The 57,370-nt window shown below is 70.9% G+C and carries 49 protein-coding genes, 5 tRNA genes and 1 pseudogene (2 of these 55 cut by a window edge); 18 read left to right on the forward strand and 37 right to left on the reverse strand.

Features of this window, described 5'->3' with window-relative positions; all coding sequences use genetic code 11:
* From ABZ078_RS02945 to ABZ078_RS02960, 4 genes are all read right to left on the reverse strand, one after another.
* Positions 1–2,137, reverse strand: partial view of a [protein-PII] uridylyltransferase gene (locus ABZ078_RS02945; RefSeq protein ID WP_356570991.1) — the 5' portion only. 311 nt of this gene lie to the left of the window's left edge; only the first 2,137 of its 2,448 coding nucleotides appear in the window; it begins with the start codon at positions 2,135–2,137; its stop codon lies beyond the left edge, outside the window.
* A 24-nt stretch (positions 2,138–2,161) separates the two neighbouring features.
* Positions 2,162–2,500: a P-II family nitrogen regulator gene (locus ABZ078_RS02950; protein WP_003997576.1), complete on the reverse strand. Its 339-nt coding sequence runs from the start codon at positions 2,498–2,500 to the stop codon at positions 2,162–2,164.
* Positions 2,497–3,840, reverse strand: a complete 1,344-nt coding sequence (locus tag ABZ078_RS02955; protein WP_356570993.1) for an ammonium transporter — start codon at positions 3,838–3,840, stop codon at positions 2,497–2,499. The genes ABZ078_RS02950 and ABZ078_RS02955 overlap by 4 nt, the downstream gene beginning before the upstream one ends.
* Before the next feature lie 338 nt (positions 3,841–4,178).
* Positions 4,179–5,672 carry a hypothetical protein gene (locus ABZ078_RS02960; protein WP_356570995.1) on the reverse strand — a complete coding sequence of 498 codons (1,494 nt, stop codon included), beginning with the start codon at positions 5,670–5,672 and terminating at the stop codon, positions 4,179–4,181.
* Between the two features lie 457 nt (positions 5,673–6,129).
* On the opposite strand from ABZ078_RS02960, the gene ABZ078_RS02965 reads away from it, so the two are divergent.
* Positions 6,130–6,786 carry a bifunctional DNA primase/polymerase gene (locus ABZ078_RS02965; RefSeq protein WP_356570996.1) on the forward strand — a complete coding sequence of 219 codons (657 nt, stop codon included), beginning with the start codon at positions 6,130–6,132 and terminating at the stop codon, positions 6,784–6,786.
* 78 nt (positions 6,787–6,864) lie between these two features.
* Here the strand turns inward: ABZ078_RS02965 and ftsY are convergent, their stop codons facing one another.
* A complete protein-coding gene (gene ftsY / locus ABZ078_RS02970) occupies positions 6,865–8,076 on the reverse strand; it encodes a signal recognition particle-docking protein FtsY (protein WP_356570998.1) in 1,212 nt (403 codons plus the stop codon).
* 106 nt (positions 8,077–8,182) lie between these two features.
* On the opposite strand from ftsY, the gene ABZ078_RS02975 reads away from it, so the two are divergent.
* A complete protein-coding gene (locus ABZ078_RS02975) occupies positions 8,183–9,154 on the forward strand; it encodes an LLM class flavin-dependent oxidoreductase (RefSeq protein WP_356571000.1) in 972 nt (323 codons plus the stop codon).
* A 117-nt stretch (positions 9,155–9,271) separates the two neighbouring features.
* Here ABZ078_RS02975 and ABZ078_RS02980 read toward each other — a convergent pair whose 3' ends face one another.
* From ABZ078_RS02980 to ABZ078_RS02995, 4 genes are all read right to left on the reverse strand, one after another.
* The gene (locus ABZ078_RS02980) at positions 9,272–10,687 is read right to left on the reverse strand and encodes a sugar porter family MFS transporter (protein WP_356571002.1); all 1,416 of its coding nucleotides are present in this window, start codon (positions 10,685–10,687) and stop codon (positions 9,272–9,274) included.
* A 214-nt stretch (positions 10,688–10,901) separates the two neighbouring features.
* A complete protein-coding gene (gene smc, locus ABZ078_RS02985) occupies positions 10,902–14,498 on the reverse strand; it encodes a chromosome segregation protein SMC (protein WP_356571004.1) in 3,597 nt (1,198 codons plus the stop codon).
* A 263-nt stretch (positions 14,499–14,761) separates the two neighbouring features.
* A complete protein-coding gene (locus ABZ078_RS02990) occupies positions 14,762–14,965 on the reverse strand; it encodes a hypothetical protein (protein WP_031485142.1) in 204 nt (67 codons plus the stop codon).
* Positions 14,966–15,346: 381 nt separating this feature from the next.
* Positions 15,347–15,628 carry an acylphosphatase gene (locus ABZ078_RS02995; protein ID WP_356571006.1) on the reverse strand — a complete coding sequence of 94 codons (282 nt, stop codon included), beginning with the start codon at positions 15,626–15,628 and terminating at the stop codon, positions 15,347–15,349.
* A gap of 151 nt (positions 15,629–15,779) precedes the next feature.
* Between ABZ078_RS02995 and ABZ078_RS03000 the strand changes: the two genes are divergently transcribed.
* Both ABZ078_RS03000 and ABZ078_RS03005 read left to right on the forward strand, forming a co-directional pair.
* The gene (locus tag ABZ078_RS03000; protein WP_356571008.1) at positions 15,780–16,925 is read left to right on the forward strand and encodes a CAP domain-containing protein; all 1,146 of its coding nucleotides are present in this window, start codon (positions 15,780–15,782) and stop codon (positions 16,923–16,925) included.
* A 119-nt stretch (positions 16,926–17,044) separates the two neighbouring features.
* Entirely contained in the window at positions 17,045–17,446 is a 402-nt protein-coding gene (locus tag ABZ078_RS03005; RefSeq protein WP_356571010.1) for a helix-turn-helix domain-containing protein, read from the forward strand.
* On the opposite strand, the gene mutM is transcribed toward ABZ078_RS03005, so the two are convergent.
* The 8 genes from mutM to recG form a co-directional block, all read right to left on the reverse strand.
* Positions 17,419–18,279, reverse strand: a complete 861-nt coding sequence (mutM, locus tag ABZ078_RS03010; protein ID WP_356571012.1) for a bifunctional DNA-formamidopyrimidine glycosylase/DNA-(apurinic or apyrimidinic site) lyase — start codon at positions 18,277–18,279, stop codon at positions 17,419–17,421. The two genes, ABZ078_RS03005 and mutM, sit on opposite strands and share 28 nt — an antisense overlap.
* A 126-nt stretch (positions 18,280–18,405) precedes the next feature.
* Positions 18,406–19,200, reverse strand: a complete 795-nt coding sequence (rnc, locus tag ABZ078_RS03015; protein ID WP_356571305.1) for a ribonuclease III — start codon at positions 19,198–19,200, stop codon at positions 18,406–18,408.
* A gap of 19 nt (positions 19,201–19,219) precedes the next feature.
* Positions 19,220–19,393 (reverse strand): 50S ribosomal protein L32, encoded by a 174-nt coding sequence (gene rpmF, locus ABZ078_RS03020; RefSeq protein ID WP_003951102.1) that lies wholly within the window; start codon positions 19,391–19,393, stop codon positions 19,220–19,222.
* 2 nt (positions 19,394–19,395) lie between these two features.
* Positions 19,396–20,040 (reverse strand): YceD family protein, encoded by a 645-nt coding sequence (locus ABZ078_RS03025; protein WP_356571014.1) that lies wholly within the window; start codon positions 20,038–20,040, stop codon positions 19,396–19,398.
* Positions 20,041–20,178: 138 nt separating this feature from the next.
* Entirely contained in the window at positions 20,179–21,258 is a 1,080-nt protein-coding gene (locus ABZ078_RS03030; protein WP_356571016.1) for an ATP synthase F0 subunit B, read from the reverse strand.
* A gap of 58 nt (positions 21,259–21,316) precedes the next feature.
* On the reverse strand, positions 21,317–21,796 hold the full coding sequence (gene coaD / locus ABZ078_RS03035) for a pantetheine-phosphate adenylyltransferase (RefSeq protein ID WP_356571307.1): 480 nt from the start codon (positions 21,794–21,796) through the stop codon (positions 21,317–21,319).
* A 26-nt stretch (positions 21,797–21,822) separates the two neighbouring features.
* The gene (rsmD, locus tag ABZ078_RS03040; RefSeq protein ID WP_356571018.1) at positions 21,823–22,410 is read right to left on the reverse strand and encodes a 16S rRNA (guanine(966)-N(2))-methyltransferase RsmD; all 588 of its coding nucleotides are present in this window, start codon (positions 22,408–22,410) and stop codon (positions 21,823–21,825) included.
* Between the two features lie 79 nt (positions 22,411–22,489).
* Positions 22,490–24,697 (reverse strand): ATP-dependent DNA helicase RecG, encoded by a 2,208-nt coding sequence (gene recG, locus ABZ078_RS03045; protein WP_356571020.1) that lies wholly within the window; start codon positions 24,695–24,697, stop codon positions 22,490–22,492.
* A gap of 188 nt (positions 24,698–24,885) precedes the next feature.
* Here recG and ABZ078_RS03050 point away from each other — a divergent pair, with 188 nt between their 5' ends.
* Both ABZ078_RS03050 and ABZ078_RS03055 read left to right on the forward strand, forming a co-directional pair.
* A complete protein-coding gene (locus ABZ078_RS03050; RefSeq protein WP_356571022.1) occupies positions 24,886–26,742 on the forward strand; it encodes an HSP90 family protein in 1,857 nt (618 codons plus the stop codon).
* Positions 26,739–29,831, forward strand: a complete 3,093-nt coding sequence (locus tag ABZ078_RS03055) for a tetratricopeptide repeat protein (RefSeq protein ID WP_356571024.1) — start codon at positions 26,739–26,741, stop codon at positions 29,829–29,831. Before ABZ078_RS03050 ends, ABZ078_RS03055 begins: the two co-directional genes overlap by 4 nt.
* A gap of 15 nt (positions 29,832–29,846) precedes the next feature.
* Here ABZ078_RS03055 and ABZ078_RS03060 read toward each other — a convergent pair whose 3' ends face one another.
* Positions 29,847–31,652, reverse strand: coding sequence for a DAK2 domain-containing protein (locus ABZ078_RS03060; protein ID WP_356571026.1), 1,806 nt, complete (start codon positions 31,650–31,652; stop codon positions 29,847–29,849).
* 257 nt (positions 31,653–31,909) lie between these two features.
* Here ABZ078_RS03060 and rpmB point away from each other — a divergent pair, with 257 nt between their 5' ends.
* Positions 31,910–32,095, forward strand: a complete 186-nt coding sequence (gene rpmB / locus ABZ078_RS03065; protein ID WP_003993230.1) for a 50S ribosomal protein L28 — start codon at positions 31,910–31,912, stop codon at positions 32,093–32,095.
* A gap of 98 nt (positions 32,096–32,193) precedes the next feature.
* On the opposite strand, the gene thiD is transcribed toward rpmB, so the two are convergent.
* Both thiD and ABZ078_RS03075 read right to left on the reverse strand, forming a co-directional pair.
* On the reverse strand, positions 32,194–32,985 hold the full coding sequence (gene thiD, locus ABZ078_RS03070; protein ID WP_356571027.1) for a bifunctional hydroxymethylpyrimidine kinase/phosphomethylpyrimidine kinase: 792 nt from the start codon (positions 32,983–32,985) through the stop codon (positions 32,194–32,196).
* Entirely contained in the window at positions 32,982–33,950 is a 969-nt protein-coding gene (locus tag ABZ078_RS03075) for a thiamine-phosphate kinase (protein WP_356571029.1), read from the reverse strand. Before ABZ078_RS03075 ends, thiD begins: the two co-directional genes overlap by 4 nt.
* 206 nt (positions 33,951–34,156) lie before the next feature.
* On the opposite strand from ABZ078_RS03075, the gene ABZ078_RS03080 reads away from it, so the two are divergent.
* The gene (locus tag ABZ078_RS03080; RefSeq protein ID WP_003997603.1) at positions 34,157–34,390 is read left to right on the forward strand and encodes an Lrp/AsnC ligand binding domain-containing protein; all 234 of its coding nucleotides are present in this window, start codon (positions 34,157–34,159) and stop codon (positions 34,388–34,390) included.
* 20 nt (positions 34,391–34,410) lie between these two features.
* Positions 34,411–34,941 (forward strand): DUF3515 domain-containing protein, encoded by a 531-nt coding sequence (locus tag ABZ078_RS03085; protein WP_356571031.1) that lies wholly within the window; start codon positions 34,411–34,413, stop codon positions 34,939–34,941.
* On the opposite strand, the gene ABZ078_RS03090 is transcribed toward ABZ078_RS03085, so the two are convergent.
* From ABZ078_RS03090 to ABZ078_RS03100, 3 genes are read right to left on the reverse strand one after another with little or no spacing between them, the layout of a single operon-like run.
* Positions 34,934–36,091 (reverse strand): D-alanine--D-alanine ligase family protein, encoded by a 1,158-nt coding sequence (locus ABZ078_RS03090; RefSeq protein ID WP_356571033.1) that lies wholly within the window; start codon positions 36,089–36,091, stop codon positions 34,934–34,936. The two genes, ABZ078_RS03085 and ABZ078_RS03090, sit on opposite strands and share 8 nt — an antisense overlap.
* Before the next feature lie 59 nt (positions 36,092–36,150).
* Complete coding sequence (locus ABZ078_RS03095; protein WP_356571035.1) at positions 36,151–37,161, reverse strand: NAD(P)H-dependent glycerol-3-phosphate dehydrogenase; 1,011 nt, start codon at positions 37,159–37,161, stop codon at positions 36,151–36,153.
* Complete coding sequence (locus tag ABZ078_RS03100; protein WP_356571037.1) at positions 37,158–37,943, reverse strand: lysophospholipid acyltransferase family protein; 786 nt, start codon at positions 37,941–37,943, stop codon at positions 37,158–37,160. Before ABZ078_RS03100 ends, ABZ078_RS03095 begins: the two co-directional genes overlap by 4 nt.
* A 170-nt stretch (positions 37,944–38,113) precedes the next feature.
* Between ABZ078_RS03100 and cofC the strand changes: the two genes are divergently transcribed.
* Positions 38,114–38,773 (forward strand): 2-phospho-L-lactate guanylyltransferase, encoded by a 660-nt coding sequence (cofC, locus tag ABZ078_RS03105; RefSeq protein WP_356571039.1) that lies wholly within the window; start codon positions 38,114–38,116, stop codon positions 38,771–38,773.
* A 10-nt stretch (positions 38,774–38,783) separates the two neighbouring features.
* Complete coding sequence (locus ABZ078_RS03110) at positions 38,784–38,987, forward strand: hypothetical protein (RefSeq protein ID WP_356571041.1); 204 nt, start codon at positions 38,784–38,786, stop codon at positions 38,985–38,987.
* Between the two features lie 78 nt (positions 38,988–39,065).
* On the opposite strand, the gene ABZ078_RS03115 is transcribed toward ABZ078_RS03110, so the two are convergent.
* The 4 genes from ABZ078_RS03115 to leuC all read right to left on the reverse strand — a co-directional run bounded on the left by ABZ078_RS03115 (position 39,066) and on the right by leuC (position 42,390).
* On the reverse strand, positions 39,066–39,713 hold the full coding sequence (locus ABZ078_RS03115) for an HU family DNA-binding protein (RefSeq protein ID WP_356571043.1): 648 nt from the start codon (positions 39,711–39,713) through the stop codon (positions 39,066–39,068).
* 137 nt (positions 39,714–39,850) lie between these two features.
* The gene (locus tag ABZ078_RS03120) at positions 39,851–40,081 is read right to left on the reverse strand and encodes a hypothetical protein (protein ID WP_356571045.1); all 231 of its coding nucleotides are present in this window, start codon (positions 40,079–40,081) and stop codon (positions 39,851–39,853) included.
* A gap of 278 nt (positions 40,082–40,359) precedes the next feature.
* Positions 40,360–40,953: a 3-isopropylmalate dehydratase small subunit gene (gene leuD, locus ABZ078_RS03125; protein ID WP_356571047.1), complete on the reverse strand. Its 594-nt coding sequence runs from the start codon at positions 40,951–40,953 to the stop codon at positions 40,360–40,362.
* A gap of 6 nt (positions 40,954–40,959) precedes the next feature.
* The gene (gene leuC / locus ABZ078_RS03130; RefSeq protein ID WP_356571049.1) at positions 40,960–42,390 is read right to left on the reverse strand and encodes a 3-isopropylmalate dehydratase large subunit; all 1,431 of its coding nucleotides are present in this window, start codon (positions 42,388–42,390) and stop codon (positions 40,960–40,962) included.
* A gap of 202 nt (positions 42,391–42,592) precedes the next feature.
* Here leuC and ndgR point away from each other — a divergent pair, with 202 nt between their 5' ends.
* Positions 42,593–43,309, forward strand: coding sequence for an IclR family transcriptional regulator NdgR (ndgR, locus tag ABZ078_RS03135; RefSeq protein ID WP_003997614.1), 717 nt, complete (start codon positions 42,593–42,595; stop codon positions 43,307–43,309).
* Positions 43,310–43,404: 95 nt separating this feature from the next.
* Here ndgR and ABZ078_RS03140 read toward each other — a convergent pair.
* The 10 genes and pseudogenes from ABZ078_RS03140 to ABZ078_RS03185 all read right to left on the reverse strand — a co-directional run.
* A pseudogene (locus tag ABZ078_RS03140) lies at positions 43,405–43,545 on the reverse strand (DUF4188 domain-containing protein); the annotation flags it as partial.
* A 225-nt stretch (positions 43,546–43,770) separates the two neighbouring features.
* Positions 43,771–43,843 (reverse strand) — tRNA-Glu (locus ABZ078_RS03145).
* A 28-nt stretch (positions 43,844–43,871) separates the two neighbouring features.
* Positions 43,872–43,943: transfer RNA gene (locus ABZ078_RS03150), tRNA-Gln, on the reverse strand.
* A 20-nt stretch (positions 43,944–43,963) separates the two neighbouring features.
* A tRNA-Glu gene (locus ABZ078_RS03155) sits at positions 43,964–44,036 on the reverse strand.
* A 29-nt stretch (positions 44,037–44,065) separates the two neighbouring features.
* Positions 44,066–44,138, reverse strand: a tRNA-Glu gene (locus ABZ078_RS03160).
* 21 nt (positions 44,139–44,159) lie between these two features.
* Positions 44,160–44,231, reverse strand: a tRNA-Gln gene (locus tag ABZ078_RS03165).
* 91 nt (positions 44,232–44,322) lie between these two features.
* Positions 44,323–45,054 (reverse strand): HAD family hydrolase, encoded by a 732-nt coding sequence (locus ABZ078_RS03170; RefSeq protein ID WP_356571051.1) that lies wholly within the window; start codon positions 45,052–45,054, stop codon positions 44,323–44,325.
* A gap of 93 nt (positions 45,055–45,147) precedes the next feature.
* Entirely contained in the window at positions 45,148–46,632 is a 1,485-nt protein-coding gene (gltX, locus tag ABZ078_RS03175) for a glutamate--tRNA ligase (RefSeq protein ID WP_356571053.1), read from the reverse strand.
* Positions 46,625–47,410 (reverse strand): fumarylacetoacetate hydrolase family protein, encoded by a 786-nt coding sequence (locus ABZ078_RS03180; RefSeq protein ID WP_356571055.1) that lies wholly within the window; start codon positions 47,408–47,410, stop codon positions 46,625–46,627. The genes gltX and ABZ078_RS03180 overlap by 8 nt, the downstream gene beginning before the upstream one ends.
* Positions 47,411–47,551: 141 nt before the next feature.
* Complete coding sequence (locus tag ABZ078_RS03185; RefSeq protein ID WP_356571057.1) at positions 47,552–47,737, reverse strand: hypothetical protein; 186 nt, start codon at positions 47,735–47,737, stop codon at positions 47,552–47,554.
* Positions 47,738–48,341: 604 nt separating this feature from the next.
* Here ABZ078_RS03185 and ABZ078_RS03190 point away from each other — a divergent pair.
* The 6 genes from ABZ078_RS03190 to ABZ078_RS03215 all read left to right on the forward strand — a co-directional run.
* Positions 48,342–52,073: a nitrate- and nitrite sensing domain-containing protein gene (locus ABZ078_RS03190; RefSeq protein WP_356571059.1), complete on the forward strand. Its 3,732-nt coding sequence runs from the start codon at positions 48,342–48,344 to the stop codon at positions 52,071–52,073.
* Between the two features lie 9 nt (positions 52,074–52,082).
* Positions 52,083–52,496 carry a roadblock/LC7 domain-containing protein gene (locus ABZ078_RS03195; protein WP_030231800.1) on the forward strand — a complete coding sequence of 138 codons (414 nt, stop codon included), beginning with the start codon at positions 52,083–52,085 and terminating at the stop codon, positions 52,494–52,496.
* 112 nt (positions 52,497–52,608) lie between these two features.
* Positions 52,609–53,007, forward strand: a complete 399-nt coding sequence (locus ABZ078_RS03200) for a DUF742 domain-containing protein (protein ID WP_003997626.1) — start codon at positions 52,609–52,611, stop codon at positions 53,005–53,007.
* The gene (locus tag ABZ078_RS03205; RefSeq protein ID WP_030948707.1) at positions 52,988–53,563 is read left to right on the forward strand and encodes an ATP/GTP-binding protein; all 576 of its coding nucleotides are present in this window, start codon (positions 52,988–52,990) and stop codon (positions 53,561–53,563) included. The genes ABZ078_RS03200 and ABZ078_RS03205 overlap by 20 nt, the downstream gene beginning before the upstream one ends.
* Before the next feature lie 388 nt (positions 53,564–53,951).
* On the forward strand, positions 53,952–57,179 hold the full coding sequence (locus ABZ078_RS03210; protein WP_356571062.1) for a nitrate- and nitrite sensing domain-containing protein: 3,228 nt from the start codon (positions 53,952–53,954) through the stop codon (positions 57,177–57,179).
* A 10-nt stretch (positions 57,180–57,189) separates the two neighbouring features.
* Positions 57,190–57,370, forward strand: the 5' end (the start) of a protein-coding gene (locus tag ABZ078_RS03215) for a roadblock/LC7 domain-containing protein (RefSeq protein WP_004983065.1). It continues 233 nt past the right edge of the window; 181 of the gene's 414 nt are visible here — the first part of the coding sequence; its start codon is at positions 57,190–57,192; its stop codon lies off the right edge, out of view.

Genomic DNA, 57,370 nt, shown 5'->3' on the forward strand with positions numbered 1-57,370 from the left:
GGCGGCCGGCGATGTCCAGCGAGCCGTCCAGGGCACGTACGAGGTCGGCGCGCAGCCGGGCGGCCTGCGGCAGGGAGCCGTACTCGGCGGCGACCCGCCAGTTCAGCAGCAGGACGGAGCCGTCGACGCCGTCGGGCAGGTCGAGGGTGCTGAGTTCCGCGGTGCGGACGGTCAGGCGGTGCATCGCGAGGACGCCGGCCACCGCGGGCAGCACGCCGGGCTGGTCCGGTACGGCGATGAGGAGCTCCACGCCGAGCGGCTCGGGGTCGCCGGAGGGCTGCTCCTCGGTCGGCGGCTCGGTCTGCGCGCGCAGCGACAGCACGGGGCTGCCCGTGGCGATCGCCTCGATGGCGAGCCGCTCCTGCTCGGCCGTGGGCGCGGCGGCCTCGGGTTCGTCGAGGTCGTCCCCGGCGAGTACGGCCGCGACCCGTTTCACCAGGTCGGCGACGAGCGAGCCGCGCCAGGACGACCAGGCCGCCGGGCCGGTGGCCAGGGCGTCCGCCTCCGTCAGGGCGTGCAGCAGCTCCAGGGTGCCCTGGGAGCCGACGGCCTCGGCGACCGAGCGCACGGTGGCCGGGTCCTCCAGGTCGCGCCGGGTGGCGGTCTCGACGAGCAGCAGGTGATGGCGTACGAGGGTGGAGAGCACGGTCACGTCGTCGCGATCGAAGCCGATGCGCGCGGCCACGTCCTTGACGATGATCTCGCCGGCCACCGAGTGGTCGCCGGGCCAGCCCTTGCCGATGTCGTGCAGCAGCGCGGCGACCAGCAGGAGGTCGGGGCGGTGCACGCGGCGGGTGAACTCGGAGGCGCGGACGGCCGTCTCGATGAGGTGCCGGTCGACGGTCCAGACGTGCACGGCGTTGCGCTGCGGACGGCAGCGCACCCGGTCCCAGTCGGGCAGGAAGTGAGTGATCAGCCCTTCGGCCTCCAGGGCCTCCCACACGTCGATCGTCGGTCGCCCGGAGCCCAGCAGGGTCACGAGTTGCTCGCGCGCCTCGGCGGGCCAGGGCGTGGGCAGCGGGCGCACACCGGCCGCCATGCGCCGTACGGCGTGCAGGGAGAGCGGGAGTCCGGCCTGCGCCGCGGCGGCCGCGGCGCGCAGCGGGAGCACCGGGTCGCGGTCGGGGCGTGCGGCGCGGGCGAGCACCACCTCGCCGTCCTGTTCCACGACACCCTCGGCCAGCGGTGAGCGCTCGGCGGTCGGCTTCCCGCCGCCCAGCATGGCGCGCAGGCGCGGCCGGACGGCGCGCGATCGCAACACGCGCCCCACTTCACGCCAAGTGACATCGCTCGCATACGAGATGACCCGCGCCGCCTCGTAGACCTGCCGCAGCAGGGTGTCGGCGTCGAGCAGGCCGAGCTCGGCCGCGACCTGGTCCTGCTCCTGGAGCGCGAGCCGGTCGGTCGCGCGCCCGGTGGTCAGGTGCAGCGCGTCCCGGACGTCGAGCAGCCGGCGCCGGGCGTCGGCGAGGCCCTCGCGTGGGGCGTCGGCCAGCCAGGAGGCGGCGACGGCGCGCAGGATGGTGGCGTCCCGCAGACCACCGTGGGCTTCCTTCAGATCGGGTTCCAGGAGGTACTGCAACTCGCCCTGGCGCTCGGCGCGCTCGGCGGACAGCTCCTGGAGTTCCGGCAGCCGCTTGGGCGCCTGGTTGCGCCAGTCGGCCAGGACCGCCGTCCGCAGTCCCGCCGTCAGGCCGAGGTCGCCGGCGATGTGCCGGGCGTCCAGCAGACCGAGCTGGACCTTGAGGTCCTCGCCGGCCGTCTTACGGGCCTCGGCGGGCGTCCGCACGGAGTGGTCGAGGGCGAGGCCGAGGTCCCACACGGGGTACCAGATGCGGTCGGCCAGGGCGGACACCGCCTTGTTGTCGCCGCCGTCGTGCAGCAGGAGCAGGTCCAGGTCGCTGCGCGGGGACAGCTCGCCGCGGCCGTAGCCGCCGACCGCGACCAGGGAGACGCCGCGCAGCCCCTCGGCGCCGGCGGCGAACAGGCCGGTCAGCCAGTCGTCGGTGAGGTCCGCGAGGGCGGAGCGGCGCGGCGGCCCGGACCGCGCCCCCTCGGTGAGGAGGCGCAGCCGGGCCGCCGCGTAGCCGCTGGGTCCCGAGTCCTCTGCTTCGTTGTGCATGTCCGTACTCGACACCCCAGCGACTCCTGTTCTCCTGTGTCAGAGCGCGTCGGGCCCGCGCTCGCCGGTCCGAACCCGTACGGCCGTCTCGACCGGGAGGGACCAGACCTTGCCGTCACCGATCTTGCCGGTGCGGGCGGCCTTGACGATGACGTCGATCAGCTGCTCGGCGTCGTCGTCCTCGGCCAGCACCTCGATGCGGATCTTCGGGACCAGGTCGACGGTGTATTCGGCACCGCGGTAGACCTCGGTGTGGCCCCGCTGACGACCGTAGCCGCTCGCCTCGGTGACCGTCAGGCCGTGGACCCCGAACGCCTGGAGGGCTTCCTTGATCTCGTCGAGCCGGTGGGGCTTGACGACTGCGGTGATGAGCTTCATGCGTCCACCTTCTTGCTCGCCGCCGCGGCGACCGGGGCCGTGACGGCGGTCTTGGCGGCACCGCCACCGGCGCCGCTGAAGTCGTATGCGGTCTCGGCGTGCTCGGCCTGGTCGATGCCGGCGACCTCCTCGTCCTCGGGGACCCGCATGCCGATGGTCTTGTGCAGGACGAACGCGAGCAGCGCGGAGACGATCAGCGAGTAGGCGAGCACACCGCCGACACCGGCGAGCTGCTTCCACAGCTGGTCGAACTTGTGGTCGCCGTAGAAGACGCCCGCGGCCTCGGACTGGCCCTTACCGCTGGCGAAGAAGCCGATCAGGATGGAGCCGACGATGCCACCGACGAGGTGGACACCGACGACGTCGAGCGAGTCGTCGTAGCCGAACTTGTACTTCAGGCCGACGGCCATGGCACACAGGACACCGGCGATGGCACCGACGGCGATCGCGCCCATCGGAGTGACCGCGCCACCGGCCGGGGTGATGGCAACCAGACCCGCGACCGCACCGGAGGCGGCGCCCAGCGTGGTGCACGCGCCGTGGCGGACCTTCTCGTAGGCGAGCCAGGCCAGCATGGCCGCGGCGGTGGCGACCTGCGTGTTGACGAACATCAGGGAGCCGACGCCGTCGTCGTTGCCGAGCCAGGAACCGGCGTTGAAGCCGAACCAGCCGAACCACAGCAGACCGGCGCCGAGCATGACCAGCGGCAGGCTGTGCGGCCGCATCGGGTCCTTCTTGAAGCCGACGCGCTTGCCGATGACCAGGATCACACCGAGCGCCGCGGCACCCGCGTTGATGTGGACCGCCGTACCGCCGGCGAAGTCGATCACGCCCATGTCGAAGGCCCAGCCGCCCTCGCCCCAGACCCAGTGGGCGACGGGGAAGTACACGATCGTGGCCCACAGCGCGATGAACAGCGCCCAGGCGGAGAACTTCACACGGTCCGCGAGCGCGCCGCTGATCAGGGCGGGCGTGAGGATCGCGAACATCAGCTGGAAGACCAGGAAGGTCAGAAGCGGGATGTTGTACGAGCCCCAGAGCTCGTTCTTGTCGATCCCGCTGAGGCCGACCCAGTCGGAGTTCCAGCCGATCAGGTGGCCGGAGTCGGTGCCGAACGCCATGGAGAAGCCGTACAACACCCACAGGATGGTGACGATCCCCAGGCTGATGAAGCTCATCATCAGCATGTTCAGGGTGCTCTTGACGCGGACCATGCCTCCGTAGAAGAAGGCCAGGCCCGGGGTCATGAGCATCACCAGGGCGGAACAGATGAGCATGAAACCTGTGTTGGCGGGCGACAGCTCTACCTTGTCTGCCGCCATCATGATGGCTGGTGCCATCGGCGTCTCCTCGTCATGTGGTACGGCCCCGTGCGGGCGAAGCCTGAGCGGAATGAGGGGCGGGCCGGTTATGCGCCACGAGATTGGCGCAGCGCGGTTTCGGTGGAAGCCCCTCGTTGTTTCGCCGCCGTGACAAGGGCGCCTGCTGTGTTACGCGTCGATGAACTGCCGGATGTGCGGCCGCCTGATCGTTATCGTGGCGCAACCTTCACTGAGGGAAAAGAGATCCGGCCGCGGTCGGCCTTCCGATGACCTGGCATGGGGGAGCCGAGTCGGGCAGTTCGGGAGGGCCGGCCGCAGCCGGGGATCTGGGGAATACCAGTGTTGCCTCGGGGACCTCAGACCGCCTCCGCGGTCTCGGGCAGCTCCACGGCGAGCTTGTCCGTCAGGTCCACGACCTCGGCGAGATCCCCGAAGTCGCGGGCGGCCGTGTCGACCGTCTTTCGAATACGAGTGTTGACACGCTCGGAGCGCACCTTCTTGGCGATGTGCATGGCCCGCTCGGCGTAGGCCGCGCTCTGCCCCGGCTCGCGCCGCAGCAGATGGACCGTGGCCATGCCGATGAGGTTCAGTGCGTACGACCGCTGGTGCTCGCCGTCCTTCGCGAACAGGTCCACGGCCTTCTGCATCAGCGGCTCGGCGAGCGAGGCGTACGTGGGGCTGCGGCCGGCAACATAGGCGAGGTCGCGGAAGGAGTGGGAGTTCTCGCCGTACAGCTCGGCCTCGGAGAAGAAGCGGATCCAGTCCGGGTCCGGCTCGTCCCAGTCCTCGGCCTCGGCGAAGGTGTCCTCGGCCATCCGGACCGCCCGCTTGCACTTGCCCGGCTGGCCCATGTTCGCGTACGCGCGGGCCTCCATCGCATACAGCATCGACTGGGTGCGCGGGCTCGCGCAGTCCCGGCTGCCGTACTGCGCGAGGTGGATCAGCTCCAGGGCGTCGTCGGGCCGACCGAGGTGGATCATCTGGCGGCTCATGCTGGAGAGGACGTACGAGCCGAGCGGCCGGTCGCCGGCCTCCTTGGCGGCGTGCAGCGCGAGGACGAAGTACTTCTGCGCGGTGGCCTGGAGCCCGACGTCGTACGACATCCAGCCGGCCAGCTCCGCCAGCTCGGCGGCGACCTTGAACAGCCTCTTGGTGGTGGCCTCGGGCTGGGGCTCCTGGAGGAGATCGGTCACCTCGTGAAGCTGGCCCACGACCGCCTTGCGGCGCAGGCCGCCGCCGCACTGGGCGTCCCACTGCCGGAACATCACGGTGGTGGACTCCAGGAGGTCCAGCTCGGGCTTGGAGAGCCGGCCACGCGCCCGTGAGGACGGGACGGGCGCGGGCTCCTGGTACGGGGCGGGCGGCGCGGGGACCAGCCAGCGCTGCATCGGTTCGATGAGCGCCGGGCCCGCGGACAGGGCCAGCGAGCTCCCGAGGAAGCCGCGCCGCGCCAGCATCAGGTCGCTGCGCGAGAACTCGCTGAGCAGGGCCACCGTCTGCGGACCCGTCCAGGGCAGGTCCACGCCGGACACGGAGGGTGACTGGCGGGCGGCGCGCAGGCCGAGGTCCTCGACCGAGACGACGCAGCCGAAGCGCTCGGAGAACAGCTCGGACAGGATCCGCGGGATCGGCTCGCGGGGATTCTCGCCGTCCAGCCAGCGGCGTACGCGCGAGGTGTCGGTGGAGATGTGGTTGGCGCCCAACTGGCGGGCGCGGCGGTTCACTTGGCGGGCGAGCTCGCCCTTGGACCAGCCGCTGCGCACGAACCAGGACGTGAGCAGCTCGTTCGGGCGCTTGTCAGCGTGCGACGCGCTGCCGGCGCTCGTACCGCTTCCGCTGTTGCCGCTCACTGGAACGCCCCCATCCCTTGGACCACTTGTCACCGAGTGCGCCAAGCCTTATCAGAATGCCGGGAAATACAGCCGCCCGTCCCGCGGTTGTCACCCTTCGAACGGAAAGTCGACTTGCCTCCGGCATACCCACGGGTGACGTGCCCCGAGGGCTCGTGCACACACGGTAATCCTACGATCACGCCCTCAGCCATGGCGATCCCGGAATCGCCACCATTCGCCACCCCTTCGGATGAACTCACGGCCGCCTCCGCGCGATTCACTTGACATAGGACGGCCAGGAGTGGGCGGAGCGAAGCACTCAGGGGCGCGTGTCGTCGAGTCGGCCACCCCGAGTGCTTCCGGGCGCCACGTTGACCGAGCGGGGTCAGCGGGTAACCGGCCGCCCAGGAACACACAGGGTCACCTTGTGCATCCGCGCCGTAACCACCGGCGCACTGGACCCGTTGGAGGGGGCATGGGCTTCACGATCGGCGGCATCCGGGAGATCCGGTCCGGCTCGCGTCGACGCGGCCGCTCCTCGGAGTGCACCGCCGTCGCCGAGTTCACCGGACTGTGGGGCTGGGACGTGGTGCCCGGCGCGCGAGCCGCGGCGGGCGCCTGTTCGTGCGGCCGCTCCGACTGCCGCGCGCCCGGCGCACACCCCCTCGGCTTCGCGCCCGAGGTGCGGGCCGGGGCCACGCTCGACGAGGTCACCAAGGCGTGGTCCGAGGTCCCGGGCGCCGCGGTGATGCTGCCGGTCGGGCGGGCGTTCGACGTGATCGAGGTGGCCGAGCCCGCCGGACGGCGTGCGCTGACCCGGCTCGAACGCATGGGCCTCCCCCTCGGCCCGGTCATCGCCACCCCCGAGGGCCGCGCCCACTTCCTCGTCGCCCCCGGCGCCGCCGCCGAGCTCCCCGAGCTCCTGTACCGCATGGGCTGGGACGACCCGACCCACCTCGACCTGCGCGGCCTCGGCCCCGGTACGCACATCACGGCACCGCCGTCCGACCGGGGCGGGCTGGGCCCGGTGCGGTGGCTGCGGCCACCCCAGCTGGACACGGTCACGAAGCCGCCGACGGCGCGGTTGCTGCTGGGGACGCTGGCGTACGTGGCACACCGGTCGCGGGCGTAGCCCTCGACACGAAGGAGCCCCACACCATCTGCACCGTGGGTGGGGCTCTCCTCGGGTACGTACGTCGCGTACGTGCGTTCAGTCGCCGATAAGCGCATCCACGAACGCCTCCGGCTCGAACGGCGCCAGATCGTCGGCCCCCTCGCCCAGCCCGACCAGCTTCACCGGCACGCCCAGCTCGCGCTGCACCGCGACGACGATGCCGCCCTTGGCCGTACCGTCCAGCTTGGTGAGCACGATGCCGGTGATGTCGACGACCTCGGCGAAGACGCGGGCCTGGACCAGGCCGTTCTGGCCGGTCGTCGCGTCCAGCACGAGCAGCACCTCGTCCAGCGGCGCGTGCTTCTCGACGACCCGCTTGACCTTGCCGAGCTCGTCCATGAGGCCGGTCTTGGTGTGCAGGCGCCCGGCGGTGTCGATGAGGACGACGTCGGAGCCCATCTCCTTGCCCTCCTTCACCGCGTCGAAGGCCACGGAGGCGGGGTCGCCGCCCTCCGGGCCGCGCACCGTGTAGGCGCCGACGCGCTCGCCCCAGGTCTGGAGCTGGTCGGCGGCGGCGGCACGGAAGGTGTCGGCGGCGCCCAGGACCACGCTGCGGCCGTCGGCCACCAGGACGCGGGCGAGCTTGCCGGTGGTGGTGGTCTTGCCGGTGCCGTTCACGCCGACGACCATCACGATGCCGGGCTTGCTGGCCTCCGGCTCGGTCCTGACCGTGCGGTCCATGTCGGTGCCGACCAGCTTGAGCAGCTCCTCGCGGAGCAGGCCGCGCAGTTCCTCGGGAGTGCGGGTGCCGAGCACCTTCACGCGCTCGCGCAGGCCCTCGACCAGCTCCTGGGTGGGCTGCACGCCGACGTCGGCGGTGAGGAGGATGTCCTCGATCTCCTCCCAGGTGTCCTCGTCGAGGTGCTCGCGCGACAGGAGCGTGAGCAGCCCCTTGCCGAGGGCGTTCTGCGAGCGGGAGAGCCGGGCGCGCAGGCGGATCAGGCGGCCGGCGGTGGGCTCCGGGACCTCGATCTCGGTCGGCGGGAGCTCCTCGACGACGGGCGGTTCCTCGACGGCGGTCGGTGCCCCGCCGCCCGGAAGGTCCACCTCCTCTATGGTCCGGCGCGGTTCGTCGCGCGGCGTCTCGGCCTCGTCGCCGACGTGCGGCTCGGCCGGAGGGGCGGTGATGTCGGGGGCGGCTGGGGGCGGCGGAGGCAGCTGCTTCTTGCGTCGGCTGCCGACGATCAGCCCACCGAGCGCGCCGAGCACGACCACGGCGATGACTACAGCAAGGATGAGGATGTCCATAACCCGTCCAGTATCGGCCATGGAGTCCTGCGACACCCCTCTGGATGTCTGACACACCGTCAGCTAACGTCCGCCTTCACCACCCGCCCGGTGAAGGGGGACCCCTATGCCCGTCACGGTCGTCAGGTTCAACCTCGTCGAGCCCGACGCGACCCCCGCCTCACTCGGCGCCCGCTACCGGGCCGCCCTGGAGATGGCCGCGTACGCCGACGAGCACGGCATCGCCACCGTGCAGACCGAGGAGCACCACGGCGCCGAGAACAACTGGCTGCCGTCACCGTTCGCCTTCGCCGCGGCGGTCTTCGGCGCGACCCGGCGTATCGCGGTCACCGTCTCGGCGGTCATCGGCCCGCTGCACGACCCGCTGCGGCTGGCCGAGGAGATCGCCGTACTGGATCTGCTGAGCGGCGGCCGGCTGGTCACGGTCGCCGGCATCGGGTACCGGCCCGAGGAGTACGCGATCTTCGACGTGGACTGGAAGCGGCGCGGCAAGCTCCAGGACGAGCTGCTGGAGACGCTTGTGAAGGCCTGGACCGGCGAGCCCTTCGAGTACCGGGGCCGTACGGTACGGGTCACTCCGCGCCCGTTCACCGATCCGCACCCGCTGCTGCTGGTCGGCGGCTCCTCGAAGGCCGCCGCCCGCCGGGCCGCCCGGCTGGGGCTGCCGTTCTTCCCCAGCGCGCATCTGCCGGAGCTGGAGGCGTACTACAAGGAGCGGCTCGTCGAGTACGGCACCGAGGGCTGGACCATGATGCCGGCCGCCGAGACACCGCTGCTGCACGTCGCCGAGGATCCCGACCGGGCCTGGGCTCAGTACGGCCGGCACTTCCTGCACGAGGCCCGGACGTACGCCTCCTGGCAGTCCGGCGACATCCGCTCGGCGGTGAAGTCGGCGGCCACGACCGTGGAGGAGCTGCGTGCCGAGGGCGTCTACCGGATCGTGACGCCCGAGGAGTGCGTGGCGCTGGGCCACGACGCCCACGTCCTGCACCCCTTGTCGGGCGGGATGCCGGTGGAGGAGGGGTGGCGGAGCCTGCGGTTGTTCTGCGAGCGGGTGCTGCCCGGGCTCGGTGAATGACCCGTCGTACCGGAGACCGCCGCCCCGGCTCGGGCAGTGGCCGAGCCGGGGCGGCGGCGGGTTACGGGGAGAGGGGCAGCGGGGACTTGGCCCTTCTCCCCGGGTTCGCAGGGCCGGTCAGCCCATCTCCTCCAGCTTCTTGCCCTTGGTCTCGGGCACGAACTTGAGGATGAAGGGGATGGAGAGGAAGGCGAACACCGCGTACATGACGTAGGTGAGCGACAGGTTCCAGTCCGACAGGTCCGGGAAGGTGATCGTGATCACCCAGTTGGCGATCCACTGGGCCGAGGCGGCCACGCCCAGCGCGGCGGCGCGGATCTTGTTCGGGAAGACCTCGCCGAGCATGACCCAGACGACCACGCCCCAGGACAGGGCGAAGAAGAGGACGAAGGCGTTGGCGGCGATCAGCGCCACGTATCCCTGCGCGGTCGGCAGCGGGTCGTTGCCGTTCTGGAAGGAGAAGGACCAGGCCGCCGCGGCGAGGGAGACGCCCATGCCGACGGAGCCGATGAGGGCGAGCGGCTTGCGGCCGATGCGGTCGACGAAGATCATCGCGATCACGGTGCCGACGATGTTGATGATCGAGGTCTCGAACGAGTAGAAGAACGAGCTCGACGGGTCGACGCCGACGGACTGCCACAGCAGGTTCGAGTAGTAGAAGATGACGTTGATGCCGACCAGCTGCTGGAAGACGGAGAGGCCGATGCCGATCCACACGATCGGCAGCAGACCGAACCGGCCGCCCAGCAGGTCCTTGAAGGTGGACTTGTGGTCGCTGTGCATGGCCTGCTCGATCTCGGCGACCCGGCTGTCGAGGTCCACGTCGCCCTCGACGTCGGCGAGGACCTTCTTCGCGTCGTCGATACGGCCGACGCTGATCAGGTAGCGCGGGGACTCGGGGATGGCGAACGACAGCAGCCCGTAGACGATCGCGGGCACGAGCATCACGCCGAGCATCCACTGCCAGGCCTCCAGGCCCGCGACCGTGCCTCGCTCCTCGCCGTCGGCCATGTTCAGGATGGCCCAGTTGACGAGCTGGGAGACGGCGATGCCGATGACGATGGCGGCCTGCTGGAACGAGGCGAGACGGCCGCGGTAGGCGGGCGGGGCGACCTCGGCGATGTAGGCCGGGCCGATGACCGAGGCCATGCCGATGGCGATGCCGCCGAGGACGCGCCAGGCGGCGAGGTCCCACGCGGCGAACGGCAGACCCGAGCCGACGGCGCTCACGGCGAACAGCACGGCCGCGATCTGCATGACGCGGATACGGCCGACGCGGTCGGCTGTGCGACCGGCGACCGCGGCACCCACGGCGCTGCCGAGCAGGGCGCAGGCGGCGACGGTGCCGGTGGCGCCGGAGCTGAGGTCGAACCGGCCCTGGATACCGCCGTTGGCCCCGTTGATCACCGAGCTGTCGTAGCCGAAGAGGAAGCCGCCCATGGCGGCCGCCGCGGTGATGAAGACGACGTGCCCGAGATGTTCGGGATGGGCCGTCCTGGCTCCTGACGTGGGTGCCTGCGCTGTGCTGGTCACGTGTACTCCTCGGGCGCCGGCAACGCTGCCGGGTGGGGGTCAGCCGCTCCAAGTAGTGATACCTGAAGGTAAAAACAACGTTGCAGAGACTATTCCTTCAAGTATCGAAGTCAATAGGTGGGCAGCTGTGAGTTTGAAGACGCGACTGAGGGATGCATGTTCACTTCTTGAAGTGAACGGTAACTGGATGAAGTGATCGACGGAGACCTTGCCGTCAGCGAAGGCGCTGGCTGATGACCTTCGACACGCCGTCGCCCTGCATGGAGACGCCGTACAGCGCGTCGGCGACCTCCATCGTGCGCTTCTGGTGCGTGATCACGATCAGCTGCGAGGCTTCCTGCAGCTCCTGCATGATGCGGATCAGGCGCTGCAGGTTGGTGTCGTCGAGGGCGGCCTCGACCTCGTCCATGACGTAGAACGGGCTCGGCCGGGCCTTGAAGATCGACACCAGCAGCGCCACGGCCGTCAGCGACCGTTCGCCGCCGGAGAGCAGGCTGAGCCGCTTGACCTTCTTGCCGGGCGGGCGGGCCTCGACGTCCACGCCGGTGGTGAGCATGTTGTCGGGATCGGTCAGGATCAGCCGCCCCTCACCACCGGGGAACAGCCGGCTGAAGACGCCCTCGAACTCCCGGGCCGTGTCCCGGTAGGCCTCGGTGAAGACCTGCTCGACGCGCTCGTCGACCTCCTTGACGACCTGGAGCAGATCGGCACGGGTCTTCTTCAGGTCCTCCAGCTGCTCGCTGAGGAACTTGTGCCGTTCCTCCAGCGCGGCGAACTCCTCCAGCGCCAGCGGGTTGACCTTGCCGAGCTGCTGGTAGGCCCGCTCGGCCGCCTTGAGCCGCTTCTCCTGCTCGGCCCGCACGAACGGCCTGGGCTGGTTGCGCGGGTGCTCGGGGTCATCGGGAAGCTGCTCGCCCTCGGCGGGCAGGGAGGGCGGTACCGGCTGGTGGGGGCCGTACTCGGAGACGAGCCCGGCGGGTTCCACGCCCAGCTCCTCCAGCGCCTTGGTCTCCAGCTGCTCGATCCGCAACCGCTTCTCGGCGCCGAGGACCTCGCCGCGGTGGACGGAGTCGGTCAGCTTGTCGAGCTCGGCCTTGAGATCGCGACCCGCGTGGCGGGCCTGGGCCAGCTCCTGTTCCCGGCGGGCCTTGGCGGCCTCGGCGGCGGTGCGCTCCTCGTCGGCGCGGGCGAGGGAGACCTCGACGTGCGCGAGGAGCTGGCGCGCGCCCGAGGCGACGGCTTCCGCGACGGCCGCCTCGTGGCGCAGCCGGGCCCGCCGCTGCTCGGCACGCGCGCGTGCCTCGCGTTCGGCGCGGGCGGCCCGGTCGAGGGAGTCGGCACGTCCGGCCAGCCCCTTGACCCGCTCCTCGTGCGTACGGACCTGGAGCCGGGCCTCCATCTCGGTCTGCCGCGCGTTGGCGCCATCGGCGGCGAGACGGTCCCGCGCCGAGGTGTCGGGTTCCTCGTCGACCGGCATCTCCTCGGCGACGGCGAGCCGCTCGGCCAGCTCCTCGACGTCCTGGAGGGCCTTGTCGAGCGCCTCCTGCGCGCGGGCGGCGGCGGCAACGGACCGCTCGGCCTCACCGGCGGCACCGCGCGCCTGCCCGGCGAGCCGGCCGAGCTGCTGCGCGACGGCCGACTTCTCCCGGTCGGCGGCCCTGCGCCGCTCCCCCAGCTCCTCCACCAGCGCGGCACACTCCTTGCGCCGCTCGACGGCCACGCGCTGCGCCTCGGTGAGCTCCTCGCACCGCACGGCCAGCTCCTCCAGCTCGGCGGCGGCCTCGTCCACGGAGGCCCGCACTTCGAGCAGGCTCGGCGCCCCGGCGGAGCCCCCGTGCGCGAAGTGCGCGCCGAGCAGGTCGCCCTCGGCGGTCACGGCGGTGAGGTCGGGCCGGGCGTAGACGAGCTCCTCGGCGTCCTCTAGGGTGCCGACGACGACGATGCCGCGCAGGAGGCGGCGTACGGCGGGCATGAGCTCGGCGGGGCCGCGGACCAGGTCCGCCGCGAAGGGCGGGCTGCCGGAGCCGGGCCGCTCACCGGACGCCTCGACGCCGGACGGGCCGCCCCGGGCTTCGGTCCCCGGCTCCTCCGGCGCCCCCGCCGGCAGCAGCGCCGCTCGGCCGCCGTCCTGCTTGCGCAACAGCCGGATCGCGTCGGCCGCGGCGGACGGTGTGGTCACGGCGATCGCGTCCGCGGCCGCTCCGAACGCGGCCGCCAAGGGCACCTCGTAACCCGAGGTCACCGTCAGCAGCTCCGCGGCCGGGCCCAGCAACCCCGTGAGGCGGTCCTGCGCGCCGAGCAGTATCCCCGTGCCGTCCTTGCGGCGCAGGCCCAGCGCCAGCGCCTCGTGCCGGGCCTGCGTCGCGGCACGCCTGCGTTCCGCCGACGTGGCCGCCTCGCGGGCCGCCGTGAGGGCGGCCTCCGCCTCCGTGAGCTGCCGTTTGGCCGCCTCGTGCTGCTCGGCGAGATCCGCGTCGCCGGCGTCGAGGCCGTCGACCTCGGCCTTCAGGGCCTCGTACTCCTCCTGCGCGGCGAAGGCCCGCTCCTGGGCCTCGTCACGGGCGGCGGCCAGGCGGTCGATCTCGGCCTGTGCGGCGGCGGCCCGCGAGCGGGCGGCGTTGACCTGGCCGTTCAGCCGGGCGAGGCCCTCGCGCCGGTCGGCGATCGCGCGGGCGACGTCCTTCAGCCGGCGCTCCTCGAGGGCGAGCTCGCGTTCCAGCTCGGCCCGGTGGGCGACCGTGTCCTCCAGGGCCCGCTCGGCCGCCTCCAGGGCCGCCTCCAGCTCGGCCTCCTGCTCCCGGATCCGGGCGGCCTCGCGCTCCATGTCCTCGGGGTCGCGGCCCCGGCGCTCCTCCGGCGGCGCGGAAGTCGCGCTCTTCACGCGCGCGTCGGCCAGCGAGATCGTGCCGCGCACGCGCTCCGCGAGCTGGGACAGCTCGTACCAGGTCTGCTGGGCCCGCTGGAGGCGTGGCGTGAGCCGGCGTACCTCGTCCTCCAGGAGTGCCTCGCGCTGGAGGGCCTTCCTCAGCTCCTGCTCGGCGGCTTCCTTGCGCTCCTTCAGCGCGGCCTCGTCGGCGACCTCGGCCTGGAGCGCCTCCCGGAGCCGTACGAGATCGTCGGCGAGGAGGCGGAGCCGGGCGTCGCGCAGGTCGGCCTGGATGACCGCGGCCCGCCGCGCGACCGCGGCCTGGCGGCCGAGGGGCTTGAGCTGCCTCCTGAGCTCGTCGGTCAGGTCCTGCACGCGCGCGAGGTTGGCCTGCATCGCGTCCAGCTTGCGCAGCGCCTTCTCCTTGCGCTTGCGGTGCTTGAGGACGCCGGCGGCCTCCTCGATGAAGGCGCGGCGACCCATGGGGTCGGCGTGCAGGACGGAGTCGAGCTGGCCCTGGCCGACGATGACGTGCATCTCGCGGCCGATGCCGGAGTCGGACAGCAGCTCCTGGATGTCGAGGAGGCGGCAGGTGTCGCCGTTGATCTGGTACTCGCTGCCGCCGTTGCGGAACATGATCCGCGTGATGGTGACCTCGGCGTACTCGATGGGCAGTGCGCCATCGGAGTTGTCGATGGTCAGCGAAACCTCGGCACGGCCAAGTGGCGGACGGCCGGTGGTGCCGGCGAAGATGACGTCCTCCATCTTGCCGCCGCGCAGCGACTTGGCGCCCTGCTCGCCCATGACCCAGCTGAGCGCGTCCACGACGTTGGACTTGCCCGAACCGTTCGGTCCGACGACGCACGTGATGCCCGGCTCGAACCGGAGCGTGGTCGCCGATGCGAACGACTTGAACCCTCGGAGGGTCAGGGCCTTGAGGTGCACGCCGCTGGACTCTACCCGCCGGGGATGTCTCGCTCCATGAACGCACGGTTTCACCGCTGAACGCGCAGGGCACACCAAACGTTAAAGAGGGTGAAAGGATGCGCGGGGCAGTAACCGGGGGCCAAGAAAGAAGGGACGCCGAAGCGTCCCTTGCAAACTTCTGACGGCTGATACGGCGGCCGTCTGACAACCTGGCGGTTGAACTTAGCGGTTGATACGGGCGGCCCAACCACTGCGTGTGCTGTCGTGGAGCGATGCAGTGATCAGGTGAGCGCAGGCTCCGCCTGGTGTGCGTCGATGCTCTCCATGATCCTGTCGTGAGAAGCGGCAGCCTGCAGAGCGTCCTTCTCCGCCTGGATCCGTACGAGCTCGGATTCCAGGTCCTGGACGCGCTGCTGGAGCCGTCGCATCTCGGCGAGGAGTCGAGGGTCGGAGCCGCCGACGTAACCGAGAAGCGCCTTTGCCATGATGGATGGTCCTCCACACTGAGTGACCGACCGATGCGGTGTGGGTCGTGAGGGATTCGCACCCGCGGTGCTTGGCAGGCCTGGAGTTGTGCTGCCGTTCAGCCATGCCAAACAGCTAAGGTGCGCGGGGCTTTCAGCGTCTCACCAAAAAGTTTGACGGTCAACACGATCACGCCCCGTATCGGTGGGAAACCCGGGGGCGCACGGCCGGGAAGCGGCGGTGCGGCGACTCCTGCGGGCCCCTCGGGGCGTGGCGATCATCCTTACGTGCGGAGCCTGCCACTACGCGCCGTTCTTGGCAACCACCTGCTCATTTCTGCTCGGGGCAGTTGCCGGTGGCAGGTTCCTCCGCTCCCACCGGGGCCGCTTTACAGAATCGACTCAGCGGACGGCGAAGCCGTCGTAACCCCCGCGAGGTGTGTCCCAGATCTCGGTGACACCGTCAACCCGCCCGGGCGTGTCGTCCCCCTGGAGCCAGTCCAGGAGCCCTTCGCAACCCGACCGCGGGCCCTCCGCGACCACCTGGACCCGGCCGTCGTCCAAATTGAGAGCAAAACCACTCAGTCCGCCGATCTCGAGCGCCTTGGCCCGCGTGAACCAGCGAAAACCCACGCCTTGGACGCGTCCACGCACCCAGGCGACCAACCGAACATCGTCGCTCATGGGTGCAACCTAACGGGCCGATGTCTCTTCGGGCACTTCGTCCCCTGGCGCCATGCGGTACCGTCCCCACCCATGAATCTCATATGAAACTCACTCGATCGTGTGAGTTCTGTGAGGACGTCGAGACCGCACGGACGAGGAAGGCCAGGACATGGGACGCCACCGACGCTCCGCCGCCGGCCGCGCCGCCACGGGCCGCGCCACGGGGGTCACGCATACGGACGGCTCCACGCAGAGCCACGACCCTCTGGACTCGCATCCGGACGACCGCCCCACGCTGGGCATCGCGCCCTACCTCAACCCGGAGGCGTACGCGGAGGTCTACGCCAAGAGCGACGCCTACCTCTTCGCCACGGACCAGGACCACGACCGGATCACCGACCCGACGACCTTCCCCAGCGGCGACACGGCGGCGACCGCGGCCTTCCGGGGTGACGGCTTCAGGCCCGACGGCGGCTCCCGGCGGCCCGGGGGCCGTTCGCACCGCCGCCGCAAGAAGAAGGCGGCGGCACCGGTGAAGACGGGACTGCTCGGTGTCTCCGCGGCGGTCGCCCTGGGCACGGTCGCGGTGGCCACCGGCGTGGTGCCGGGGATCGACAACTACCAGCTCGGCGGGGGAAGCGGCCCGGACAACGTGCGGGCCGCCGATACCGCCACCAACTCGCCGAGCGAGCAGGGCGGCACGTCCGGCAGCGCCGAGAGCCACGGGGACGGCGCTCCGCCGAGCCGCGACGTCGAGCGGCCCGCCTCGCCGTCCCCGTCGACCTCCTCGGCCGCGCCGACGAAGACCCCGCAGAAGAAGCCGCCGGCCAAGCCCAGCGAGAAGCCGAAGGAGAAGGCGCCTTCGCGTACGGCCACGAAGGCGCCGGAGAAGCCGGAGAAGCAGGAGCAGACCAGCGCCCCCGTGACGGTGTCCGCCGAGGCGGCCGCCGCGGCGGAGGTGCTCAAGCTCGTCAACGCGGAGCGGGCCCAGGTGGGCTGCAGCGCGGTCGCCGCGAACAGCTCGCTCACCGACCTCGCCCAGAAGTTCAGCGAGGACATGGCCCAGCGGGGCTTCTTCGACCATACCGACCCTGGCGGGGCGTCTCCCTGGGACCGGGCCGCGAAGGCCGGCATAACCGACCTCGGCGGCGAGAACATAGCCCGCGGCCAGGCCGACGCGGCAGCGGTGATGGAGGCCTGGATGAACAGCCCGGGCCACAAGGCCAACATCCTGAACTGCGACTTCAAGACCCTGGGGGTCGGCGTGCACTTCGGCGCCGGCGGGCCCTGGTGGACGCAGGACTTCGGCTACTAGCAGTACGCACGCACGGCGCTCTTGCGCCGACGGCGGTGCAGCCGGAGGAGCCGGAGGGCGCACTAACCTCTAGTTAGTGCAACCTGCCGGTTAGCGCTGCGCTCAAGTACGCTTGAGGTATGGACACCACGCAGGAGCGCACGGAGGCGCGGGACCTCCCGTACAACGTGTTCGCCAAGGCCTGCCCCTCGCGCGGCACGCTGGAGCACGTGACGGGCCGCTGGGGCGGGCTCACGCTCGGCGCCCTGTACGAGGGCTCGCTGCGCTTCAACGAGCTGCGCCGCCGTGTCGACGGTGTCAGCGAGAAGATGCTTTCCCAGACGCTGCACGCCCTGGAGCGCGACGGCCTGGTGCACCGCGACGCCCAGCCGACCAATCCGCCCCGGGTGGACTACGAGCTGACGCCGCTGGGGCGCGGGGTCGCCGAGCGGCTGCTGAACCTCATCCACTTCCTGGAGGGACAGATGGACGACGTGCTCGCGGCACGCCGGCGCTACGACGAGACGCGCGGCGCCCGCTGACACTGCGGGCAGAAGTAGCTGGACCGGTTCATCCAGGGCCGTCGGCGCATCGGCGTACCGCACCGCTTGCACGGCAGCCCTTCACGGCCGTACGCGTCCAGGGACCGGTCGAAGTAGCCCGACTCGCCGTTGACGTTGACGTACAGGCTGTCGAAGCTGGTGCCGCCCACCGCGAGGGCGGCGTTCATCACGTCCCGCACATGGCCCAGGAGTTCGAGGGTGCGCGGGCGGGTGAAAGTCGCCGTCGGACGGTCGTAGTGGAGGCGGGAGCGCCACAGGGCCTCGTCCGCGTAGATGTTGCCGACGCCGCTGATCAACGACTGGTCGAGCAGGGCCCGTTTGATGGTGCTGCGCTTGCGGCGCAGAGCCTGGTGGAAGCCCTCGTCGTCGAAAAGCGGGTCGAGGGGGTCGCGGGCGATGTGCGCGATGACGTCGGGCAGGCCGCCCTGGGTGGTGTCGTGCAACGACAGGCCGCCGAAGGTGCGTTGGTCGACGAAGCGCAGTTCGGTGTCGAGAGCGTCGGCGAAGCGCACGCGGATCCGGAGGTGCTTCTCGTCGGGCGCGGTGTGCGGCTGGACCAGTAGCTGACCGCTCATGCCGAGGTGGGCCAGGATCGACTGGCCGGTGTCCGCCAGGGGAAGCCACAGGTACTTGCCGCGGCGGCTCGGCGTGCCGATGCGGTGGCCCTTCAGGCGGTGCGCGAAGTCGTCCGAGCCGGCGATGTGCCGGCGTACGGCACGCGGGTGCAGCACCTCGGCGTCGGCGACCGTGCGGTGGGCGACCCACCGCTCCAGTCCGCGCCGGACGACCTCCACCTCGGGCAACTCGGGCATGGGACCCCCTCCACCTGCGTGGGCCCTCAGGGCCTGTTGTACACCTGTGCGACCCCGGTAGGGCCGCTCCATGGACCGAGCGCCCGCCCCACGGCGGGGTACGGGCGCTCGGGTCGCGCTGTTCGGTCAGGCGGAGGCCGACGAGGCGTCGGCTTCGGGCTCGGTGGCATCCGCTGCCACCTTGGCCTTCTTGGCACGCTCGTCCGCCGCGGCCCGGATGGACCGCCACGCGGATTCCGCGGCCTGCTGCTCCGCCTCCTTCTTGCTGCGGCCGGTGCCGGTGCCGTACGAGACGCCTCCGACGCGGGCGGCAGCAGTGAAGGTCTTCTCGTGGTCGGGGCCGGTCTCCGTGACCAGGTACTCGGGAACTCCGAGCCCCTCGATCGCGGTGAGCTCCTGGAGGGACGTCTTCCAGTCCAGGCCGGCTCCGAGGTTGGAGGACTTCTCGATCAGGGGGTCGAACAGGCGGTGGACCAGCTCCGCCGCCGAGTCCAGGCCCTGGTCGAGATAGACGGCGCCGATCACCGCTTCCAGGGTGTCGGCGAGGATGGATGCCTTGTCCCGGCCGCCCGTGCCCTCTTCACCACGGCCGAGCCGGATGAAGGCGCCCAGGTCGAGCCCGCGGCCGACCTCCGCCAGCGCACGCGAGTTGACCACCGCGGCCCGCAGCTTGGCCAGCTGGCCTTCGGGCAGATCGGGGTGGGTGCGGTACAGCGTGTCCGTGACCACCAGGCCGAGCACGGAGTCCCCGAGGAACTCCAGGCGCTCGTTGGTGGGCAGACCGCCGTTCTCGTATGCGTAGGAGCGGTGCGTCAGCGCACGCACCAGAAGGGCGGACTCGAGCTTGTACCCGAGCCGCCCTTCCAACAGCGTGTGGGACGAGGCCTGGTTGTCCGCAGAGTTCTTCTTCGGCGTGGACACAGTGCCTCTCACCAGCCGCTCAGACCTCGAGGACCTGGCGCTTGTTGTAGGTGCCGCACGACGGGCACGCGATGTGCTGCTGCTTGGGCTCGTGGCAGCGCTCGCACGCAACCAGGGTGGGGACCGCAGCCTTCCACTGCGACCGGCGGTGGCGCGTGTTGCTGCGCGACATCTTCCGCTTCGGAACAGCCACGGCTACTTCTCCTGCTTCTCGTCGACGCCCGGTTCGGCGCCGCTCATCTCGTCCTTATCGCCGTCTTCGAGTGAATCGGCGAGTCCCTGCAGTGCCGCCCAACGGATGTCGACGGCGTCGTGGTGGTGGTCCGGGTCGTCCGCGAGGCGCGCGCCGCACTCGGCGCACAGTCCTGGGCAGTCTTCCTGGCACACCGGCTGCATCGGCAGTGCGAGCACCACCGCATCACGCAGCACGGATTCGAGGTCGAACAGGCCGTCCTCGAGAAAGAGCCTGTCCTCGTCGTCCTCGGCGTCGTCGCCGGGTTCCGCACCGTGATGGTGGCGGCCCCGGTCGTCGGCGTCAGGGTACGAGAACATCTCCTGGAAGTCCGCTTCGACGTCGAGCTGAAGCGGCTCCAGACACCTTACGCACTCCCCCTCGGCCTGTGCACGGGCGGTGCCTGTGACAAGCACCCCTTCCATGACCGACTCGAGTCGGAGTTCGAGCTCGACAGGGGCGCCTTCCGGCACTCCGACGACCCCCTGGATACCGAAGTCCTTGGGAGCGTCGACCGTGCGGGTCAGGCGCTGCAGCGCACCGGGCCGCCGACCCAGCTCGTGCGTGTCGAACACGAGAGGGTTGCGGTGGTCGAGGCGGGCTGTCACGCCATTCCTGCTTTCGATCTGCTGAGCTCAGAGGGTCACTGCCCATCGGTGCTTGCGGGCAGCGGTGATCGCGGACGTACGCGCGACCGAACAGCCAGGATACTGGACCTTTCCCTCACGGCCCAATCCAGGTGGCTGCTACTGGCCGCGCCCCTGCTCGTACGCCCTCAGCTGCTCGGCACTGATCATGCTGGTGTCGAAGAGGCTGGTCTCGTCGAGGGCGTAGCCCTGGCCGGACGGCTGCGGCTGCGTCTGCGGCTGCGGCTGCTGCTGGGCCTGGTTCGGGTCGTAGGCGGCCTGCTGGGGGTCGTAGCCCTGGTAGGCGTACGGGTCGGCCTGCTGGTAGCCGTACGGGTCCTGCTGGCCGCCGTACTGCTGCTGGTAGCCGTACGGGTCCGCCGGCTGCTGCTGGTAGCCGTACGCCGGCTGCGCCGCCTGCTGGTCGTACTGCTGCCGCTCCGGTACGGCCCGCTCGGCGGGGGCCGCCGGGGTGTCCCGCTCCGCCAGGGCGGCGAGGTCGGCGAGGTAGTCGGCGTCGCTGGAGTGCTGGACGGTACTGGTGTCGTCGGCGAGGGCGCCGAGGTCGTCGGTGGCGATACGGCCGTGCAGCTTCTGGCGGCCGCGGCCGACGGCCTCCAGGGTCTTGGCCAGGACCGCCTCGAAGGCGCCGAGCTTGACGTCGACGTACTCGTCGGCGGTGCGGCGCAGGGTCTCGGGGTCGTGGCTGCGCTCGGGGGCGTCCTCGTCCTCGTAGCCCTGCTCGTCGGTGCCGGGGCCCGTGCCGAGGAGCTTCTCGCGGCCGCGGCCGACGGAGCCGAGGGTCTTGGTGAGGACGACCTCGAAGTTGGCGAGCTTGGAGTCGACGTAGTCGTCGGCCTCCGCGCGGATCTCCTCGGCCTCCTTGCGGGCCTCGGCGAGGATGCGGTCGGCCTCGGCCTGGGAGCGGCGGGCGACCTCGGTGTCGGAGATCAGCGAGCCGCGCTCGGCGTGCGCGCCCTGGATGATCCGCTCGGCCTCCTGGCGGGCCTGCTCGACCATCTGCTCGCGGCCGCCGATCAGCTCCTGGGCCTGGGCGAGGGAGCCGGGCAGGGCCTCGCGGACCTCTTCGAGCATCGAGAGAAGTTCGGCGCGGTTGACCACGCACGAGGCCGACATGGGCATCGACCGGGCACCTGAGACCGCCGCGACGATCTCGTCGAGCTTCTTCTGCACGTCCACCGTGTGCTCGCCACTCTCTACAGCTGTGATGGAGACGGACGGGACGACTGTAGCCCCATCAGTCCTTGCGCAGGCGCTTGTTGAGGGCCTCCAGGACGACCGGCGGCACCAGGTGGGAGACGTCGCCGCCCCAGGTCGCGACCTCCTTGACCAGAGAGGAGGACAGGAAGCTGTAGGTGGGGTTGGTCGGGACGAAGAGCGTCTCGACGCCCGACAGGCCGTTGTTCATCTGGGCCATCTGCAGCTCGTAGTCGAAGTCGCTGACCGCGCGCAGGCCCTTGACGATGGCCGGGATGTCGCGCTGCTTGCAGAAGTCGACGAGGAGGCCGTGGAAGGCCTCGACCCGGACGTTCCCGTACTCGGCCGTGACCTGGCGGATCAGGTCGAGCCGTTCGTCGACCTCGAACAGGCCCTTCTTGGCCTTGTTGATCATCACCGCGACGTAGACCTCGTCGTACAGCCTGGAGGCGCGGGCGATGATGTCGAGGTGTCCGTTGGTGATCGGGTCGAACGACCCGGGACATACGGCGCGGCGCACTTGTGATCCCTCGCTCTCCGGTCCGGTCATCGTGCGTCTTCGCACGTAGAGGCGGCGCGACCGTACCAAAACGTTCCCTCGCCGTAGCGACGGGCCCGGATCGCCTCGAAGCCGTCCGGCCACCTGAATGCGCCGCCTCTGGTGCTGCGCTCCACGGTGACGAGAGCCTCCGGCGCGAGCCAGCCCCCTGAGCGGAGTGTGAGCAGAATCTCGCGAAGATCGTGATCTGAGACTCGGTACGGCGGGTCCAGGAAGACGATGTCGTACGGCTCGGCCGGCGGCGGTGACTGGATGATCTGCTCGGCTTTGCCCGACCTCACCTCGGCGCCGGGGAGGCCGAGGTTCCTGACGTTCTCACGGACCACGCGGGCGGCTCGGGGGTCGGCCTCGACGAGGAGGGTGTGGCCGGCGCCGCGGGAGAGCGCCTCCAGGCCGACCGCGCCGGAGCCGGCGTACAGGTCGAGGACCCGCTCCCCCTTCAGGGGGCCGCCCAGCAGGGACTGCCAGGTGGAGAAGAGACCTTCGCGTGCGCGGTCGGAGGTGGGGCGGGTGCCGGTGCCTGGCGGCACTGCCAGGCGACGTCCGCCGGCTGCGCCGGCGATCACGCGGGTCATCTCGGGTCCTTGGTCGTGGCGGCTTTGGGTATCAGTGTGGCTGGTCGCGCAGTTCCCCGCGCCCCTGGGGAATTCTCCCTCACCCCTTTTCCAAGTACTGCTCCCGCTCGTCGTCCAAGAGGGCGTCCAAGGCCGTGCGCAGGCCGGGAAGCGCCGTCAGCTCGGGGTCCGCCGCCACCACCGCCGCGGCCTCCTGCCTGGCCTCCGCGATGATCTCCTCGTCCTCGATGACGGCGAGGACCCGCAGCGAGGAACGGGCGCCCGACTGGGCCTGGCCCAGGACGTCGCCCTCGCGGCGCTGTTCGAGGTCGATGCGGGAGAGTTCGAAGCCGTCGAGGGTGGAGGCGACCGCGTCGAGGCGCCGGCGGGCCTCGCCGGCCTCCGGCATCTCGGTGACCAGGAGGCAGAGGCCGGGCGCCGAGCCACGGCCGACGCGGCCGCGCAACTGGTGGAGCTGGGAGACACCGAAGCGGTCGGCGTCCATGATCACCATCGCGGTGGCGTTCGGGACGTTCACGCCGACCTCGATGACCGTGGTGGCGACCAGGACGTCCGTCTCACCGGCGGCGAAGCGGCGCATCACGGCGTCCTTGTCGTCGGGGTGCATCCGGCCGTGCAGGACCTCCACCTCGAGGCCGCCGAGCGGGCCCTTGGAGAGCTGGTCCGCCACGTCGAGGACCGCGAGCGGTGGGCGCTTCTCCGCCTCGTCCTCGGGGGACTTCTTCTTGCCGGCCTTCTTCGGGTCGTCCTCCTCGTCCCCGATGCGGGGGCAGACGACGTACGCCTGATGGCCGTTCGCCACCTCCTCGCGCACCCGCTCCCAGGCGCGGGCGAGGAAGTGGGGCTTGTCGGCGGCGGGCACGACATGGCTGGCGATCGGCGAGCGGCCGGCGGGCAACTGGTCGAGGACGGAGGTCTCCAGGTCGCCGAAGACCGTCATGGCGACCGTGCGCGGGATGGGGGTCGCGGTCATGACGAGCAGGTGCGGGGGCTGCTTGCCCTTGCCGCGCAGGGCGTCGCGCTGTTCGACGCCGAAGCGGTGCTGTTCGTCCACGACGACCAGCCCCAGGTCGTGGAACTGCACCTTGTCCTCGATCAACGCGTGCGTGCCGATCACGATCCCGGCTTCCCCGGTGACCAGGTCGAGCAGTGCCTGGCGGCGGGCGGCGGCTCCCATGGAGCCGGTGAGCAGCACGACCTTCGTGGCCTGCTCGGCCCCGCCCAGCATCCCGCCCTCGGCCAGCTCGCCCATCATCTCGACGATCGACCGGTGATGCTGCTGGGCCAGCACTTCGGTGGGCGCGAGCATGGCTGCCTGGCCGCCGGCGTCGACGACGGCGAGCATGGCGCGCAGCGCCACCAGCGTCTTGCCCGAACCGACCTCGCCCTGGAGCAGCCGGTGCATCGGGTGTTCGGTGGCGAGGTCGTCGAAGATCTCCTTCGAGACCTTCTGCTGGCCCTCGGTGAGGGTGAAGGGAAGGCGGTCGTCGAAGGCGGACAGGAGGCCGGCGGGGCTGGGCCTGCGGGCGACCGCCGGGAGTTGGGCGTCGGCGTGGCGGCGGCGGGCCAGGGCGACCTGGAGGACGAAGGCCTCGTCCCACTTGAGGCGGGAGCGGGCCTCCTCGATGTCCGCCTTGGTGTGGGGGCGGTGGATCTTGAGGAGGGCCTCGGGGAGGGGGACCAGGCCGCGGCCCTCGCGGAGGGTGTCCGGGAGGGGGTCGATGGCCTCCTGGACGCTGGGGAGGACCGTCTGGACCGCCTTGCCGATCTTCCAGGACTCCAGCTTGGCGGTGGCGGGGTAGAGGGGGATCAGGGCACCCGCCCAGGTCTCCACGGTTTCGTCCGCGTCACCGCGCAGCAACTCGTAGGCCGGATGCGCCAGTTGCAGGCGGCGGTTGAAGAGGGAGACCTTGCCCGCGAACATCGCGCGGGTGCCCGGCAGGAGCTCCTTGTGGGGCTTGTGGACGCCGTTGCCGAAGAACACCAGTTGGAGGCGGCCGCTGCCGTCCGTGATCGTCACTTCGAGGCGCTGCCCCTTGCCGCGCGGGGCCTTGGTGGAGGCGAAGGTGTGCAGGCGGGCGTCGGCGACCATGGCGACCACCGTGACGTGCTCGTCCATGGGGAGGTCGGCGAGGTGGGTGAGCTGGCCGCGCTCCTCGTATCTGCGGGGGTAGTGGTGCAGGAGGTCGCCGACGGTGTGCAGGCCGAGGTGCTCGGCCATCACCTTCGCGGTGGCAGGGCCGAGCACCTTCTTCAGTGGTTCTTCCAGTGCGGGCACGAGTTCCATTCCACACCACGGCACTGACAATGCCGTAGCCGTCGCGGCGGCCCCGATGGTAAACGTCCCGGAAAGCCCTGGTCACACGGCTCGTTCCGGCTCTAGGATGGCGCGCTCCGGCCATCCTTTCCGCGGTCACCGCCTCACCGGGACCGCCCGACCCCGCGCCGCGCGAAGCCCCCACCGGCGCAGCGACGATGGACTCCCAGACCTCACAGTCATCCCAGGCCCCTCAGCAGTCCCGATCACCACAGCCGTCCCGGACGCCGCATACGTTCCAGGTGGACCTGCGCGGTCTGGTCGACCTGCTCTCCCACCATCTCTACTCCAGCCCCAAGGTCTATCTGCGCGAGCTGCTCCAGAACGCGGTCGACGCCATCACCGCCAGACGCGCCGAGGAGCCGGACGCGCCCGCCGTGGTCCGGCTGTACGCCGAGTCGGGCGCCCTGCGGGTGGAGGACTCCGGTGTCGGGCTCACCGAGACCGATGTGCACGACCTCCTCGCGACCATCGGGCGCAGTTCCAAGCGTGCCGAGGGGGTGCAGGAGGCCCGGTCCGACTTCCTGGGGCAGTTCGGCATCGGTCTGCTGGCCTGTTTCGTGGTCGCCGAGCGGATCCGGGTGGTCAGCCGCAGCGCCCGTACGCCGGACGCGGCGCCCGTGGAGTGGACGGCGACGGACGACGGCTCGTACACCGTGCGGACGCTGCCGGACGACGCCCGGCCCGAACCGGGCACCACCGTGCACCTGGTGGCGCGGGCCGGGGCCGCCGAGTGGCTGGCCGAGGACCGGGTGCTGGCGCTGGCCCGGGACTTCGGCTCGCTGCTGCCGTACGACGTCCGGGTCGGCGGCGAGGAGGTCACCGGCCTGCCCGCGCCCTGGGACCGGCCCTACCCCTCCCCCGCCAACCGCAGGGTGGCCCTGGCCCGGCACTGTCACGACCTGTTCGGCTTCACCCCGCTGGACTCGATCGCGCTGGACGTGCCGCTCGCGGGGGTCCGGGGCGTGGCGTACGTCCTTCCCTCGGCGGTCAGCCCGGCCCAGCGGGCGGGTCATCGCGTCCACCTCAAAGGCATGTTGCTGACCGAGCGGGCCGAACAGCTGCTGCCGGACTGGGCGTTCTTCGTACGGTGCGTGCTCGACACGGACAGCCTGCGGCCGACGGCCTCGCGTGAGGCGCTGTACGAGGACGAGACGCTCGCGACCGTACGGGAGGCGCTCGGCGAAAGGATTCGGTCCTGGCTGACCGGGCTGGCGGCCGGTGATCCGGAGCGGCTCGCGGCCTTCCTGTCCGTGCACCACCTGGGCGTGAAGTCCCTCGCGCGGCACGACAAGGAGATGCTGCGCACGATGCTGCCGTGGCTGCCCTTCGAGACGACCGACGGGCGGCTGTCCCTGGAGGAGTTCGCGCAGCGGCACCCGGTGGTGCACTACACGCGGACCGTCGAGGAGTACCGGCAGGTCGCCCCGATCGCGTCCGCGCAGGGCGTCGGGGTGATCAACGGCGGTTACACGTACGACAGCGAGCTGGTGGAAGCGCTGCCGTCGGTGCGGCCGGGCATGGTCGTCGCCGAGCTGGACGCGGACACGGTGACCGCCCATCTGGACGGGGTCGACCCGGCCGAGGAGCTGGCCCTGTCGGGTTTCCTGGCGGCCGCGCGGGCGAAGCTCGACCCGCTGGGCTGTGATGTCGTCCTGCGCGCCTTCCATCCCCTGTCCGTGCCCGCGCTGCACCTCGACGACCGGGCCGCCCGGCACGAACAGGCCCGCGCGGAGGCGCAGGAACAGGCCGACGACCTGTGGGCGGGCATCCTCGGCTCGCTGCGCGGCAGCGCGCCACGCGCGCGTCTCGTGCTCAACCATCTCAATCCGCTGATCCGGAAGATCGGTTCGCTGGGCGATCCGGAGCTGATCGGCACCGCCACCGAGTCGCTGTACGGACAGGCGCTGCTGATGGCGCAGCGCCCGCTCAGGCCCGCGGACTCGGCACTGCTGAACCGGGCCTTCATCGGTCTGCTGGAATGGGCCACGAACGGCGAGGAGGGTCGCCGATGAGCGGGACCGACGGGATCGCGGACTTCGACTCGCTGCGCGTGGCGATGGCGGAGAACGCCGAGCAGCCGGAGGGTCCCGCCCGCAACGCGCGCGCGGAGCAGCTGCTCGCCGAGGCCGAGAAGCTGAACGTCCCGCTCGCCGTGATCGAGGCGCTCGGGCACCAGCTGAAGGTCTACAACTACAGCTCCGAGAAGGACAAGATGTTCGTCCCCTTCGCGCGTCTGCTGCGCATGTGGGACGAGCGGCCCGAGGACTTCGACGCGTACGAGGCGCACTCGCTGCACTGGGTCTTCAAGTGGATGTCGGCCGGCATGCTCGACCAGCCGCACATCCCGCTCTCCTCGATCGAGAAGTGGCTCGGCGAGATGGAGCACCGCTACCGGCTCGCCGGGCACTCCGAACGAGCCGTGCGCAGTGCCGAGTTCAGCGTGGCCGCGCATGTCGGGGACGTGGCGCGGGCCGAGCGGGCGTACGGCGCGTGGCTGGCCGCCGACCGGGACGCCATGGCCGACTGCCACGCGTGCGAACTGCACGGGCAGGGGTGGTGGCAGGTCGAGCGGGGCCGGGACGCGGAGGCGCTCAAGCTGTGGCGGCCCGTCCTGGAGGGCGAGTTCACGTGCGCCCACGAGCCGCACACGGTCCTCGCGTCCTCCCTGGCGCCGCTGCTGCGCCTGGGCCGCGTGGACGAGGCCCGCGCCCACCATCTGCGGGGCTTCCGGCTCGTACGGGCGATGGAGAGCATGCGCGGGGCGTACGCGGACCACGTGGAGTTCTGCGCGCTGACCGGGAACGAGGCGCGCGCCCTGGAGCTGCTCGCGGAGCGGCCGGCGTACTTCACGGACGACGGGCATCCGCGCAGCAAGCTGGAGTTCATGGCGGTGGTGGCCCTGCTCATGGACCGCCTGACCGCGCTCGGGCTGGGTGATCAGCGGGTGCCCGGCCCGGCGGACCGCGGCTGGACCGCTCGCGAACTCGCCGCCCACGCGCGCGGGGAGGCCCTCGGCCTGGCCGCGCGCTTCGACGAGCGCAACGGCACGGGGCACGTCAGCGAGCGGGCACGCGCGCGTATGGCGCGGGAGCCGCTGGTGGAGCGGCTGCCGTTGGGCGTGCGTACGCCGGCCCGGCCGGCGGCGGTGGCGATGCCCGCGCCGACCGCGGTGAACACGCGGGAGGACGCGGACACGCCGCCCGACCTGCCCGCGCTGCTCGCCGAGGCACGGCGGCTGTCGGACACCCTGCGACCGAACGCCATGGAGGCATGGGCGGCCGTCTCGCGGGCCGCGGAGGGCGTGGAACTGAGCCCTCTCGACCGGGCGGAGATCGCCGACCACCGGGCGATGGACCTGGGCCCGGAGGGCATCGCCCTGTTCGAGCGGGCCGCCGGGCTGTACGCGGAGGCGGGCGACCCCGGTGAGGCGCTGGCGGCACGTGCGCGTGGAGCGTACGTACGCGCGCTCGCGGGCGACGTGCCGGCGGCCCTGACGACGATCGCCGAGCTGTACGACCGGGTCCTCGCGCTGTACGCCGAGGACGGCACGGGCGTACGTCAGACGGCGGCCGTGCTGATGAGCCGGGCGCGGATCCTGATGCGGCGGGTGCACGAGGCGGAGGACGCGATGCAGGACACGGTGCGGGGCGCCTTCCTGGCCGACGCCGAAGCCGCCGCGCTGGAGGTGCTCGCGCTCGTCGACGGGCGGGCCGGTGACGACGTACGGCTCGTCTCGCGGATCGCGGAGGCGCAGGCGATGCTCGCCGAGCTGGCGGCGCTCGCCGGGGACCTGGAGAGGGCGGCGGAGCTGTTCGCACGGGCCTCGGCGGGGTTCGTGGGGGCGGGGCTGCCGTGGTTCGCGGTGGAGTACGAGGCACGGCTGGCCGGGCTCGCGCACCATCTCGGCGACATGGCGGAGGCCGAGCGGGCGCTGCGGGCGGCCCTGGAGCACGGAGGACCGCATCTGGAGGCTCCCGGTCGGGCCCAGCTGCATCTCCAACTGGGCGAGGTGCTCGGCGGCCGGGGCCTCGTCGAGGAGGCCGCCGGACACGCCCTGGAGGCGGCGCACTGGGCCGACGAGGCGGGCGAGAGCCGCACGCTGGGCGCGTGGGCGCGACAGCAGCTCGGCGGGTTCCTGCTGCGTCAGGGTCGGTTCGCCGAGGCCGCCGAGGTGCTGGAGTCCGCGCTGCCCGACCTGACCGCCGAGACGCACGGCGACGGCGCGGTCGTGCAGACCCAGTGGTGGCTCGGCGACTGCCTGAGCGAGCTCGGCGAACACCGCGCGGCGGCAGAACGCCGGTTGCGGGCCGCCGAGATCGCCCGGCACTGGCCCGAGCAGCACGACCACGCCACGCTCGCCCACCTCGCCGCCGAGTCCCTCGGCCACGCGGGCCTGCTCGCCGAGGCGGATCAGGCGTACGCGCGCGCGGGTGGCCTGTGGCGCGATCTCGGCAACGTCCACGGCCTCGTCCGCTCCCTGCGCGCCCGCGCGTGGCTGGCGCTGCGTACGCGGGACGGGGCGGACGCGGCACGGGAGTTGATGGCGGGCGCGGTGCGGGAGTGCGTGGTCGCGCTCGACGGCCCGGCCGCCGCGGACGAGGAGGTCCGGGAACTGCTCACCGCGGAACTCGGCCACACCCACCGGCAGTTCGGCGACCTGCTCGCCCGCTCCGCCGCACAGGACACCGAGGACTCCCAAGACGCCCAGGGCTCCCAGGGCTCCCAGGGCTCCCAGGGCTCCCAGGGCTCCCAGGGCTCCCAGGACGAGTCGATCCGGGCCGCGCTGGAGGAGGAGCTGTCCCAGATGACGGAGGCCGTCACGGTGTTCGCGTCCCTGGGCGACGGCGCCCTGCACAGCCGTACCGGAGCCGAACTCGCGGCGGGCCGGCTGGAGGCCGACCTGGGCCGCCCCGCACAGGCGGCCGCACGCGCGCGTGCCGTGCTCGCGGCGTACGACGGTTCCGACGCGGACCACGCGGACCACGCGGAGGACACGGACGACAGGGACGAGGGGGACGACGGGGACGACGGGGTGGCACAGGAGAGGCGGGCGGAGGCCGAGCAGTTGCTTCGTGTGGTGGCGGAGCAGGACGCGGAGTGAGTCGCGCCCGGCCGGTCACTCCACGCCGATGAGCAGCAGCGCCCCTTGCCGTCCGCCCCGGTACACCACCGTGTCCACGGCGAGGTAGGACTCACGCACGCGTGCTTCGAGGTGCTCGGCGATCGTCTCCGGGGCCTCGTCGCCGAGGACGAGGGTGACGAGTTCGCCGCCGGCCGCGAGCATGCGGTCGAGCACGGTCTCGGCGGTGGCCGTGACGTCCGAGCCGATCACGGCCACGTCGCCGTCGATGAGGCCGAGGACGTCACCGGCCTGGCAGATGCCGGCCATGGTCCAGGACTGCCGCTCGGCGACGACGACCTCGGCGTACCTGGTCGCGCCGGCCGCCGAGGTCATCGACACCACGTCCTCGTCGAAACGGCGTTCCGGCTCGTGCACGGCGAGCGCCGCTATGCCCTGGACCGCGGAGCGCGTCGGGATCAGCGCCACGCGGATGCCCTCCGTGCGGGCCTGCTCGGCGGCCGCGGCCGCGGTGTGGCGCAGCTCGGCGTCATTGGGCAGCAGCACGACCTCGCGCGCGTGGGCACGCCGTACGGCCTGGACGAGCTCCCCGCTGACGGGCGGCTCCCCGGGACGCGCGAGGACGGTGGTGGCCCCGGCCTCGGTGTACAGCCCGGCCAGGCCCTCCCCCGGCACCACGGCGACGACGGCCCGCTGGATCCGTTCCCGGGGCGGCCGCTCACCGCCGGTGGTGTGCACGTCACCGGCCCCGAAGTGGGTGATCCGGATCCGGTACGGCCGCCCGGCCTCGACCCCGGCCTCCACGGCGGCCCCGGCGTCGTCGACGTGCACGTGGACGTTCCACAGCCCGTCACCGCCGACCACGACCAGTGAGTCCCCGAGGGCGTCGAGCCGCGCCCGCAACCGCGCCACGGCCGCGTCCTCGGCCTCCAGCAGGTAGATCACCTCGAAGGCGGGCCCGCCCTGCTCCGGGCCCACGGCCCCGTCGGCACACTCACCGACGTCACCGGAGGTCGCCGAGCCACCAGAGGCACCAGCCGGGCCGCCTGACCCAGCAGCCCTGACGGTGGGCGCGGGAACCCTGCCGCCGGACGCCCGAGCCGCGTCGGCCGCCCCTGTCCCCGCCCCTGTCCCCGCCCCTGTCCCCGTCCTCACCGCTGCGGCCACCCCACCCCGCGGCGCCTCCCCCGTGAACGTCTCCACCAGTGCCGCGAGCACCGCCACGAGCCCCCGCCCGCCCGCGTCGACGACCCCGGCCCGCTCCAGGACGGCGAGCTGGCCCGGAGTCGCGGCGAGCGCCGCCCGCGCCCCCTCGTAGGCGGCCCGCGCGACCGTCCCGCAGTCGCCCTCGGTCCCGGTGGCCGCGTCGGCCGCCGCGGCGGCGACCGTGAGGACCGTGCCCTCAACGGGGTGGGCCACCGCCTGGCGTGCGGAGTCGGCGGCGTGCCGCAGAGCCAGCCGCAGGCCCTGTCCGTCGGTGTGAGCCGACTCACCGTCGGCGGCGAGCACCTGCGCCATGCCCCGCAGCAACTGCGCGAGGATCGTCCCGGAGTTCCCCCGGGCCCCGATCAGGGCCCCGTGTGCCATCGCGCGCACGGCATCGGCCAGCGAGGGGCCCGAGCTCCGTGCGGGATCCACCTCGTACCCGGCGAACACCGCCTCGACCGCGGCCACGGCCGATTCCACGGTCAGGTACAGATTCGTCCCGGTGTCCCCGTCGGCCACGGGATAGACGTTGATCGCGTCGATCTCCTCACGCGCGCGACCGAGCGACTCCAGCGCGAGACCGCACCAGATGCGCACCGCGAGAGCATCGAAGAATGTCTGCGGCACCTGCGCCACCTGCGCCTCCCTGAGCTGCTGGACGTGGCACGCAGCGTAGACCCAGGTCCGGTGCGGGCCGGAAGAGGGCTGGCGACGGACTCCTGACCAGCCATGGTAGTTTCGTTGTACTGGCGCAGTCGTTGTATGCTGCTCCGGTTGCCCGATCCTGATCGGGCCATTCCCCCTGGCAGCGCCACTCAGATCTCTGATCCTAGATCTTGATCCCGGCATGCCGGGATCAACCGTAAGTGCATCTGAAGTCTTTGGAGTGACCCGTGGCTGCCAACTGCGACGTCTGCGGCAAGGGGCCGGGCTTCGGCAACAACATCTCGCACTCGCACCGCCGTACGTCCCGCCGCTGGAACCCGAACATCCAGCGTGTGCGTACCGTGGTCGGCGGGACGCCGAAGCGCGTGAACGCCTGCACCTCGTGCATCAAGGCCGGCAAGGTCTCGCGCTGACGCTCAGCTGAGCGCGCGGCCACCGCTGGTTCGCCGCACGAAGCCGGTCCACCTCGGTGGACCGGCTTTTTGCTGTGCCCGGACAACGACCTGAACGGCTACGCGCCCTCGCGGAGCCGCCAAGCGTGATCCACCGGCCCGATCCCCCCGCCGAGCGCGAACCCGGCCTTGATCGCCCCGGTGACGTACTCCTTCGCCGCCGTCACCGCCTCCGGCACCGGCAGCCCCTTCGCGAGCCCTGAGGCGACCGCGGAGGCCAGCGTGCAGCCCGTCCCGTGCGTGTGCCGGTTGTCGTACCGAGGTGCCCGCAGCCAGTGTTCCTCGGAGCCGTCGGTCAGCAGATCCACGGCGTCCCCGGACAGATGGCCGCCCTTGATCAGCGCCCAGCGCGGCCCGTACGCCAGAACGGCCGCCGCGGCCTCCCGCAGTTGCTCCTCGCACTCGACGTGGACGCCCGTCAGTTGCGCCACCTCGTCCAGGTTGGGTGTCGCCACGGTCGCGACCGGCAGCAGCTTCGTACGCACCGAATCGAGCGCGGAAGCCGCGAGCAGCGCGTCCCCGTGCTTGGAGACCCCCACCGGGTCGACCACCGCGGGCGCGTCCGTGCCCCCGATCAACTCGGCGACCGTGTCGACCAGTTCGGCCGACGCCAGCATCCCGGTCTTGACCGCCTGTACGCCGATGTCGTCGACGACACTGCGGTACTGCGCCCGCACGGCCTCCACGGGAAGCTCCCAGGCGCCCTGCACACCGAGGGAGTTCTGGGCGGTGACCGCGGTGATCACGCTCATGCCGTGCACGCCGAGCGCGAGCATCGTCTTCAGGTCGGCCTGGATGCCCGCTCCGCCACCGGAGTCGGAGCCCGCCACCGTGAGGACGTTGGGGATCATGACTCTATGCCCCCGCCGAAGTGGTCCCAGCCGCCCTTCTTGGTCCACGGCGCCCCGTCGACCGTCACCTGGGGCAGCGCCGAGGGGTTGAGCACCTCGCCGATGACCTTCCAGCGGGCCGGCAGCTTCACGTCCGGCGGGAAGGTCGCCACGATCGCGTGGTCCTCTCCCCCGGTCAGCACCCACTGCATGGGGTCGACGCCGACGGCCTGCCCGATGTCGTTCATCTGGGTCGGGATGTCGATCGCGCCGGAACGGATGTCGATACGCACCTTGCTGGCCTCGGCGATGTGCCCGAGGTCGGCGATCAGCCCGTCGCTGACGTCACACATCGCGGTCGCGCCGAGCCCCGCGGCGGCCGGACCGGCGTGGTACGGCGGCTCGGGGCGCCGGTGCGCCTCCACGAAGGCGCGCGGCGAGCGGAAACCACGGGAGAGCACGGCGTATCCAGCGGCGGACCAGCCCAGCCAGCCGGTCACCGCGACGAGGTCGCCGGGTTGCGCGCCGGCCCGCGTCACGGGCTCCTGGTTGCGCAGATCGCCGAGCGCGGTGATCGACACCATGATCGAGTCGCCGCGTACGACGTCCCCGCCGACCACCGAGGCGCCCGCGACCTGGCACTCGTCACGCAGGCCGTCCATCAGCTCGGTCGGCCAGGCGACCGGGAGTTCGGCCGGCACGACCAGGCCGAGCAGCAGCGCGGTCGGCACGGCGCCCATGGCGGCGATGTCCGCGAGGTTCTGCGCGGCGGCCTTGCGGCCGACGTCGTAGGCCGTGGACCAGTCCCGGCGGAAGTGCCGTCCCTCCACCAGGATGTCGGTGCTGGCCACCACCCTGCGGTCGGGCGCGGCGACCACCGCGGCGTCGTCGCCGGGGCCTACCCGGACCGCCGGGGTGGTGGTGAGACGGGAGGTGAGCTCCCTGATGAGCCCGAACTCACCGAGCTCACCAACAGTGCCCTTCATTGCCCTTACGCCCCTTCTGTCCCTGTCCGCACCCGGTCGCGCGTCACAACTGTCCTCGCTACGGTCGAGGTGTACGTCAACTTCTGTCGTGCCGGTACCCCGGCGCGCAAGCCCCGGTCACCGGGGGTCTCCCCGCCGCGAGCGGCGACGCGATACCGTGGCGTTCCTTTTCCCCACATGATCCTCGTGGCCGCCCTGGAGGTTCCGTGGTACAGGCGTACATCCTGATCCAGACGGAGGTCGGCAAAGCGTCGACCGTCGCCGAGACGATCAGCAAGATCCCTGGAGTCATCCAGGCCGAGGACGTGACAGGACCGTACGACGTCATCGTGCGCGCCCAGGCCGACACCGTCGACGACCTGGGTCGCATGGTGGTCGCCAAGGTCCAGCAAGTGGACGGCATCACCCGCACCCTGACCTGCCCGGTCGTCCATCTGTAGCCCCCGTCTACCCTTGGCCGGTGAACTCTTTCCGTCACCGGCGCATTTCTGTCATCGGGCTTCCCGCGGTCGTCCTGCTGATCACAGCCGCGGGCTGCTCATCAGCAGACGGTGACGCGTCCGCGGCGGTTCCCGGCCCCGACGCGAAGACCACGAAGCTGTGCCGGAACCTGGACAAGGTACTGCCGGCCAAGGTGGACGGTGAGAGCCGTGAGGATCCCTCGCCCGCGTCCGCGCTGACTGCGGGGTGGGGGGACTCGGCGATCATACTGCGGTGCGGTGTGCCACAGCCGCCGAAGATGATCGATCCGAAGGTGGCCGAGGGCCGTGACCCGGACGCGGTGGCCGGTGGCGTGGAAGGCGTCCGGTGGCTGATGCAGAAGCAGGACGGCGGGGGGTACCGGTTCACGACGGCCAGTCGTCGTGCGTACGTGGAGGTCACCGTGCCGGAGGGGCGGGACAGCTCCAGTGTCCTGATCGACCTGGCGCCGGCCATCAAGAAGGCGATCCCTGTGGGGATCGCCGACCTGACGGTCACGCCTTCTACCTGAGACCGGTGGACCGCCGCAACGCCGCCCGGATCAACTTGTCGACCAGGTCCGGGTAGCTGATCCCGCTCGCCTGCCACATCTGCGGGTACATCGAGATCGGCGTGAAGCCGGGCATCGTGTTGATCTCGTTGATCACGAACTCACCTTCCTCCGTGAGGAAGAAGTCCGCCCGCACCAGCCCCTCGCAGCTCGCCGCCTCGAAGGCGTCCACCGCGAGCCGCTGGACCTCAGCCGTCTCCTCGGGCGTCAGGGGCGCCGGGACGATGCCCGGCGTCGAGTCGATGTACTTGGCCTCGAAGTCGTAGTACGCGTGCGCGTCCGGCGGCGGGATCTCCGCGGGCACGGAGGCCCGCGGGCCGTCCTCGAACTCCAGCACCCCGCACTCGATCTCCCGGCCGCGCAGCGCCGCCTCGACGAGGATCTTGGGGTCGTGCCGCTGCGCCTCGGCGATCGCCTCGTCCAGGCCCGACAGGTCCTCGACCTTGGTGATGCCGATCGACGAGCCCGCGCGCGCGGGCTTCACGAACAGCGGCCAGCCGTGGTCGCCGGCGAGGTCGACGATCTTCTTGCGGGCGGCGGACTCGTCCTGCTCCCACTCGCGCGGCCGGATCACCACGTACGGGCCCACCTTGAGCCCGAACGAGGTGAACACCCGCTTCATGTACTCCTTGTCCTGGCCGACAGCCGAGGCGAGCACGCCCGAACCGACGTACGGCACGCCGGACAGCTCCAGAAGGCCCTGGAGGGTGCCGTCCTCGCCGTAGGGGCCGTGCAGCACCGGGAAGACGACGTCGATCTCGCCGAGCGCCTTGGGCACGGATCCGGGCTCGTTGTACACGACTTCGCGGTTGGCCGGGTCCACGGGGAGCACCACGCCGCCCTCGCTCGAATCGGCCAGCTCCTCGACGTTGGGCGTACGGCGCTCGGTGATCGCCATGCGTTCCGGTTCGTCGGCGGTGAGCACCCAGCGGCCGCTCTGCGTGATGCCGATCGGCAGGACGTCGTACTTCGTCCGGTCGATCGCGCGCAGTACGGCGCCGGCGGTCACCATGGAGATCCCGTGCTCGGAGCTGCGACCGCCGAACACGACGGCCACCCGCGGCTTGCGCGACGGCCGGTCAGGGCTCTGGGGGAGGTTCTCGGTGCTCATATCGCGCTGAGCCTACCCGCCCGTAAGGTCCGAGTCAGCGTCCGGTGGGTGGCGTTCGCTCAGCGTCGCTCCGGCTTCGCGCTGCGCGACATCAGCTCCTTGAGGGCGACCACCGGCGGCTTGCCCTCGTGCACGATGCCGACGACCGTCTCCGTGAGCGGCATGTCGACGCCGTGCCTGCGGGCCAGATCCAGCACGGACTCACAGGACTTGACGCCCTCCGCGGTCTGCTTGGTGACCGCGATCGTCTCCTGGAGGGTCATGCCCTTGCCGAGGTTGGTACCGAAGGTGTGGTTGCGCGACAACGGCGAGGAGCAGGTGGCCACCAGGTCACCGAGGCCCGCGAGTCCGGAGAACGTCAGCGGGTCGGCGCCCAGCGCGACACCGAGCCGGGTCGTCTCGGCGAGACCGCGCGTGATGAGCGAGCCCTTGGCGTTGTCGCCGAGGCCCATGCCGTCCGCGATGCCGACGGCGAGGCCGATGACGTTCTTCACGGCTCCGCCCAGTTCGCAACCCACCACGTCCGTATTGGTGTACGGGCGGAAGTACGGCGTGTGGCAGGCGGCCTGGAGGCGCTGGGCGACGGCCTCGTCGGTGCAGGCGACCACCGCGGCGGCCGGCATACGCGCGGCGATCTCACGGGCGAGGTTGGGGCCGGTGACCACGGCGATGCGGTCCGCACCGACCTTGGCGACATCCTCGACGACCTCGCTCATCCGCATCGCGGAGCCGAGTTCGATGCCCTTCATCAGCGAGACGAGGATCGTGCCGGGCGCGAGCAGCGGGGTCCATTCGGCGAGGTTGCCGCGCAGGGTCTGCGAGGGGATGGCGAGGACGGTGAAGTCGGCGTCGTGCGCGGCCTCGGCCGCGTCCGGCGTGGCCCGCAGGTTCTCCGGGAGTTCGACACCGGGGAGGTAGTCCGGGTTCGTACGCGTGGAGTTGACCGCTTCCGCGAGTTCCGGGCGGCGTGCCCAGAGGGTCACCTCGCACCCGGCGTCGGCGAGGACCATGCCGAAGGCGGTTCCCCACGACCCGGTGCCCATGACGGCCGCTTTGACGGGCTTGCTCACGTGCCCTGCCCCTCTTCCTGCTCGGCCTTGTGCTGCGTGTGGCGGTTCTGCGCGGCGGTCCTGCGCCGCTGCTCGATGCGCTCCTGACGCGGATCGTACGGCGTCTCGGGCGCCTTCTCGCCGCGGATCTCCTCCAGCTGGCGGGTGATGGCGGCCATGATGACCTCGGTCGCGTCCTTGAGCAGTTCCGGGGTCATCTCCTTGTCGTAGAAGCGCGCGAGGTCCACGGGCGGGCCGGCGAGCACCCGGTGCGTCTTGCGCGGAAGGAGATGGGGCTTCTTGGCATACGGCGGCAGCAGTTCGTTGGCGCCCCACTGGGCGACCGGGATCACCGGGCACTTGGTCTGCAGGGCGACGCGTGCGGCACCGGTCTTGCCGGTCATGGGCCACTGGTCCGGGTCCCGGGTGATGGTGCCCTCCGGGTAGAAGGCGACGCACTCGCCGCGCTCCACGGCGTCGATCGCGGCGCGGAAGGCGCTCAGTGCGTCGGTGGTCTCCCGGTAGACGGGGATCTGCCCGGTACCGCGCATCGCGGCACCGACGAATCCCTTCTTGAAAAGCCCGCTCTTCGCCAGGAATCGCGGCACCCGGCCGGTGTTGTACTGAAAGTGCGCGTACGCGAAGGGATCGATGTGCGAATTGTGGTTCACCGCGGTGATAAATCCGCCCTCGGCCGGAATGTGCTCCATTCCACGCCAGTCCCGCTTGATCAGAACCACCAGCGGCGGTTTGCAGAGCACCGCGGCGAAGCGGTACCAGAAGCCGATTCTGCGGCGGGGCACGCGGACACCTTCCTCTAGGAATCAAGGACATCGGGCCGGGGGGCCGCACAAGTGTCGCCCCAGGCCGCCGGTCTGTCGAGAACACCGTACGCCTCACCGCCGTGACCGCCAGATGGTCCTGGTGACGGCTGAGCGACAATGGACGCGACAAGAGAGGAATCGGAACGCTCGTGCAGTGGACCCTTGTCATACCCCTGAAGCCCTTGGCGCGGGCGAAGAGCAGGCTGTCGGACACCACGGCGGATCGACTGCGCCCGGGCCTGGCCCTCGCGTTCGCGCAGGACACCGTGGCCGCGGCGCTGGCCTGCCCCGCGGTGAAGGATGTGGCCGTCGTCACGGGCGACGCCCTGGCCGGCCGCGAGCTGGGCGCACTGGGCGCGCGCATCGTCCCCGACGAGCCGGGCGGCGGCCTGAACCCGGCGCTCGGGCACGCCGCGGCGGTCGTACGGTCCTCCCGCCCCGACAGCGCCGTGGCCGCCCTGAACGCCGATCTTCCGGCGCTGCGTCCACTGGAATTGGCCCGCGTTCTGGACGCGGCCGCGGAATTCCCGCGCGCATTTCTCCCGGATGCGGCGGCAATCGGCACGACACTGCTGGCCGCGGCCCCCAGCCGCGAATTACTCCCGGCATTCGGCACGAATTCCCGGGACCGCCATCGCGCGTCGGGGGCGAGGGAACTCAGCCTCGACGAGGTCGATTCCGTACGCCAGGACGTGGACACCGGCGACGACCTGCGGGCGGCGCTGGCCCTGGGGGTGGGCCCACGGACGGCCGAGATGGCGGCACGACTGCTGCTCGCACAGCCGCACCCGACCCGGAACCCGTCGTAGGCTTGCGGCCATGCAGGCCACCGCATACACCTACGACGCCGAAACCCGTACCGGCAGCGTGCTGCTCGACGACGGCACCCCCGTGCCCTTCGGCGCCCCGGCCTTCGACGCGGGCGGCCTGCGGCTGCTGCGCCCCGGGCAACGGGTCCGCATCGAGACGGAGGGCAAGGGCGAGTCCCTGCGGATCACGCTGGTGACGTTGCAGACGTTCTGAGCCGCCGCCGCACCCCAAACACGCCGCGGGCCGGACTCCACACGGAGTCCGGCCCGGCGCGTGAGTGCCCCTGCGGTCCTACCTCTTGCGAGCGGTGGCCTTCTTGGCCGTGGTCTTGCGAGCCGTCGACTTCTTGGCGGGCGCCTTCTTGGCGGTCGCCTTCTTCGCCGGGGCCTTCTTGGCCGTCGCCTTCTTGGCGGTGGTCTTCTTCGCCGCGGTCGTCTTCTTGGCGGCGGCCGTGGTCTTCTTCGCCGGCGCCTTCTTCGCGGTCGTCTTCTTGGCGGCGGCCGTGGTCTTCTTCGCCGGCGCCTTCTTCGCGGTCGTCTTCTTCGCCGCGGCCGCCTTGGTGGTCTTCTTCGCGGCGGCCTTCTTGACCGTCGCCGCGGCACCACCGGTCAGGCTGCCCTTGGGCGCCTTCTTGACGGAGACCTCGCCGCCCCGCGGGAGCTTCTTCGAGCCGCTCACCAGGTCCTTGAAGCCCTGACCCGCACGGAAACGCGGAACGGAGGTCTTCTTGACCCGAACCCGCTCGCCCGTCTGGGGGTTACGGGCGTAACGAGCCGGACGGTCGACCTTCTCGAACGAACCGAAGCCGGTGACCGAGACCCGCTCACCGGCGACGACCGCGCGGACGATGGCGTCCAGTACATGGTCGACAGCATCGGCGGCCTGCTGGCGGCCGCCCATCTTGTCGGCAATCGCTTCTACGAGCTGCGCCTTGTTCACGTCTTCCCCTTCGGAGACATCGCCAGAACGAAAGTGTTCAAGCTTTTTCGCACGTTAGGCAGATATATACCGCAAATCAAACACGAAACGGGCTAATCACCCTTGTGCCGCAACAGACTCGACTGCCTCGAAGGTGTTCAGCGCTCCTCTTCGGGGATTCGCCCCGCGTCGAGGTCCGCGATGAACCGCTCCAGACGCCTTGCCGCTTCGGCGACGTCGTGCTTGGCCGCGGCCGTAATGACCAGCAGCTTCCGGGTCAGCGCCATCCGTACGCCCTCCGGGACTTGCAGTGCGCGCACTCTTGTGTGCGCTTCCTTGAGTCGGTCCGCGACTGCCGCATAGAGCTCGAGTTGGCCGTCGTGTTCCATGCACAGATTGTGCCATCTGGGGCGAGTTGTCGCCTGCCAGGGGTGCAACTCCGGCCTCAAATGGCCTTCCAGGCACTTGCGGAAGCCACGCGTACGAGACTCGCGTACCCCAGTAACACCCCGCGTAACGTGGGAAGTTGAACTTGATTCGAAACGCGGCAGGGCCGTTCGGGTGCAGACATGGCAGTACCCCCGATCGGGGCTGATCGGGGGTACTGCGCGGGTGTTGCGGTGGCCGAAAGTCGCCTTGCGCCGAAGCTTCGGAGGGGACTTTCGGATCAGCTCTGCAGCGTGCGCGGCTTGAACGACGGCCGCTTCGCCTCGTAGGCCGCGATGTCAGCCTCGTTCTGGAGCGTGATCGAGATGTCGTCGAGGCCGTTCAGCAGCCGCCAGCGGGAGTTCTCGTCCAGCTCGAAGGAGGCGGTGATGCCCTCGGCGCGCACCTCGCGGTTCTCCAGGTCGACCGTGATCTCGGCCTGCGGGTCCTTCTCGGTGAGCTCCCACAGCGCGTCCACGACCTTCTGCTCCAGAACCACCGTGAGCAGGCCGTTCTTGAGCGAGTTGCCGCGGAAGATGTCGGCGAAGCGCGAGGAGATCACGGCCTTGAAGCCGTAGTTCTGCAGCGCCCAGACCGCGTGCTCACGGGAGGAACCGGTGCCGAAGTCGGGACCGGCGACCAGCACCGTGGCGCCTTCGCGCTCGGGTCGGTTGAGCACGAACTCCGGGTCCTTGCGCCAGGCCTCGAACAGCCCGTCCTCGAACCCGTCCCGCGTCACCTTCTTGAGCCAGTGAGCAGGGATGATCTGGTCGGTGTCGACGTTGGAGCGGCGCAGCGGGACGGCCCGGCCGGTGTGCGTGGTGAATGCTTCCATGACTTCTCAGACTCCAGCGGGCGTACGGGTCTCGACGTCGGACAGGTCGGCCGGGGAGGCCAGGTGGCCCAGCACGGCGGTCGCGGCGGCGACCTGCGGCGACACCAGGTGCGTACGACCGCCCTTGCCCTGCCGGCCCTCGAAGTTGCGGTTGGAGGTGGACGCGGAGCGCTCACCGGGGGCGAGCTGGTCCGGGTTCATGCCCAGGCACATCGAGCAGCCCGCGTGCCGCCACTCGGCGCCGGCCTCCTTGAAGACGACGTCCAGACCCTCGGAGACGGCCTGCAGACCGACCCGCGCGGAGCCCGGGACGACCAGCATCCGTACGCCGTCGGCGACTTTGCGGCCCTTGAGCAGCTCGGCGGCGGCGCGCAGGTCCTCGATGCGGCCGTTGGTGCAGGAGCCTACGAAGACGGTGTCCACCTTGATGGAGCGCAGCGGCTGGCCGGCCTCCAACCCCATGTACTCCAGGGCCTTTTCGGCGGCGAGGCGCTCCGAAGCGTCTTCGTACGAAGCCGGGTCGGGGACGTGTGCCGAAAGCGGCGCACCCTGGCCGGGGTTGGTGCCCCAGGTGACGAACGGCGAGAGCTCGGCGGCCTCGATGACGACCTCGGCGTCGAACTCGGCGTCCTCGTCCGTCCTGAGCGTCTTCCAGTACGCGACGGCGGCGTCCCAGTCCTCGCCCTTGGGGGCGTGCGGGCGGCCCTTGAGGTACTCGAAGGTGGTCTCGTCGGGGGCGATCATGCCCGCGCGGGCGCCGGCCTCGATCGACATGTTGCAGATGGTCATCCGGGCCTCCATCGAGAGCTTCTCGATGGCCTCGCCGCGGTACTCCAGGACATAGCCCTGGCCGCCGCCCGTACCGATCTTGGCGATGATCGCCAGGATCAGGTCCTTGGCGGTCACGCCCTCCGGCAGTTCGCCGTTGACCGTGATGGCCATGGTCTTCGGCCGGACCAGCGGCAGTGTCTGGGTGGCCAGCACGTGCTCGACCTGGGAGGTGCCGATGCCGAAGGCGAGGCCGCCGAAGGCACCGTGCGTGGAGGTGTGCGAGTCACCGCAGACGACCGTCATGCCGGGCTGGGTCAGACCCAGCTGCGGGCCGACGACGTGCACGACGCCCTGCTCGACGTCGCCCAGCGGGTGCAGGCGCACACCGAACTCGGCGGCGTTCGCGCGCAGCGTCTCCAGCTGGACGCGGGAGACCGGGTCCGCGATGGGCTTGTCGATGTCGAGGGTCGGGGTGTTGTGGTCCTCGGTGGCGATGGTCAGGTCGAGCCGGCGCACCTTGCGACCGCTCTTGCGGAGGCCGTCGAAGGCCTGCGGGCTGGTCACCTCGTGCAGCAGGTGCAGATCGATGAAGAGGAGGTCGGGCTCGCCCTCGGCGCGCCGGACGACATGGTCGTCCCAGACCTTCTCCGCGAGTGTCCTACCCATCGCTTTCCCTCCGGCCGGCATACGGTCCACCGGCCCAACTAGAGATCTTGAGATGGCGGCCACCGCCCGCGCCCCTGCTTCCGGGCGTCCGCCGCCAGGCCCGTACTGGTTTGCGGGCCGCTCTGCCTTCGTTCTTCCAGAGTGGCGTGTTCCACGGAAAATTGAACTTGCGTTTCACAGAGTGAGACGCGAGTATCGTTTCATGGACAACAGTAGCGGCGTCGGCGTTCTGGACAAGGCAGCCCTTGTCCTGAGCGCCCTGGAGTCCGGTCCGGCCACCCTCGCAGGGCTCGTCTCGGCCACCGGACTGGCACGACCCACGGCCCATCGGCTGGCCGTGGCTCTGGAACACCACCGCATGGTGGCGCGCGACATGCAGGGCCGTTTCATTCTCGGCCCTCGCCTCGCGGAACTGGCCGCGGCCGCCGGTGAGGACCGTCTCCTCGCCACCGCCGGCCCGGTCCTCACCCACCTCCGGGACGTCACGGGCGAGAGCGCGCAGCTCTACCGCCGCCAGGGCGACATGCGCATCTGCGTCGCCGCGGCGGAGCGGCTGTCCGGCCTGCGGGACACGGTCCCGGTCGGCTCGACGCTCACGATGAAGGCGGGTTCGTCGGCGCAGATCCTCATGGCCTGGGAGGAGCCGGAGCGCCTGCACCGCGGCCTCCAGGGCGCCCGCTTCACGGCCACCGCGCTCTCGGGCGTACGACGCCGGGGCTGGGCCCAGTCGATCGGCGAGCGCGAACCCGGCGTCGCGTCCGTCTCCGCGCCCGTACGAGGCCCGTCGAACCGCGTGGTGGCCGCCGTGTCGGTCTCCGGCCCCATCGAGCGCCTGACCCGCCACCCCGGCCGTATGCACGCCCAGGCGGTCATCGACGCCGCCGCCCGCCTCTCCGAGGCCCTGCGCCGCTCCGGCTGACCTTCGGGCACGTCGACGACGGGACCTGCCTCAACGCCGCGGCAGGCCCCCTCGTTCCCTCGGTCCCCCCCCGTCATCTCGCCTCTTCGGTCACGCACCTGCCCGTGCGCCGCGGCGAGCCCGAACGCCGGCATGTCCGCGCGGACCGACTCCCATGCCCCCTGCGGCACGAGATACGCCTCGCGCCATCCCCCCGCGCCCCCACGCAGCCAGTGCCGTCCGGGCCGCGCACGACGTCGCGGATCACCTGCTGGAGTCCCTGGGCTGGTCGAACGCCCAGGCACTGGTCACCGTCTCGCCCTCCTACCGCTCGCTGGTGGTGGCGATGGCCGCGCTCAGACGCCTCGGCCAGGACCGGGACCCTCAACCGCTGCTGGGGTACGCCCGGTTGATGCGGCGGTACGGCTTCGGCGACCGGGAATGACGAAAGCCCTCCACCGAAGTGGAGGGCTTTCACTGTGTACCCCCGACCGGATTCGAACCGGCGCTACCGCCTTGAGAGGGCGGCGTGCTAGGCCGCTACACAACGGGGGCGTGGAGCCTGCGTTTCCGCAGGTCCGAGCTGGTCTACCTGGACTCGAACCAAGACTAACTGAACCAGAATCAGTCGTGCTGCCAATTACACCATAGACCAATGTGGTTTAGACCAGACAGTACCCCCGACCGGATTCGAACCGGCGCTACCGCCTTGAGAGGGCGGCGTGCTAGGCCGCTACACAACGGGGGCCCTAGCGATCCCGACTTGATCGAGATCAGTACCCCCGACCGGATTCGAACCGGCGCTACTGCCTTGAGAGGGCAGCGTGCTAGGCCGCTACACAACGGGGGCTTTGCAGATGAGCTCTGCGAGCTGGCCTACCTGGACTCGAACCAAGACTAACTGAACCAGAATCAGTCGTGCTGCCAATTACACCATAGGCCACTGGAACGCAAGCCCCTGAGGGATCTTGTTCTAGTTCGCTCCCCCGGGTTTCCGGCCTTTCGGCCCGCTCCCCGGCGGCGCAGGAAGAACATTACCCGAAGGTGGACGGGGCTCCAAAACGGGTATCCGCGCCGAGGAGCGCGGGCAGTTCGGCGAGGGAGGCGATCCGGTGCGGTCCGCCGGGGCTGTCATCGCTGGTGTACACGCCGTCACGGTCGATCCACACCGACAGCAGCCCGGCCTCCGCGGCACCGCGGCCGTCGATCTCCGGGTGATCGCCGACGTACGCGACCTGGTGCGGGGCGAGGTCGAGGGCGTCGCAGGCGGCGTGGAAGGCGCCGGCCTCCGGCTTGGAGACGCCGATCTCGGCGGCGCACAGGATGGCCTCGAACCGGTCGTGCACGCCGAGCACGCGCAGCTTGCGGTCCTGGACGTGGATGCTGGAGTTGGACAGCACCGCGTGCCGGTGGCTGGCCGCGAGGGCGTCCAGGACCGGCAGGACGTCCGGGAAGAGGGTCCAGGCGGTCTCGTAGTGCGCGACGTAGCGCTGGAACCAGGCGTCGGCCTCCGCGTCGCTCAACTGCTCCCCCAGGAACACCCGCACCCGGTCCCGGCGCTGCCCCTGGAAGTCGACCTCCCCCGCCGAGAACCTCGCCCACTGGACGTCGGTGATCTCCCGCCACCGCACGATGGCCTGCTCGACGCTCTCGTACCCCGCCAGCAGCCCCTCGGCTGTCAGGTGCAGGCGCATGCCGATGCGGTCGGCACCCGTGTAGTCGAAGAGGGTGTCGTCGATGTCCCAGACCACGGCACGAATGCTCATGATCCGACGGTAACCCGAGATCGACGCCGTCCGACGACGCCGAAGGGGCGGTACCCGGCTGCCGGGTACCGCCCCCTCACGTGTGCGTCGGCGTCACGCCGCCAGCTTCGCCAGCGCCGCGTCGATCCTCGCCAGCGTCTTCTCCTTGCCCAGGACCTCCAGGGATTCGAAGAGGGGCAGGCCGACCGTGCGGCCGGTGACGGCGACACGGACCGGGGCCTGGGCCTTGCCGAGCTTGAGGCCATGGGCCTCGCCGGCGGCCAGGACGGCGTCCTTCAGGGAGTCCGGGGACGTCCAGTCGGCCGCGTCCAGCTTCTCGCGGGCCGTGCGCAGGAGGGCGTCCGAGCCTTCTTTCATGGCCTTCGTCCAGCTGGCCTCGTCTTCCACCGGCTCCGGCAGGAACAGGAAGTCGACGTTGTCGGTGATCTCCGAGAGGACCTTGAGGCGGGTCTGGGCGTGCGGGGCGATCGCCTGCCACTTCACCTCGTCGAACGCCTCCGGCGCCCAGGGGGCGAAGGGGGCCTGGAGCCACGGGCGGCAGCGCTCGGTGAAGTCCTTCACATCCAGCAGGCGGATGTGGTCGCCGTTGATCGACTCGCACTTCTTCAGGTCGAAGCGGGCCGGGTTGGGGTTCACGTCGGCGATGTCGAAGGCCGCGACCATCTCGTCCATCGTGAAGATGTCCTGGTCGGCCGAGAGCGACCAGCCCAGCAGGGAGAGGTAGTTGAGGAGGCCCTCGGGGAGGAAGCCGCGCTCGCGGTAGAGGTTCAGCGAGGACTGCGGGTCACGCTTGGAGAGCTTCTTGTTGCCCTCGCCCATCACGTACGGCAGGTGACCGAACTCCGGGACGCCCTTGGCGACGTCCAGCTCCATCAGCGCCTTGTACAGGGCGATCTGACGGGGCGTGGAGGAGAGCAGGTCCTCGCCGCGCAGGACGTGGGTGATCTCCATCAGGGCGTCGTCGACCGGGTTGACGAGGGTGTAGAGCGGGGCGCCGTTCGCGCGGACGATGCCGTAGTCGGGCACGTTCTCCGGCGTGAACGTCAGCTCGCCGCGGACCAGGTCCGTGAAGGTGATCGCCTCGTCGGGCATGCGGAAGCGGACGATCGGCGTGCGGCCCTGGGCCTTGTACTCCTCGACCTGCGCCTCGGTCAGCTCACGGCAGTGACCGTCGTAGCCGGACGGCTTGCCGGCGGCGCGGGCGGCCTCGCGGCGGGTGTCCAGCTCCTCCTGGGAGCAGTAGCAGCGGTAGGCGTAGCCGCCGTCGAGGAGCTTGGCCGCGACGTCCTTGTAGAGGTCCATGCGCTGCGACTGGCGGTACGGCGCGTGCGGGCCGCCGATCTCCGGGCCCTCGTCCCAGTCGAAGCCCAGCCAGCGCATCGAGTCGAGGAGCTGGTGGTAGGACTCCTCGGAGTCGCGGGCCGCGTCGGTGTCCTCGATGCGGAAGACCAGGGTGCCCTGGTGGTGCCGGGCGAACGCCCAGTTGAACAGGGCGGTGCGGACCAGGCCCACATGGGGGTTACCGGTGGGCGAGGGGCAGAAACGGACGCGAACGGGAGTGCCGGGTGCGCTAGCCACGCTTGACAACCTTGTTGGTGAGAGTGCCGATGCCTTCGATGGTGACGGCGACCTCGTCGCCGACGTTGAGGGGGCCGACCCCTGCCGGGGTGCCGGTGAGGATCACGTCGCCGGGGAGCAGCGTCATGGCCTCGGAGATGTTGACGATCAGGTCCTCGATGGAGTGGATCATCTCGCTGGTGCGGCCGAGCTGGCGCTGTTCGCCGTTCACCGTGAGCTGGATCGTCAGGTCGGACGCGGTCTCCACGGCCAGGTCCGTCTCCACCCAGGGGCCCAGCGGGCAGGACGTGTCGAAGCCCTTGGCCCGCGCCCACTGCTTCTCGCGCTTCTGCACGTCGCGGGCGGTGATGTCGTTGGCGCAGGTGTAGCCGAAGATCACGTCCTTGACGCGCTCACGGGGGACCTCGCGGCACATGCGGCCGATGACGACGGCCAGCTCGGCCTCGTGGTGGAGGTCCTCGGTGAAGGACGGGTACTGGATCTCGTCGCCGGGGCCGATCACCGCGGTGGACGGCTTGAAGAAGGCGAACGGGGCGTCGGGCACGTCGTTGCCGAGTTCGCGCGCGTGCTCGGCGTAGTTGCGGCCGAAGGCCACGACCTTGTTGGGGAGGACCGGCGGCAGCAGCCTGACCTTGCTCAACGGGACCTTCGTGCCGGAGAGCTCGAAGTCCGCGAACGGGATGCCCTTGATGATGTCGAGGACGAGCTCGTCCGGCCTGTCGCCCTCGACCGCGCCGAAGGCGACGTTCCCGTCGATGGAGAATCTGGCGATGCGCACGGGATCTGGCGCCCCTCACTTGAGCCGGCTGGAGTCTGACGCTCCAGGCTAACGCGGGCAGGGGCGGGCGCCTCGCGCATCACCGCGGGCGCCCCGACCGTCGTACGCGATCGATTGAACGACCGGTCACCGGCGCCCGTACTACTCGGCGGCGGCGGTGACGGGGATCTCCTGGAGGATGGTGCGCTTGGGGTTGGCTGTCTGAGCGGGAAGGTCGACCGAGTGCTCCGGCTGCTGCGGGGTCTGCAGTTCGTCGGCGTCCTCGAGGTGCGCCAGCGTCGTGCGCCGCGGGTTGGCTATGGTGCGGAACATCATCGTCGTCTTCACGGTTGTCCTGAGCCCTGTCGTGACAAGGCGCCGCGGACGGGCCTCAGGGGCCGGGCGTCCGGGCGCGGGTTGGCAGAAACTTCTCTCTTGTAAAGCGTCAGGCTAAACATGCGGTTCCCACCGGAAGTGACCAACCTCCTTGATCAGCATGTGAGTTTCCTCACGAGAGCGTGGATAAACCGGTCAATTCAGGCTCGCAATCGACCGTACCGAAACGGACATTGACCACCTGAAGCCCTCATTCCGCTCCTGATCATGGCGACTGGGACACCTCTCGCACCCCGTCGGCTCGCGGGCATACGCCCGATATGGGCGGGATGGCGTTCTACGAGAGGTAACCTCGCCCTCACGTGGTGTCACGTATGTCACGGCTCGACCTACGGGCCTTGTTGGAGATCCTGCACTGTGCTGGAATTCCACGGACCGCCGCAGGATCGAGCCGGCGCACAGGGGGCGCACCGAGCGCCTAGTGGCGGCGAGAAGGGGGAGCCAGCGCCGGTCCACCACGACCATCAAGGAGCGTATTCAGGGCGCTCCCCAACACGCCGACACCGTGTCCGTCCGTTCACGCGGAAGGGCGCCTGGTCCAGAGGTTGCGACGCTAGTGCAGGGACGTTTCAAGAGGGATGGCAGCGCTTCGGCGGAGCCGGAGCACGGCGGGACCGACCGAGGTCCCTCGCCCCAGCACGCCCAGAACCCGGGCCCGGCTCCGTCCGCCGACAGCGGTGAGCGCCCCGGGCGCCCCGCCATGTCGGCGTCCTCGGGGACGGCGAACCCCTCCGCACCGCCTGCGAAGAAGTCCTCGAAGGGCATGGTCGGCCCGGGCTCGCGAATAGCCCTGCGCAACTGGCGTATCTCCACGCGTCTGGTGGCGCTGCTGACGCTCCCCGTCGTCGCGGCCACCTCGCTGGGCGCGCTGCGCATCAGCGACAACATGGACGACATCCAGCAGCTCGAGAACATGAAGCTGCTGACGGACATGACCAAGCGGGCCACCGAGCTCGCCGCGGCGCTCCAGGAGGAGCGCGACCAGTCCGCCGGTCCGCTCGCGCACGGCGCCAAGGCGACCGACTACACGGTCAAGGGCTACCGGGAGAAGACGGACCGGGCCGCGGACAGCTTCAGGGAGGCCTCCGAGGAGGTCGACAACAGCAGCAAGGACGGCAACCTCAAGGGCGTCCGGGACAACCTCGTCCAGCTCGTCGGTGACCTCAGCAACATCGAGAAGATCCGCAGCACCGCCTACGAGTCCAAGCGCAACTCCACGCAGACCGTGGAGGCCTACCACCGTCTGATCACCAACCTGCTCGACCTCTCCCAGGACATGGCGGAGGCGACCAGCAACCCGGAGATGATCCGGAGCACGCGTGCCCTGGCGGCCTTCTCCAACGCCAAGGAGTACGCGTCCATCCAGCGGGCCGTCCTCGCGGCGGCGCTGCCCGCGAACAACGACACCGTCGGCGTCCTCTCCGAGAACGACCGGCTCTACGCCGAGTCGGCCCTGACGAGCCAGCGGTCCGAGATCAAGGCGTTCCGGAACATCTACGGCACGCAGTCCGCCGCCGACCTGCTGAAGTCGATCGAGCAGAACAACCCGACGATCACGGCCAGCGACAAGTACGCCAGCCGCGCGCTCAGCAATCCGAACGCCCTCAACGACCTGGAGAAGCGTTCCTACCGCGACTGGGTCGACGACAGCACCACCAAGATCCAGCAGATGCGCGCCATCGAGACGACGCTGCTGGAGGACATGGAGCAGAAGGCCCGCGAGCTGCGCAACGAGTCGGAGCGCGAGGCCATCATCTCCGGTGCGCTGATCCTGCTCGTGCTCGGTGTCTCGCTGGTCGGCGCCTTCGTCGTGGCCCGGTCCATGATCCGCTCGCTGCGCCGCCTGGAGGAGACCGCGACCAGGGTCGCCCAGGACCGGCTGCCCGAGCTGGTCAAGCAGCTGTCCGAGTCCGACCCGCAGGACGTCGACACCTCCGTCGAGTCGGTCGGTGTGCACTCCCGGGACGAGATCGGCCAGGTGGCCGCGGCCTTCGACGACGTGCACCGGGAGGCGGTCCGCCTCGCCGCCGAGCAGGCCCTGCTGCGGGGCAACGTCAACGCGATGTTCACCAACCTCTCGCGCCGCTCCCAGGGCCTCATCCAGCGCCAGCTCTCGCTCATCTCCGAACTGGAGTCCCGCGAGGCCGACCCGGACCAGCTGTCCTCGCTGTTCAAGCTCGACCACCTCGCGACGCGTATGCGCCGTAACGGTGAGAACCTCCTCGTCCTCGCCGGTGAGGAGCCGGGCCGCCGCTGGACCCGTCCGGTCCCGCTGGTCGACGTGCTGCGCGCCGCCGCGTCCGAGGTGGAGCAGTACGAACGCATCGAGCTGTCCTCCGTGCCGACCACCGAAGTGGCCGGCCGCGTGGTCAACGACCTCGTGCACCTGCTCGCCGAGCTGCTGGAGAACGCGACCTCGTTCTCCTCCCCGCAGACCAAGGTCAAGGTGACCGGTCACGCGCTGCCCGACGGCCGCGTCCTGATCGAGATCCACGACACCGGCATCGGCCTCTCCCCCGAGGACCTCGCCGCGATCAACGAGCGGCTCGCCTCGCCGCCCACCGTGGACGTCTCCGTCTCCCGCCGCATGGGCCTGTTCGTGGTCGGCCGGCTGTCCCAGCGGCACGGCATCCGCATCCAGCTGCGCCCGTCCGACTCCGGCGGTACGACCGCGCTGGTCATGCTCCCCGTCGACGTCGCCCAGGGCGGCAAGAAGCCCGCTCCGGGCAAGCCCGGTCCGGGCGGCCCCGGTGGTTCCGGTGGTCCGGCCGCCGCGCAGGCCGCGGCCGGTGCGGCTGCCGCCCGTCGCCAGGCCCAGACCGGCAACGGCTCCCTCGGCGCGGGTGCGCCGGGTGGCGGTGCGCTCGGAGCCGGTGCGTCCGGCGGGGGCCGGCTCGGTGCCGGTCAGGGACCGCGGGCCGCGCTGCCTGGGCGCGACGGTGGCGGGCTTCCGGGTGCGCCGCGTGGACCGCAGGGTCCGGGCGCTCCCTCGCAGGGCCGGCCTCCGGCCGGTGCGGGCGCCGGTTTCGGTGGTCAGGCTCCGGGTGCTCCGCAGGGGCTCCAGGCCGCGGGCATGGGCCAGGACCCGTTCGGTGCGGGCCAGGACGCCTTCGGCGGCTCCGCCGGCCGCGAGCAGTCCCGGCCACAGTCGGCTCCCCCCTCCTCCGATGCCGAGAAGGGCCGTCGTGGCGGTCGCCGGCCGCAGCTGCCGCCGCGCGGTGGTGCGCGGGCCGAGCTGCCGGGCGGCGCCCCGCAGCCGCGCGTGCCGAGCTGGAGCGACGACAACGCCCAGCCGCCGGTGCCGCGCGCCTCGCTCGACGCCCCGCGCGGACACGACGAGGACCCGGCGCAGACGTCCCGGATGCCGCGGCTCGACGACCGTCAGGGCCCCGGCTCCACGACGGAGATGCCGGCGATCCCGGGCAACGACGGCCCCCAGGGCCAGGGCTCGCCCTCCGACCTCCCCCGTCCCGGTGCGAACGGCCGGCAGAACCCGGGCCAGTTCGTCCGCTCGGACGTCTTCGGCGCCCCGGGCGGGCAGCAGAACCCCGGCGGGCAGCACAACCCGTCGCAGACCGGCCAGTTCGCCGCTCCGCAGGCGTACGACGCCGACTCGACGGGGCAGCACGCCCTGCCCGGCCGCCAGAGCCCCGAGTCCACCGGTCAGTTCGACCGGTCCCAGGTCAACGGCGCGTACGGCGGCGGCTCCGACTTCGGCGCCCCGCAGCCCCCGGCCCCGGCCCCGGCACGTCCGCAGCAGCGGCCCGCCCGCCAGGAGCCCGAGGCACTGCCGCCCGCGACGGGACCCGGTGACGGGCGTACCCCGCTGTACGACACCTTGGAGACCAACTGGTTCCACGGCGGTCAGCAGGGGCATCAGACGGGTTCCAACGGCTCGGCTCCGGCACCCTCCCCCCAGCAGCAGCCGCAGGCTCCGGCGGCTCCGCAGTCGTCCGCTCCGCAGTCGTCGTCCGCTCCGCAGCGGACCTCGTCGACCGCCTGGCGCAGCTCGCCGAACGACGACCTCGTCCGTCAGGCCGAGCGCGTCCGGCAGCCGGCCGCGGGCGGCGTCACCACCTCCGGCCTGCCGCGCCGGGTGCCCAGGGCGAACCTCGTCCCGGGTACGGCTCAGCAGCAACAGCACCAACCCGGTCCGCAGGTCTCGCGTTCGCCTGACGACGTACGCGGCCGGCTGACCAATCTCCGTCGGGGTATCGCACAAGGTCGTCAGGCCGGCACCGGCCAGACGGGCAGCTTCCCGAGCCCCACTCACCAGCAGGAGCGTTAGTTGAGCCCGATGAGCCAGGCGGCACAGAACCTCAACTGGTTGATCACCAACTTCGTGGACAACACCCCAGGTGTGTCCCACACCGTCGTCGTGTCCGCCGACGGTCTCCTGCTGGCACTGTCGGAGGGCTTCCCGCGCGACCGTGCAGACCAGCTGGCGGCCGTCGCGTCGGGCCTGACCTCGCTGACGGCGGGGGCGTCCCGGATCTTCGAGGGCGGCGACGTGGCCCAGACCGTCGTCGAGATGGAACGGGGATTCCTCTTCCTCATGTCCGTCTCGGACGGTTCGTCCCTGGCCGTGCTGGCCCACCCGGAATGCGACATCGGCCTCGTCGGCTACGAGATGGCGCTGCTGGTCGACCGCGCGGGGGCGGTACTCACCCCGGACCTGCGCGCCGAACTGCAAGGCAGTCTGCTGCACTGACACCCCCGGATCCACCCGCCTCACCAAATCACCGTCCGGCCGCCACATTCCCCCCACCGGCCACGACCAGACGGCTTGACTGACCGACTTGCTGTCCCCGCCCGGAGGATTCATGACCCCGCCCACCGCCTCTCATGATCCGTACGCGGAGCCGTACGAGGATGAGGGCGACCAGCCGCTGGTACGTCCGTACGCGATGACCGGCGGCCGGACCCGGCCGCGCTACCAGCTGGCCATCGAGGCCCTGATCAGCACCACGGCCGACCCGGCAGCGCTCATGGGACTCCTCCCGGAGCACCAGCGCATCTGCCACCTGTGCCGTGAGGTGAAGTCGGTGGCCGAGGTCTCCGCGCTGCTGTCCATGCCGCTGGGCGTGGCCAGGATCCTGGTCGCGGACCTCGCGGAGGCGGGCCTGGTCGCCATCCACCAGCCGGGCGGCGACGAGAACAACGGCGGCGCTCCGGATGTGACGCTGCTCGAAAGGGTGCTCAGTGGACTTCGCAAGCTCTGAACCGGGCCGGGCGACCACCTCCGCCAAGATCGTGGTGGCGGGTGGCTTCGGCGTGGGCAAGACCACGTTCGTGGGCGCCGTCTCGGAGATCAACCCGCTGCGCACCGAGGCCGTGATGACCTCCGCGAGCGCGGGCATCGACGACCTCACGCACACCGGGGACAAGACCACCACCACGGTGGCCATGGACTTCGGCCGTATCACCCTGGACCAGGACCTGATCCTCTACCTGTTCGGTACGCCCGGCCAGGACCGCTTCTGGTTCATGTGGGACGACCTGGTGCGCGGCGCCATCGGTGCCGTCGTCCTCGTCGACACCCGCCGTCTCGCCGACTGCTTCCCGGCCGTCGACTACTTCGAGAACAGCGGCCTGCCGTTCGTCATCGCGCTCAACGGCTTCGACGGGCACCAGCCCTACACGCCCGACGAGGTGCGCGAGGCGTTGCAGATCGGTCCGGACGCGCCGATCATCACCACCGACGCCCGGCACCGGTCGGATGCCAAGAGCGCGCTGATCACGCTGGTGGAGCACGCGCTGATGGCACGGCTGCGGTAGCGCAAGTCGGCAGCGCCGTACGGCAGTTGTCGTAGACGCATTGGAGCCGACTGTGGCTTTTGACACGGTCGGCTCCGTTGTTCATAACGTTTCGGCAGAGGAATCGGGTGGTACGGCAACGCGTCGCGGTCGAGCGGTGTCGCTGCGCGCACAAAGGCCCCGTCTTTTGACGGGGCTCGCTCTTTATGACCGTTTTATCTGGGGCTTACATCACTCCGAATCCACCGCTTCCACTGTTTGGAAGTGCGCAGGCCGACGTGCTGGAATGCCTGAACTGCCCATTAGTCAAAGACGTACTCAGCGGTACTCCGTACTCGATGGCGAACCGGGCTCTGAGACACTGCGGCACAACGTTAGGTGCCGACCCCGCCGGAAGGTTGTTGGTCGAGTGAGGCGAAGCAAGAACAGTCCCGAGCCGTCGGCCCGGGGCAACTTCACCCCGCCGCCGCGCGGAGCGGCGCCCACCCCTGTGCCCGGATCGGAACCAACGGCGGCGCCCGCGCCCAGCGGCGGCCGGTTCTCGCCGCGCAACTGGCGCGTGCCGACCCGGCTGAACGCGATCCTGCTCATACCCGTGCTGGTCGGCCTCGTCATGGGCGGCTTCCAGGTGAAAAGCTCGATCGACACCTGGCAGGAGGCCGAGGACGCGGAGAAGACCGCGCTCGTGGTCCAGGCCGCTCTGACCTACGCGGACCAGCTCTACAACGAGCGCGACGTCACCGCGGCCCCCCTGCTCCAGGGCAAGGGCCAGGACGACAAGACGGTCACCGACGCCCGCGCCGCCACCGACAAGGCGGCCGACGCCTTCGACAAGGCCGCCCAGGGCATGCCGGACACGCCTCGACTCGAGCGCCGCCTGGAGCTGCTCCGCGAGGCCGAGGCCGATCTGCCGGACGTGCGCGCGAACGCGTACACCAGCAAGCTCCCCGGGGTGAAGACCGAGGAGGGCTACGGCGACATCTCGCACCCGCTGCTGGAGTTCGCCAACGAGCTGGGCCTCGGCACCTCGAACGTCACCAGCTACGGCCGTACCGTCTACGCCATCTCGCTCACCAAGGCCGCCCTGTCGCTGGAGCGCTCCATCGGCATGCACATGCTGGTCCGGCCCGGCCCGGGCGAGCAGAACCTCGCCAGCCAGCGCGTCGCGCTCTTCTCGTACGCGTACCTGGAGGGCATCGCCATCGAGGAGTACGTCGGCGGTGGCACGGAGGCCGACGCGAAGAAGCTGGAGGACGCCAAGCAGCGGATCCGCGCGGAGGGCGCGGCGATGGCCGCGGACGCCAAGAAGCGGAATCCGGACTACGTGGCACCGCCGTCCGAGCCGACCAAGATGGTCTCGGCGGTGGCCCAGCTCAAGTCCACGGACCCCAGCGACCGCGCGGCCCTCGCCCAGAGCGGCATCACCGCGCAGAACTGGTGGGCGGTCAACACCCTGAAGTACAACGCGTACCGCACGATCGAGAACGACCTGGTCGACACCGCGGTGAACGAGGCGTCCAAGATCTCCGACGACGCCAAGCGCGACGCCCTCATCACCGGTGCCGCCGTCGTGGTCGCCCTGCTCGCCGCGTTCATCCTGGCCGGCATGGTCGCCCGCCAGATGTCCCGCTCGATGCGCCAGCTGCGCAACGCCGCCTTCGGCATCGCCGAGCAGCGTCTGCCGATGCTGGTCGACCAGCTCTCGCGCACCGACCCCGGCCGGGTGGACACCCGTGTCGCCCCCATCCCGATCAACACCCGCGACGAGATCGGCGAGGTCGCCCGCGCCTTCGACCAGGTCCACCGCGAGGCCGTCCGGCTCGCCGCCGAGCAGGCCCTGCTGCGGGGCAACATCAACGCGATCTTCACCAACCTCTCGCGCCGCAACCAGTCGCTGATCGAGGGCCAGCTGACCCTGATCACCGACCTGGAGAACAACGAGGCCGACCCGGACCAGCTGGAGAACCTCTTCAAGCTGGACCACCTCGCGACCCGTATGCGCCGCAACGGTGAGAACCTCCTGGTCCTCGCCGGCGAGGAGCCCGGCCGCCGCTGGGACCAGCCGGTCCCGCTGGTCGACGTGCTGCGCGCCGCCTCCTCCGAGGTGGAGCAGTACGAGCGCATCGAGCTGCAAGGCGTCCCGGAGGCGGAGATCCACGGCCGGGCCGTGACCGACCTCGTGCACCTGCTGGCCGAGCTGCTGGAGAACGCCACGACGTTCTCCTCCCCGCAGACCAAGGTCCGGGTCACCGCGACCCGTCTCCCCGACGGCCGCGTGATGATCGAGATCCACGACAAGGGCATCGGCCTGACCGCCGAGGACTTCGCGGACATCAACCACAAGCTGGCCAACCCGCCCACCGTCGACGCGGCGATATCCCAGCGCATGGGTCTGTTCGTGGTCGGCCGGCTGTCCGACCGGCACGGCATCCGCGTCCAGCTGCGCCCCTCCGGCGAGCAGGCCGGCACCACCTCGCTGGTCATGCTGCCCGACGCGATCACCCACGGCGGTGGCGGCGAGCAGCAGCCGGCACAGGACGAGTTCACCGTCTCGCAGATCATCCCGGAGCAGAACTTCCAGGGTGAGAGCTTCAGCCAGCCCATGCGCACGGCCGCCGAGCTCGGCTTCGACGACAGCCGCTACCCCGAGGTCCCCGACGACATCCGTGAGCTGGACCCCGTGGGCCGCTCCCTGATGCGCGAGGAGCGCCGCGCCGCCCTGGAGGCCCAGAACCACGGCCAGGGCGCCTCCGAGACGTCCGGGTACGACGAGTTCACGGGTCAGCCGAACTACGACGACCAGAACGGCTTCCCCCAGCAGCCCGGCACGTACGACCAGCAGACGTCGTACGAGGAGCAGCAGGCCGCGTACGACGAGCAGCAGCGCGCCGCCTATGACGAGTCCCAGCGGCAGTCGTACGACGACACGTACTACGCGCCGAACGGCGGCCTGCAGCGCGGCGACACCTTCTCGTCGGGCGGCGGCTACCCCGAGCCCACCTATCCGGAGCCGGTCCGCGAGGAGCCCCCGGCGGCCGCCGCCTCCGCCCCGGAGACCTTCCCGGCGTTCGAGCAGCGGCGTCACCAGGACGACTGGCCGCAGTCGAACGGCTACCGCAACGGCTACCCGGACCAGTACGCTCCGCAAGCGGAATCTGCCCAGGCCGATGACGCGAACGAGCGCGACCGCGTAGGCTTCGACCGTCCGGGACCGGCCCCCTCCGCCGCCCACGAGCTGACCGACGCCGGGCTTCCGCGCCGCGGTTCCCCCGCGAGCGGCACCAACGGCGCACGGCCCGTGCGGCAGGAAGCGCCGGCCCCCACACCGGAGAGCAACGGCGACAGCAGCTGGCGTTCCCAGAACGACGACCGCTGGCAGCAGGCCGCGCAGCTCCGGAAGCCCAAGGCAGGCGGGGTGACCTCCTCCGGCCTGCCGCGGCGGGTGCCCAAGGCCAACCTGGTCGAGGGAGCCGCCGCAGCCACCCCCCAGGGCGGCCCCCAGGTCTCCCGCGCTCCCGAGGACGTCCGGGGCAGGCTGAGCAACCTGCGCCGGGGTGTCCAGCGGGGTCGCAGTGCGGGAAGTGAAACGAACGGCCAGGGCTTCGGTCCTGACAGCACCTACAACCAGGAGCGTTAGTGTGAGCCCGATGAGCCAGGCGGCACAGAACCTGAACTGGTTGATCACCAACTTCGTGGACAACACCCCCGGGGTGTCCCACACGGTGGTGGTCTCCGCCGACGGACTCCTTCTGGCGATGTCCGAAGGCTTCCCGCGCGACCGCGCCGATCAGCTCGCGGCCGTCGCCTCCGGCTTGACGTCTCTGACGG

It is taken from the genome of Streptomyces sp. NPDC006385 (assembly GCF_040612485.1).
In the GTDB taxonomy this organism is placed as follows: domain Bacteria; phylum Actinomycetota; class Actinomycetes; order Streptomycetales; family Streptomycetaceae; genus Streptomyces.

Bases quoted from the DNA above. Each gene is read 5' to 3' on its own strand.
- ftsY (WP_356570998.1), bottom strand. From the start codon at position 8,076: ATGGACATCCTCATCCTTGCTGTAGTCATCGCCGTGGTCGTGCTCGGC.
- ABZ078_RS03000 (WP_356571008.1), top strand. From the start codon at position 15,780: ATGGGACGCCACCGACGCTCCGCCGCCGGCCGCGCCGCCACGGGCCGC.
- ABZ078_RS02950 (WP_003997576.1), bottom strand. From the start codon at position 2,500: ATGAAGCTCATCACCGCAGTCGTCAAGCCCCACCGGCTCGACGAGATC.
- ABZ078_RS03075 (WP_356571029.1), bottom strand. From the start codon at position 33,950: ATGAAGGGCACTGTTGGTGAGCTCGGTGAGTTCGGGCTCATCAGGGAG.
- ABZ078_RS03200 (WP_003997626.1), top strand. From the start codon at position 52,609: ATGACCCCGCCCACCGCCTCTCATGATCCGTACGCGGAGCCGTACGAG.
- thiD (WP_356571027.1), bottom strand. From the start codon at position 32,985: ATGATCCCCAACGTCCTCACGGTGGCGGGCTCCGACTCCGGTGGCGGA.
- ABZ078_RS02965 (WP_356570996.1), top strand. From the start codon at position 6,130: ATGGGCTTCACGATCGGCGGCATCCGGGAGATCCGGTCCGGCTCGCGT.
- ABZ078_RS03195 (WP_030231800.1), top strand. From the start codon at position 52,083: ATGAGCCAGGCGGCACAGAACCTCAACTGGTTGATCACCAACTTCGTG.
- recG (WP_356571020.1), bottom strand. From the start codon at position 24,697: ATGGAACTCGTGCCCGCACTGGAAGAACCACTGAAGAAGGTGCTCGGC.
- ABZ078_RS02990 (WP_031485142.1), bottom strand. From the start codon at position 14,965: ATGGCAAAGGCGCTTCTCGGTTACGTCGGCGGCTCCGACCCTCGACTC.
- ABZ078_RS03005 (WP_356571010.1), top strand. From the start codon at position 17,045: ATGGACACCACGCAGGAGCGCACGGAGGCGCGGGACCTCCCGTACAAC.
- ABZ078_RS03170 (WP_356571051.1), bottom strand. From the start codon at position 45,054: ATGAGCATTCGTGCCGTGGTCTGGGACATCGACGACACCCTCTTCGAC.
- ABZ078_RS02975 (WP_356571000.1), top strand. From the start codon at position 8,183: ATGCCCGTCACGGTCGTCAGGTTCAACCTCGTCGAGCCCGACGCGACC.
- ABZ078_RS02995 (WP_356571006.1), bottom strand. From the start codon at position 15,628: ATGAGCGACGATGTTCGGTTGGTCGCCTGGGTGCGTGGACGCGTCCAA.
- ABZ078_RS03055 (WP_356571024.1), top strand. From the start codon at position 26,739: ATGAGCGGGACCGACGGGATCGCGGACTTCGACTCGCTGCGCGTGGCG.
- rsmD (WP_356571018.1), bottom strand. From the start codon at position 22,410: ATGACCCGCGTGATCGCCGGCGCAGCCGGCGGACGTCGCCTGGCAGTG.
- ndgR (WP_003997614.1), top strand. From the start codon at position 42,593: ATGGACAACAGTAGCGGCGTCGGCGTTCTGGACAAGGCAGCCCTTGTC.
- leuC (WP_356571049.1), bottom strand. From the start codon at position 42,390: ATGGGTAGGACACTCGCGGAGAAGGTCTGGGACGACCATGTCGTCCGG.
- ABZ078_RS02955 (WP_356570993.1), bottom strand. From the start codon at position 3,840: ATGGCACCAGCCATCATGATGGCGGCAGACAAGGTAGAGCTGTCGCCC.
- ABZ078_RS03120 (WP_356571045.1), bottom strand. From the start codon at position 40,081: ATGGAACACGACGGCCAACTCGAGCTCTATGCGGCAGTCGCGGACCGA.
- mutM (WP_356571012.1), bottom strand. From the start codon at position 18,279: ATGCCCGAGTTGCCCGAGGTGGAGGTCGTCCGGCGCGGACTGGAGCGG.
- ABZ078_RS03110 (WP_356571041.1), top strand. From the start codon at position 38,784: ATGCAGGCCACCGCATACACCTACGACGCCGAAACCCGTACCGGCAGC.
- ABZ078_RS03090 (WP_356571033.1), bottom strand. From the start codon at position 36,091: ATGAGCACCGAGAACCTCCCCCAGAGCCCTGACCGGCCGTCGCGCAAG.
- ABZ078_RS03050 (WP_356571022.1), top strand. From the start codon at position 24,886: ATGGACTCCCAGACCTCACAGTCATCCCAGGCCCCTCAGCAGTCCCGA.
- leuD (WP_356571047.1), bottom strand. From the start codon at position 40,953: ATGGAAGCATTCACCACGCACACCGGCCGGGCCGTCCCGCTGCGCCGC.